The organism is Novosphingobium sp. 32-60-15, assembly GCF_002280675.1.
Lineage (GTDB): Bacteria > Pseudomonadota > Alphaproteobacteria > Sphingomonadales > Sphingomonadaceae > Novosphingobium.
The window spans coordinates 1-57,474 of record NZ_NCEN01000013.1 but is presented as its reverse complement, the minus strand read 5'-3'; the positions used below and the strand labels follow the sequence as shown (position 1 = coordinate 57,474).

At 58.3% G+C, this 57,474-nt stretch carries 54 protein-coding genes, 1 tRNA gene, 1 pseudogene and 1 riboswitch (1 of these 57 only partly in view); of the genes and pseudogenes, 27 read left to right on the top strand and 29 right to left on the bottom strand.

What is annotated here, in order from left to right; all coding sequences use genetic code 11:
• From B7Y89_RS11160 to metA, 9 genes are all read right to left on the bottom strand, one after another.
• Positions 1–57 carry the 5' portion of an alpha/beta hydrolase gene (locus tag B7Y89_RS11160; protein ID WP_292938566.1) on the bottom strand. 816 nt of this gene lie to the left of the window's left edge, so the window shows 57 of its 873 coding nt (coding positions 1–57); the start codon lies at positions 55–57; the stop codon falls past the left edge of the window.
• 58 nt (positions 58–115) lie between these two features.
• Positions 116–1,636, bottom strand: a complete 1,521-nt coding sequence (locus B7Y89_RS11155) for a peptide chain release factor 3 (protein ID WP_292938564.1) — start codon at positions 1,634–1,636, stop codon at positions 116–118.
• A gap of 11 nt (positions 1,637–1,647) precedes the next feature.
• The gene (locus B7Y89_RS11150; protein ID WP_292938562.1) at positions 1,648–2,529 is read right to left on the bottom strand and encodes an aldose 1-epimerase family protein; all 882 of its coding nucleotides are present in this window, start codon (positions 2,527–2,529) and stop codon (positions 1,648–1,650) included.
• A gap of 190 nt (positions 2,530–2,719) precedes the next feature.
• Complete coding sequence (gene pheT / locus B7Y89_RS11145; protein WP_292938560.1) at positions 2,720–5,110, bottom strand: phenylalanine--tRNA ligase subunit beta; 2,391 nt, start codon at positions 5,108–5,110, stop codon at positions 2,720–2,722.
• Positions 5,107–6,207: a phenylalanine--tRNA ligase subunit alpha gene (pheS, locus tag B7Y89_RS11140; protein ID WP_292938558.1), complete on the bottom strand. Its 1,101-nt coding sequence runs from the start codon at positions 6,205–6,207 to the stop codon at positions 5,107–5,109. Before pheS ends, pheT begins: the two co-directional genes overlap by 4 nt.
• Positions 6,208–6,253: 46 nt before the next feature.
• Positions 6,254–7,087: a helix-turn-helix domain-containing protein gene (locus B7Y89_RS11135; RefSeq protein WP_292938556.1), complete on the bottom strand. Its 834-nt coding sequence runs from the start codon at positions 7,085–7,087 to the stop codon at positions 6,254–6,256.
• A gap of 203 nt (positions 7,088–7,290) precedes the next feature.
• On the bottom strand, positions 7,291–7,653 hold the full coding sequence (gene rplT, locus B7Y89_RS11130) for a 50S ribosomal protein L20 (RefSeq protein ID WP_292938554.1): 363 nt from the start codon (positions 7,651–7,653) through the stop codon (positions 7,291–7,293).
• Between the two features lie 13 nt (positions 7,654–7,666).
• On the bottom strand, positions 7,667–7,870 hold the full coding sequence (gene rpmI, locus B7Y89_RS11125; protein ID WP_054107898.1) for a 50S ribosomal protein L35: 204 nt from the start codon (positions 7,868–7,870) through the stop codon (positions 7,667–7,669).
• Positions 7,871–7,996: 126 nt separating this feature from the next.
• A complete protein-coding gene (gene metA / locus B7Y89_RS11120) occupies positions 7,997–8,902 on the bottom strand; it encodes a homoserine O-succinyltransferase (RefSeq protein ID WP_292938552.1) in 906 nt (301 codons plus the stop codon).
• Positions 8,903–8,947: 45 nt separating this feature from the next.
• Positions 8,948–9,066, bottom strand: a riboswitch (SAM-I-IV-variant riboswitch).
• A 24-nt stretch (positions 9,067–9,090) separates the two neighbouring features.
• Here metA and B7Y89_RS18300 point away from each other — a divergent pair.
• Together B7Y89_RS18300 and bfr are read left to right on the top strand one after the other, a co-directional pair.
• Complete coding sequence (locus B7Y89_RS18300) at positions 9,091–9,387, top strand: (2Fe-2S)-binding protein (protein WP_366416039.1); 297 nt, start codon at positions 9,091–9,093, stop codon at positions 9,385–9,387.
• A gap of 90 nt (positions 9,388–9,477) precedes the next feature.
• Positions 9,478–9,957 (top strand): bacterioferritin, encoded by a 480-nt coding sequence (bfr, locus tag B7Y89_RS11110; RefSeq protein WP_292938550.1) that lies wholly within the window; start codon positions 9,478–9,480, stop codon positions 9,955–9,957.
• Here the strand turns inward: bfr and B7Y89_RS11105 are convergent.
• Positions 9,954–10,514: a YqgE/AlgH family protein gene (locus B7Y89_RS11105; RefSeq protein WP_292938621.1), complete on the bottom strand. Its 561-nt coding sequence runs from the start codon at positions 10,512–10,514 to the stop codon at positions 9,954–9,956. The two genes, bfr and B7Y89_RS11105, sit on opposite strands and share 4 nt — an antisense overlap.
• Positions 10,515–10,643: 129 nt before the next feature.
• Between B7Y89_RS11105 and B7Y89_RS11100 the strand changes: the two genes are divergently transcribed.
• Together B7Y89_RS11100 and B7Y89_RS11095 are read left to right on the top strand one after the other, a co-directional pair.
• Positions 10,644–10,847: a hypothetical protein gene (locus tag B7Y89_RS11100; protein ID WP_292938548.1), complete on the top strand. Its 204-nt coding sequence runs from the start codon at positions 10,644–10,646 to the stop codon at positions 10,845–10,847.
• Positions 10,844–11,200: a carboxymuconolactone decarboxylase family protein gene (locus B7Y89_RS11095; RefSeq protein WP_292938546.1), complete on the top strand. Its 357-nt coding sequence runs from the start codon at positions 10,844–10,846 to the stop codon at positions 11,198–11,200. The genes B7Y89_RS11100 and B7Y89_RS11095 overlap by 4 nt, the downstream gene beginning before the upstream one ends.
• A gap of 4 nt (positions 11,201–11,204) precedes the next feature.
• On the opposite strand, the pseudogene B7Y89_RS11090 reads toward B7Y89_RS11095, so the two are convergent.
• A pseudogene (locus tag B7Y89_RS11090) lies at positions 11,205–13,963 on the bottom strand ([protein-PII] uridylyltransferase).
• A 47-nt stretch (positions 13,964–14,010) separates the two neighbouring features.
• Positions 14,011–15,732 (bottom strand): class I adenylate-forming enzyme family protein, encoded by a 1,722-nt coding sequence (locus tag B7Y89_RS11085; protein ID WP_292938544.1) that lies wholly within the window; start codon positions 15,730–15,732, stop codon positions 14,011–14,013.
• 154 nt (positions 15,733–15,886) lie between these two features.
• Between B7Y89_RS11085 and lgt the strand changes: the two genes are divergently transcribed.
• From lgt to B7Y89_RS11055, 6 genes are all read left to right on the top strand, one after another.
• Entirely contained in the window at positions 15,887–16,798 is a 912-nt protein-coding gene (gene lgt, locus B7Y89_RS11080; RefSeq protein WP_292938542.1) for a prolipoprotein diacylglyceryl transferase, read from the top strand.
• Positions 16,795–17,838, top strand: coding sequence for an SAM-dependent methyltransferase (locus B7Y89_RS11075; protein WP_292938540.1), 1,044 nt, complete (start codon positions 16,795–16,797; stop codon positions 17,836–17,838). Before lgt ends, B7Y89_RS11075 begins: the two co-directional genes overlap by 4 nt.
• A gap of 267 nt (positions 17,839–18,105) precedes the next feature.
• Positions 18,106–18,669, top strand: coding sequence for a ubiquinol-cytochrome c reductase iron-sulfur subunit (petA, locus tag B7Y89_RS11070; protein WP_292938538.1), 564 nt, complete (start codon positions 18,106–18,108; stop codon positions 18,667–18,669).
• Positions 18,670–18,680: 11 nt separating this feature from the next.
• Entirely contained in the window at positions 18,681–19,973 is a 1,293-nt protein-coding gene (locus B7Y89_RS11065) for a cytochrome b N-terminal domain-containing protein (protein WP_292938536.1), read from the top strand.
• Positions 19,974–20,004: 31 nt separating this feature from the next.
• Positions 20,005–20,820 carry a cytochrome c1 gene (locus B7Y89_RS11060; protein ID WP_292938534.1) on the top strand — a complete coding sequence of 272 codons (816 nt, stop codon included), beginning with the start codon at positions 20,005–20,007 and terminating at the stop codon, positions 20,818–20,820.
• Between the two features lie 127 nt (positions 20,821–20,947).
• Positions 20,948–21,484, top strand: a complete 537-nt coding sequence (locus B7Y89_RS11055) for an adenine phosphoribosyltransferase (protein ID WP_292938532.1) — start codon at positions 20,948–20,950, stop codon at positions 21,482–21,484.
• Positions 21,485–21,535: 51 nt separating this feature from the next.
• Here the strand turns inward: B7Y89_RS11055 and B7Y89_RS11050 are convergent, their stop codons facing one another.
• Together B7Y89_RS11050 and B7Y89_RS11045 are read right to left on the bottom strand one after the other, a co-directional pair.
• The gene (locus B7Y89_RS11050; RefSeq protein WP_292938530.1) at positions 21,536–23,656 is read right to left on the bottom strand and encodes an acetate--CoA ligase family protein; all 2,121 of its coding nucleotides are present in this window, start codon (positions 23,654–23,656) and stop codon (positions 21,536–21,538) included.
• Positions 23,657–23,740: 84 nt separating this feature from the next.
• Complete coding sequence (locus B7Y89_RS11045; RefSeq protein WP_292938528.1) at positions 23,741–24,031, bottom strand: DUF2218 domain-containing protein; 291 nt, start codon at positions 24,029–24,031, stop codon at positions 23,741–23,743.
• A 140-nt stretch (positions 24,032–24,171) separates the two neighbouring features.
• On the opposite strand from B7Y89_RS11045, the gene B7Y89_RS11040 reads away from it, so the two are divergent.
• Together B7Y89_RS11040 and B7Y89_RS11035 are read left to right on the top strand one after the other, a co-directional pair.
• Positions 24,172–24,245 (top strand) — tRNA-Gly (locus tag B7Y89_RS11040).
• Between the two features lie 75 nt (positions 24,246–24,320).
• Complete coding sequence (locus tag B7Y89_RS11035; protein WP_292938526.1) at positions 24,321–25,286, top strand: rhodanese-related sulfurtransferase; 966 nt, start codon at positions 24,321–24,323, stop codon at positions 25,284–25,286.
• Here the strand turns inward: B7Y89_RS11035 and B7Y89_RS11030 are convergent.
• Positions 25,283–26,545, bottom strand: a complete 1,263-nt coding sequence (locus tag B7Y89_RS11030) for a cytochrome b/b6 domain-containing protein (RefSeq protein ID WP_292938524.1) — start codon at positions 26,543–26,545, stop codon at positions 25,283–25,285. The two genes, B7Y89_RS11035 and B7Y89_RS11030, sit on opposite strands and share 4 nt — an antisense overlap.
• A 149-nt stretch (positions 26,546–26,694) precedes the next feature.
• On the opposite strand from B7Y89_RS11030, the gene B7Y89_RS11025 reads away from it, so the two are divergent.
• Positions 26,695–27,174 carry a (2Fe-2S)-binding protein gene (locus tag B7Y89_RS11025; protein ID WP_292938522.1) on the top strand — a complete coding sequence of 160 codons (480 nt, stop codon included), beginning with the start codon at positions 26,695–26,697 and terminating at the stop codon, positions 27,172–27,174.
• Complete coding sequence (locus B7Y89_RS11020; protein ID WP_292938520.1) at positions 27,167–29,257, top strand: molybdopterin cofactor-binding domain-containing protein; 2,091 nt, start codon at positions 27,167–27,169, stop codon at positions 29,255–29,257. The genes B7Y89_RS11025 and B7Y89_RS11020 overlap by 8 nt, the downstream gene beginning before the upstream one ends.
• A gap of 319 nt (positions 29,258–29,576) precedes the next feature.
• Here B7Y89_RS11020 and B7Y89_RS11015 read toward each other — a convergent pair whose 3' ends face one another.
• Complete coding sequence (locus B7Y89_RS11015) at positions 29,577–30,137, bottom strand: group 1 truncated hemoglobin (RefSeq protein WP_292938518.1); 561 nt, start codon at positions 30,135–30,137, stop codon at positions 29,577–29,579.
• A gap of 9 nt (positions 30,138–30,146) precedes the next feature.
• Positions 30,147–31,013, bottom strand: a complete 867-nt coding sequence (locus tag B7Y89_RS11010) for a DUF3034 family protein (RefSeq protein ID WP_292938516.1) — start codon at positions 31,011–31,013, stop codon at positions 30,147–30,149.
• Positions 31,014–31,212: 199 nt separating this feature from the next.
• On the opposite strand from B7Y89_RS11010, the gene B7Y89_RS11005 reads away from it, so the two are divergent.
• Both B7Y89_RS11005 and B7Y89_RS11000 read left to right on the top strand, forming a co-directional pair.
• The gene (locus B7Y89_RS11005; RefSeq protein ID WP_292938514.1) at positions 31,213–31,863 is read left to right on the top strand and encodes a carboxypeptidase regulatory-like domain-containing protein; all 651 of its coding nucleotides are present in this window, start codon (positions 31,213–31,215) and stop codon (positions 31,861–31,863) included.
• A gap of 62 nt (positions 31,864–31,925) precedes the next feature.
• Positions 31,926–34,187 carry an EAL domain-containing protein gene (locus B7Y89_RS11000; RefSeq protein WP_292938512.1) on the top strand — a complete coding sequence of 754 codons (2,262 nt, stop codon included), beginning with the start codon at positions 31,926–31,928 and terminating at the stop codon, positions 34,185–34,187.
• 48 nt (positions 34,188–34,235) lie between these two features.
• Here the strand turns inward: B7Y89_RS11000 and B7Y89_RS10995 are convergent, their stop codons facing one another.
• Together B7Y89_RS10995 and B7Y89_RS10990 are read right to left on the bottom strand one after the other, a co-directional pair.
• Positions 34,236–35,186, bottom strand: a complete 951-nt coding sequence (locus tag B7Y89_RS10995; protein WP_292938510.1) for a glycosyltransferase family 2 protein — start codon at positions 35,184–35,186, stop codon at positions 34,236–34,238.
• A gap of 66 nt (positions 35,187–35,252) precedes the next feature.
• Positions 35,253–36,485, bottom strand: coding sequence for a hypothetical protein (locus tag B7Y89_RS10990; RefSeq protein ID WP_292938508.1), 1,233 nt, complete (start codon positions 36,483–36,485; stop codon positions 35,253–35,255).
• A 258-nt stretch (positions 36,486–36,743) separates the two neighbouring features.
• Between B7Y89_RS10990 and B7Y89_RS10985 the strand changes: the two genes are divergently transcribed.
• From B7Y89_RS10985 to B7Y89_RS10970, 4 genes are all read left to right on the top strand, one after another.
• Positions 36,744–37,007: a hypothetical protein gene (locus B7Y89_RS10985; protein ID WP_292938506.1), complete on the top strand. Its 264-nt coding sequence runs from the start codon at positions 36,744–36,746 to the stop codon at positions 37,005–37,007.
• Positions 37,007–38,674 (top strand): hypothetical protein, encoded by a 1,668-nt coding sequence (locus B7Y89_RS10980; protein ID WP_292938504.1) that lies wholly within the window; start codon positions 37,007–37,009, stop codon positions 38,672–38,674. Before B7Y89_RS10985 ends, B7Y89_RS10980 begins: the two co-directional genes overlap by 1 nt.
• Positions 38,675–41,422 carry a hypothetical protein gene (locus B7Y89_RS10975; RefSeq protein WP_292938502.1) on the top strand — a complete coding sequence of 916 codons (2,748 nt, stop codon included), beginning with the start codon at positions 38,675–38,677 and terminating at the stop codon, positions 41,420–41,422.
• A gap of 241 nt (positions 41,423–41,663) precedes the next feature.
• The gene (locus tag B7Y89_RS10970) at positions 41,664–42,887 is read left to right on the top strand and encodes a hypothetical protein (protein WP_292938500.1); all 1,224 of its coding nucleotides are present in this window, start codon (positions 41,664–41,666) and stop codon (positions 42,885–42,887) included.
• On the opposite strand, the gene B7Y89_RS10965 is transcribed toward B7Y89_RS10970, so the two are convergent.
• Both B7Y89_RS10965 and B7Y89_RS10960 read right to left on the bottom strand, forming a co-directional pair.
• Entirely contained in the window at positions 42,884–43,657 is a 774-nt protein-coding gene (locus tag B7Y89_RS10965; protein WP_292938498.1) for an SGNH/GDSL hydrolase family protein, read from the bottom strand. The two genes, B7Y89_RS10970 and B7Y89_RS10965, sit on opposite strands and share 4 nt — an antisense overlap.
• The gene (locus tag B7Y89_RS10960) at positions 43,620–44,054 is read right to left on the bottom strand and encodes a DapH/DapD/GlmU-related protein (RefSeq protein WP_292938496.1); all 435 of its coding nucleotides are present in this window, start codon (positions 44,052–44,054) and stop codon (positions 43,620–43,622) included. Before B7Y89_RS10960 ends, B7Y89_RS10965 begins: the two co-directional genes overlap by 38 nt.
• A gap of 87 nt (positions 44,055–44,141) precedes the next feature.
• Here B7Y89_RS10960 and B7Y89_RS10955 point away from each other — a divergent pair, with 87 nt between their 5' ends.
• Complete coding sequence (locus tag B7Y89_RS10955) at positions 44,142–44,537, top strand: DapH/DapD/GlmU-related protein (RefSeq protein ID WP_292938495.1); 396 nt, start codon at positions 44,142–44,144, stop codon at positions 44,535–44,537.
• A gap of 183 nt (positions 44,538–44,720) precedes the next feature.
• Here the strand turns inward: B7Y89_RS10955 and rfbB are convergent, their stop codons facing one another.
• The 4 genes from rfbB to rfbA are packed head-to-tail and all read right to left on the bottom strand — an operon-like array spanning position 44,721 to position 48,031.
• On the bottom strand, positions 44,721–45,782 hold the full coding sequence (rfbB, locus tag B7Y89_RS10950; protein ID WP_292938493.1) for a dTDP-glucose 4,6-dehydratase: 1,062 nt from the start codon (positions 45,780–45,782) through the stop codon (positions 44,721–44,723).
• The gene (gene rfbD, locus B7Y89_RS10945) at positions 45,775–46,629 is read right to left on the bottom strand and encodes a dTDP-4-dehydrorhamnose reductase (protein WP_292938491.1); all 855 of its coding nucleotides are present in this window, start codon (positions 46,627–46,629) and stop codon (positions 45,775–45,777) included. Before rfbD ends, rfbB begins: the two co-directional genes overlap by 8 nt.
• On the bottom strand, positions 46,626–47,171 hold the full coding sequence (rfbC, locus tag B7Y89_RS10940) for a dTDP-4-dehydrorhamnose 3,5-epimerase (RefSeq protein WP_292938490.1): 546 nt from the start codon (positions 47,169–47,171) through the stop codon (positions 46,626–46,628). The genes rfbD and rfbC overlap by 4 nt, the downstream gene beginning before the upstream one ends.
• On the bottom strand, positions 47,168–48,031 hold the full coding sequence (gene rfbA / locus B7Y89_RS10935; protein ID WP_292938488.1) for a glucose-1-phosphate thymidylyltransferase RfbA: 864 nt from the start codon (positions 48,029–48,031) through the stop codon (positions 47,168–47,170). Before rfbA ends, rfbC begins: the two co-directional genes overlap by 4 nt.
• Before the next feature lie 653 nt (positions 48,032–48,684).
• On the opposite strand from rfbA, the gene B7Y89_RS10930 reads away from it, so the two are divergent.
• The 3 genes from B7Y89_RS10930 to B7Y89_RS10920 all read left to right on the top strand — a co-directional run bounded on the left by B7Y89_RS10930 (position 48,685) and on the right by B7Y89_RS10920 (position 51,158).
• Entirely contained in the window at positions 48,685–48,936 is a 252-nt protein-coding gene (locus tag B7Y89_RS10930; RefSeq protein WP_292938486.1) for a hypothetical protein, read from the top strand.
• Between the two features lie 171 nt (positions 48,937–49,107).
• Positions 49,108–50,451, top strand: a complete 1,344-nt coding sequence (locus B7Y89_RS10925) for an O-antigen ligase family protein (RefSeq protein ID WP_292938484.1) — start codon at positions 49,108–49,110, stop codon at positions 50,449–50,451.
• Positions 50,448–51,158, top strand: coding sequence for a hypothetical protein (locus tag B7Y89_RS10920; RefSeq protein ID WP_292938482.1), 711 nt, complete (start codon positions 50,448–50,450; stop codon positions 51,156–51,158). The genes B7Y89_RS10925 and B7Y89_RS10920 overlap by 4 nt, the downstream gene beginning before the upstream one ends.
• A 7-nt stretch (positions 51,159–51,165) precedes the next feature.
• On the opposite strand, the gene B7Y89_RS10915 is transcribed toward B7Y89_RS10920, so the two are convergent.
• Genes B7Y89_RS10915 through B7Y89_RS10905 form a run of 3 tightly spaced genes read right to left on the bottom strand, consistent with a single transcriptional unit; the run spans position 51,166 to position 53,000 of the window.
• A complete protein-coding gene (locus B7Y89_RS10915; RefSeq protein ID WP_292938480.1) occupies positions 51,166–51,717 on the bottom strand; it encodes an LptA/OstA family protein in 552 nt (183 codons plus the stop codon).
• On the bottom strand, positions 51,714–52,358 hold the full coding sequence (gene lptC, locus B7Y89_RS10910) for an LPS export ABC transporter periplasmic protein LptC (RefSeq protein ID WP_292938478.1): 645 nt from the start codon (positions 52,356–52,358) through the stop codon (positions 51,714–51,716). The genes B7Y89_RS10915 and lptC overlap by 4 nt, the downstream gene beginning before the upstream one ends.
• Before the next feature lie 24 nt (positions 52,359–52,382).
• Complete coding sequence (locus B7Y89_RS10905) at positions 52,383–53,000, bottom strand: ribonuclease D (protein ID WP_292938476.1); 618 nt, start codon at positions 52,998–53,000, stop codon at positions 52,383–52,385.
• Between the two features lie 177 nt (positions 53,001–53,177).
• Between B7Y89_RS10905 and cysD the strand changes: the two genes are divergently transcribed.
• The 3 genes from cysD (at position 53,178) to B7Y89_RS10890 (ending at position 56,706) form a co-directional block, all read left to right on the top strand.
• Positions 53,178–54,086 carry a sulfate adenylyltransferase subunit CysD gene (gene cysD, locus B7Y89_RS10900; RefSeq protein WP_292938474.1) on the top strand — a complete coding sequence of 303 codons (909 nt, stop codon included), beginning with the start codon at positions 53,178–53,180 and terminating at the stop codon, positions 54,084–54,086.
• 127 nt (positions 54,087–54,213) lie between these two features.
• Positions 54,214–56,127, top strand: a complete 1,914-nt coding sequence (gene cysN / locus B7Y89_RS10895) for a sulfate adenylyltransferase subunit CysN (RefSeq protein ID WP_292938472.1) — start codon at positions 54,214–54,216, stop codon at positions 56,125–56,127.
• Between the two features lie 306 nt (positions 56,128–56,433).
• Positions 56,434–56,706 (top strand): DUF2061 domain-containing protein, encoded by a 273-nt coding sequence (locus tag B7Y89_RS10890; RefSeq protein WP_292938470.1) that lies wholly within the window; start codon positions 56,434–56,436, stop codon positions 56,704–56,706.
• Between the two features lie 482 nt (positions 56,707–57,188).
• Here B7Y89_RS10890 and B7Y89_RS10885 read toward each other — a convergent pair.
• The coding region (locus tag B7Y89_RS10885; RefSeq protein WP_292938468.1) for a UDP binding domain-containing protein at positions 57,189–57,474 on the bottom strand (286 nt) is incomplete at its 5' end.

Below are 57,474 nucleotides of genomic sequence, written 5' to 3'. Positions count from 1 at the left end.
GTGAAGCCGCTGGCGTTGCGAGATGAACGTGTTCGATGTCGGGCCAAGTAATTGCATTGGCGCTAACTGCCCTTGATGGCACAGGGTTTCAACCCCTGCCCACAACAAAGCAGGACTACCTTTCCTTGGTGGCCGAGAAGATCAGATCAGGGTTGCGTTCCTGCTGATAGCTCACATCCCACGAAGAACGCGCCATAAATACCGGATCGCCGTCGCGGTCCTTGGCCAGGTTCGACATGTTGAAATCGGTAAAGTTTTTAAGCGCCGCTTCGCTGCCTTTAATCCAGCGCGCGGTGTCAAACGGCGATGCTTCCAGCCCCGCTTCGACCTTGTATTCCGCCTCAAGCCGCGAAACCAACACGTCAAGTTGCAGCTGCCCCACCACGCCGACGATCCATTGTGAACCAATCTCCGGGTAAAACACCTGGATCACGCCCTCTTCGGACAAGTCATCCAGCGCCTTGCGCAATTGCTTGGTCTTGGTCGGGTCCTTCAACTGGACGCGGCGCAAGATTTCCGGCGCAAAGTTGGGCAGCCCGGTAAAGCGCACATCGTTGCGTTCCGACAGCGTATCGCCCACGCGCAAGGTGCCGTGGTTGGGAATGCCGATGATATCGCCAGCTTCGGCCGTATCGGCAATTTCGCGGTCCTGCGCAAAGAACAGGATCGGCGAATGTACCGCAATCGGTTTACCCAGCCCCGAAGGCGTCAGCTTCATGCCGCGCCGGAATGTGCCCGAAACCATGCGCATGAAGGCAATCCGGTCACGGTGCTGCGGGTCCATATTGGCCTGCACCTTGAAGATGAAGCCGGTCACATCGGGCCGTTCGGGATCAATGATCCCCTGATCGGATGATTGCGGGCGCGGCGGCGGCGCAAATTTGGCAATCGCCTCGATCAGATCGATCACGCCGAAGTTCTTCAGCGCAGAACCAAAATAGACCGGCGTCAGATCACCATTGCGATAGGCTTCAAGATCAAATTCGGGATAGCCCGCGCGCGCCAGTTCGATTTCCTCGGCAATATCATCAGGGATATCGACTGCCGGTTCAACTTTGCCCAGAAACTCGCGGCTATCGCCTTCGGGGCGCGCAATGGTTTCGTCGGCAAAGCTCATCACGCCCTGAAACACGCCGCCCATGCCAATCGGCCAAGACATCGGGACCACATCCAGCGCCAGCGCATCGGCGACTTCGTCCAGCGTTTCGAACACAGACCGGCCTTCGCGGTCCACTTTGTTCACGAAAGTAATGATCGGCACTGACCGCAAGCGGCAAACCTCGAACAGCTTGCGCGTCTGCGGCTCGATACCCTTGGCGGCATCGATCACCATGATCGCCGAATCAACCGCCGTCAGCGTGCGATAGGTATCTTCGGAAAAGTCTTCGTGGCCCGGCGTATCCAGCAGGTTGAAGACGATGCCATCCTTCTGGAAGGTCATCACCGAGGACGTCACCGAAATCCCGCGCTGCTGCTCGATCTTCATCCAGTCAGACCGCGCCCGCCGCGCCTGCCCGCGCGCTTTCACTTCACCGGCCAAGTGAATCGCGCCGCCTTGAAGCAACAGCTTCTCGGTCAGCGTCGTCTTACCGGCGTCAGGGTGGGAAATGATGGCGAAGGTGCGGCGATTGGACATGGGGCAAGCCCCTAAACGGGACGAAGGCTTACGTCCATGCGGAAGCTGCTTGATTGACCGGGTTCCAGCAGGATCACCCCCGGCTTGTCGCGGAAATCGCCATCAAAGCCTTCGGGATCGGCATGGCCAGCCCAAGGTTCGATGCAGATATAGCGCGCGCCCGGCACTTGCCACAGGCCGAGCGCTGGCGTGTCCGGGAACGCGATGTCGAGCCACGCTCCGCCGTCAGCACCATAGGACACCGACCGGCTGGCAAGCTGATCCCAGATCACAGCATCGGTGCGGAACAAATCCTCGGATAGCGCCAGCTCGCGGCCCGCTACCGGCGTTCGTTCGGTTGCGGCAAGCAACACCCCGGAGCCGCTGGCAACACGGCGCACATCCTGCGGCTCTGCCTTTTCAAACACCAGCTTGTGCGCGGCTTTATCCGCCCCGCCGGGCAACGGCCATGCAAATGCCGGATGATAGCCGAAGCTGAAAGGCAAAGCCTCGCCATTGGGATTGGTGACCGAAGCCTCCATCGCCAGCGTCATCCCGTCCAACCGGAATGCCATCTCCAGCACAAATCCGAACGGATAGACTTGGCGCGTATCGGGCGAATCGGTCAGCCGGAACCGCGCCTCACCCGCATGAACATGCACCGGCGCAAACAGGCTGCGGCGGGCAAAGCCGTGGCGCGGCAGCGCATACTCGCGCCCGTCCAGCCGCAGAACATCGCCATTCAGTGATCCGACAATCGGGAACAGCAGCGGCGCATGCCCGCCCCAGAACGCAGGGTCGGCATCGGTCATGTATTCGCGAGCATTGCCATCCGTCAAAGACCACAATTCAGCGCCGAGCGGATTGATCCGCGCGGTCAACTCGCCATTCGTGATCTCGATCAGATCGCTCACACTACCAGTACCTTCGCCCCGAAAACTGCGCCCCCGACCTTCGTCTCGCGCCCTACCTTCGTCATTGCGAGCCCCGCGAAGCGGGGAGAAGCAATCCAGAGCGGCACACGCAAACTCTGGATTGCTTCGTCGGCTTCGCCTCCTCGCAATGACGAGGATATATTGTCAGCCGACGTTGCCCGCTTAAACTTCATCCGCGCAATACTGCCCCTTGCTTGGCAGCCGCTGCAATCACCTTGTCGGCAACCGCCTTCAACGCGGCTTCATCATAGGATTTCTCGACCGGTTGCAGCGTCACCTCGATGGCGAGTGACTTCTGCCCCTCAGGCACACCAACCCCGCGGAAATCATCAAACACCCGCGCGGCCACGATGTTGGCCTTGTCCGCGCCCTTGACCGAACGCAGCAGATCACCCGCCGCCACTTCGGCAGCAACAAGGAACGCAAAATCGCGCGTTACGGCCTGCAACGGCGGCGGTGCAAAGTGCGGACGGGCAAATGCGCCTGCGCCCTTCTTCGCCGGAATCCGGTCAAGGAACAGTTCGACCACCACAACCGGGCCATCAATGTCGAACGCCTTTGCAGTCGTCGGGTGCAACACGCCAAAGCGCGCCAGCACGGTCTTTGGCCCCAGCCGCAACGTTGCAGACTGGCCGGGATGGAACTGCGGCCCCGCTTCACCCATAACCTGCAAGCTATCAACCGGAGCACCGGCTTCGGCCAGCAACGCCATCGCTTCGGCCTTGGCATCGAACGCATCAAACACTTGCGCCTTGCCCGAAGCCCAACCGCGCGCAACTTTGTCGCCCGCCAGCACCACGCCAAGGCTCAGCTTCTCGTCGCTCGCGCCATTGGCCCCGCGCAGATAACGCCGTCCGACCTCGAACAGGCGCACCGATGACGCGCCACGATCAAGGTTGCGCTTCACCGCCGAAAGCAGCCCCGGCAGCAGCGAAGGCCGCATGGTCTTCAAGTCTTCGGAAATCGGGTTTGCCAGTGTCCATAACGCCTCACCATCGGCAAAGTGCGCCGCTTCAGCTTCGGGCAGGAATGACCACGTAATCGCCTCATGCAGCCCCCGCGCAGCCGCAGCACGGCGCACGCGGCGCTCCAGCATTTGCGCAGGCGTCGCCGTCGGTTTGGCCACGCCATCCGCGCGCGGCAGCGGTGTTGATGGCACCGCATCAAGCCCGTGAACGCGGATCACTTCCTCGACAATATCAGGCGCGCCATCCACATCGGGCCGCCATGTCGGCACAGTAACGGCCCAGTCGTCCGCAACCTCGAAGCCCAGCGCCGCCAGAATGCGCTTCTGTTCGGCATCGGCCACATCAATGCCGCCCAGCGATCCAGCCAAGGCAGGGTCATAGGCAACGCTCTTGCGCGCCACCGGCGGTTCGCCAGCACGGATCACTTCGGATGCTTCACCACCGCAAATCTCAAGGATCAGCGATGTCAGCAGGTCCATGCCGGTATCAAGGAACGCCGGATCAACCCCGCGCTCAAACCGTCCGCGCGCATCCGATGCCAGCGCCAGCGCCTGTCCCGTCCGCGCAATCGAAGGCGGATCGAAATAGGCCACTTCCAGCAGCACATCGGTCGTATCATCACCGCAGCCCGAATGCTCACCGCCCATGATCCCGGCAATGTCGTGCACGCCCGTATCATCGGCAATCACCGTCATCCACGGCTCAAGCGCATATTCCTTGCCATTGAGCGCGACGACTTTCTCGCCCGCCACAGCCTTGCGCGCCACAACCGCACCGGAAAGCTTCGCCAGATCATAAGCATGCGCCGGACGGCCATAGCCCAGCATCACAAAGTTGGTGACGTCCACCAGCGCCGAAATCGGGCGCTGGCCCGCAGACTTCAAAAAGTCCTGCAACCACTTCGGGCTGGGACCATTCTTCACCCCGCGAATGACGCGGCCATAGAATGCAGGGCACCCTTGCGCATCATCGGTGCGCACTTCCACCGGGCACGGGAAACTGCCCGCAACCGCCTCAGCCGCAATCGGCTTCAACACACCAAGGCCCGATGCCGCCAGATCACGCGCGATGCCGTAAACGCCCATGCAATCCGGCCGGTTGGGCGTAATCGCCACATCGAACACCGGATCGGACCCGATGTAATCGGCAAAGCTGGTGCCAACGGGCGCATCTTCGGGCAGTTCGATGATGCCGTCGTGATCTTCGCCAAGGCCCAGTTCACGCGTCGAACACATCATGCCGTTGGATTCGACGCCGCGAATGGCCGAATTGCGCAGGACCATGCCATTGGCCGGAACCACCGCGCCCGCCGTGCCCAACACGCCAACCAACCCTGCGCGCGCATTGGGCGCACCGCACACCACTTGCAGCGGCGTACCGTCACCCAAGTCCACCGAGAGCACTTGCAGCTTGTCGGCCTGCGGATGCTTCTCAGCGGTCAGCACCCGCGCCACACGGAACTGCGTCAACGCGGCAGAGGCATCTTCAACGCCTTCGATTTCCAACCCCAACGAGGTCAGCTTTTCCGCGATGGTGCGCGCATCGGCCTTGGTATCCAAGACCGACTTCAACCATGAGAGCGAGAACTTCACGAACGTACTCCCACACCGCCAGAAAGGGTCGGCACATCAAGCGCACCGAAGCCATAGTGGCCCAGCCACCGCGCATCGCCATCAAAGAAGGCGCGCAAATCGTCGAGGCCATATTTCAGCATGGCGAGCCGGTCGACGCCGGTGCCGAAGGCAAAGCCCTGCCATTCATCGGGATCAAGCCCGCCGAACTCGATCACCTTGCGGTTGACCATGCCCGAACCCAAAACTTCCATCCAGCCGCCGTCCGCAGCGTCGCCGCTGCCGCCAACCACCCGCTTACCCCCCACCAAGGTGTACCCCACATCCACCTCAACAGAAGGTTCGGTGAACGGGAAATAGCTGGGGCGCAGACGCAGGACGATGTCTTCGCGTTCAAAGAAGGCCTTGAGGAATGTCTCCAGCGTCCACTTGAGGTGGCCCAAGTGAATGCCCTTGTCGATCACCAGACCTTCGATCTGGTGAAACATCGGCGTGTGCGTAGCATCTGAATCCGAACGATAAACCCGCCCCGGCGCGATGATCCGCAAGGGCGCACCCTCTTTCAGCATCGTCCTGATCTGCACCGGCGAGGTATGCGTGCGCAGCAGCATCGAGCGGCCATCTGCATCCTTGTCCGGGAAATAGAACGTATCATGCATCGCGCGCGCCGGATGGGTTTCGGGCATATTGAGCGCGGTGAAATTGTGCCAATCGTCCTCGATCTCTGGCCCGCTGGCCACGGCAAAGCCCATATCTGCAAAGATTTCAGCCAGTTCGTCCATCACTTGGGCAACCGGATGGATCGATCCCTTGGGCATTTCGGGCGCAGGCAGTGACAGATCAACCGTCTCCGCCGCCAGTCGCGCTTCCAGCACTGCGCTTTCCAGTACAGCCTTGCGCGATGCCAACGCGGCCGTCACGGCCTCACGAACGCCTTGAATTTTCGGGCCTTCGCTGGTGCGCTGTTCGGGCGTCATGCCGCCCAGCGATTTGAGCAGCGCGCTCACCCACCCCTGTTTGCCAAGCGCGGCAACACGGATGGCCTCCACGGCATCAGGCGTCGCAGCATCGGCGATGGCGGCTAGGGTTTCGGTCTGCTGTTGATCAAGCTGTTCCATGCGGCAAGCCGCTAGCGGCAAATGCGACAGAATCAAAGTGGGGAGTTCATTCCGCTGCCGGTCGGTGCAGCGCTTGCACGGCGCTGCCCATGAACTCCTGCCGCGCCTTCATCACCGCTTCCAGCACAGGCTTGGGCCGCGCCGCATATTCGCTGGGGCTGGTTCCCATGAAGCGATGGAAGTCGCGCACGAACTGGGCCTGATCGTGATAGCTGCTGTCAATCGCCCCGATCCAGTGCAGCGAAGGGTCCAGCATATATTGCACCAGACTGCGCATAAACCTTTGGCGCCGCAGCAGAAGACTTGGCGGAAAACCGAAATGCTTGCGGCAGATCCGTTCAAGCGTATGCGAGGGCAAATGGGCCGCTTCGGCCATTTCGCTGACGTTGGAAATTTCAGGGTTCAACAGTGCGGCGTGGCAGGCCACGATGCGCGGATCATCCTCCCGGTCACCCCGTGCCAGTGCGCGCAGGAAAAATGCTGTAATCCGTTCAAGTTCAGCGGCTTCATCAGGCTCATCGCCAAACAGATTGGCAGCAAGACCCCTGAACTGTGTCAAGAACGGCTCTTTCGCCACAGTATAATGTCGGTCAGCATGGAGGTTAGCAGGCGCACCCACAAATCTGGCCCAACCCAGCGGCAAAATGCCGATCCCCCAAATACGCGTAGTGCCAACAGTAAAGCGCAAGGTCTTGCTGGTAGGGCCAGTTACATTGGCAGTGACCCCGGAAATTTCGGGCAGATCCGGCAATTGCGAATCAGGCAAGTCACCACTGTAGGCCCTGAAATTGGCCCATTCAGGATGCAGGTAGTCCGTCACGCGTTCACCGCCGGGCACATCCAGCTCGGTTAGGTAAAATGTTGTGAAGTAACGATTCAACGGCTCAACAGGCCGATGGAATCGGACATGGACAGTACAGTCCGCCGACAAGTTTTGCGCCCCTGTTATTTGTTCAGGCCACCAATAACTTTCTTGAGGCCTGTTGAAAGATCAGCCTGACAAACGATCTGCAATGGCGGAACGAAAAAAGGGGGCAGGTTCCAATGAACCCACCCCCTTTTTACATCGGAACGATGCGAAGATCAGGCGGCCGGAAGGGCTGCCTTGGCTTGCGCAATAACCGTGTTGAAAATGGCGCTCTCGTTCATGGCGAGATCGGCCATCGTCTTGCGGTCCAGTTCAAGGCCTGCCAGCTTGGTGCCGTGGATGAACTGCGAATAGGTCAGGCCTTCTTCGCGAACAGCAGCATTGATGCGCTGAATCCACAGGGCGCGGAAGCTGCGCTTCTTTACCTTGCGGTCACGATAGGCATATTGTCCGGCCTTTTCAACGGCCTGACGGGCGACGCGGATAGTGTTCTTGCGACGGCCACGATAGCCCTTCGCCTGATCCAAAATCCTTTTGTGCTTTGCACGGGTGGTCACACCACGTTTGATACGGCTCATAAGTCAGCGCTCCTCAGTTCAGCCCGTAGGGCGCCCACTTCTTGATCGTCCGTGCATCAGCATCGGAAATCACGTCAGTGCCGCGGTTCTGGCGGATGTACTTGGCGTTGTGACTCATCAGACGGTGGCGCTTGCCAGCAACACCATGCTTCACCTTGCCGGTGGCAGTGAGCTTGAAGCGCTTTTTCACGCCGCTCTTGGTTTTCATCTTGGGCATTTTGGTCTCCTGTATTCGACGCGTCCGATCCGCCTTGGCAGCCCTTGTGGCCAGGCCGATCATCGAATCCGTGTCGGTTGAAGCGGGGCCGTTAGGTCAAGCACGCGCCAAAGGCAAGAAGAGTCGTCATTTGCCGATATCTTCCAGATCAAAAGCCGTGGTCTGATAGGCCTCATTGATCCAGTTACCGAACAGCAGGTGGCCATGGCCGCGCCATGAATTCACCGGCTGCGCCTGAGGATCATCGCCGGGGAAATAGTGACGGGGCATATAACCTGCATCGTCCCGCGCATATTCACCCGCCAGCGTCAGCGTGTCGTATTCAAGATGATTGAACATATGCAGCGTGCGCTGCGCAGGGTCATCAATCAGGCAAAGCCCGGTTTCAGGGCTTTCAGCCAAAACACTCAGGCCACGGCCTTCCGGCAGGTCTTCACGGCGCACTTCGGCCCAGCGCGATACCGGAACGTCGAACACATCGGGCAACCCGCGCACCCACGGATTGGCGGGCGCGCGGTTCACGTGCCGGAACACGCCTGATGCCTTGGTCGCAAGATTATGCTTTTCCACGCCGTGGAAGTGGTAAAGCGCCGCCATCGCTCCCCAGCACACCGTCAAAGTGCGATGGATGTGACTTTGCGACCAATCGAGAATCCGGCGCAATTCGTCCCAATAGGTCACGTCCTCAAACGCCATCGTCTCAACCGGCGCACCGGTTATGATCAGCCCGTCAAACTTCTCGACTTTCACGTCTTCCCAAGGGCGATAGAACGACGCGATGTGGCCCGCAGACGTGGTCTTGCTGACGTGATCGGATATCCGCACCAGTTCCAGATCGACCTGCAAGGGCGTTGCGCCCAGCAACCGCGCGATCTGCGTTTCGGTGGTGATCTTGTCCGGCATCAGATTGAGCAGCGCGATGCGGATCGGGCGGATATCCTGCCGCGCTGCTTCGGTTTCGCTCATCACGATTACGCCCTCGGCTTCGAGCGTGCGGCGGGCGGGAAGATTATCGGCAATTCTGATCGGCACTTGGCGCGTCTTTCTATTCAACCTGTGGCTGGTAGACGCTTGTCCCTGTGTCCGTTTCGTTGCCCGATCGGCCACATCCTTTCACCGGTTACCCGGTTCAAGCGCCACCTTGCCCGGAATGGCAGGTTGGCGTTGGAGCGTCACCCCAACTCTTGATGTAGCCATAATGTAGGAGCGTTCCGGCAAGGATGCAACAGGACGCACCAAAGCATCATATTCGCACCGGCCAATTCCGCACTTGCTATTGCGAACGCATCGCATTATTACTGCGATTCATTGGCAACAAGCACTGGTTCGGGATAACGGCAATGTTCATATGCATCTGCAATGCCATTCGGGAAAAAGACATTCGCGCCACTGCACGCTGTAACGCTGGCGGGGCTGAGGACATTTATGGCCTGCTGGGTTTTCAACCCCAATGCCGCCAATGCCTTGAGGATGCCGAAGCCGTCATTGCTGACGAGCGATCCCCCTCATTTGCCTGATTATTTCTGGCTGGTGCGAGTCGTTCGCGCTTTGCCAGACAAGCCCTACGGCATAGAATCCTGAGATAGTCGCGAAGAAGGATCAGCGCCATGAAGGGCGATGCCACAGTTATTGAATTCCTCAACAAAGCCCTGCTGAACGAGCTTACGGCGATCAACCAGTACTGGCTGCATTACCGCATGCTCGACAACTGGGGCGTCAAGAAGCTGGCGGAATACGAACGTCACGAATCCATTGATGAAATGAAGCACGCCGATCTTCTGGCGGATCGCATCTTGTTTCTGGATGGACTGCCAAACTTCCAGGCTTTGGGCCGCCTGCGCGTTGGTGAATCGGTTGAAGAAATCCTGAAAGCCGATCTTGCGCTGGAAATGGACGCTTTGCCGCTGCTCCGCGATGCGATTGCCCATTGTGAAACCGTGCGCGACTTTGTCAGCCGCGACTTGTTCCAGAAGATCCTCGAAAGCGAGGAAGAGCATGTCGATGTCATCGAAAAGCAGTTCGACATGATCGAGCGCATGGGGCTGGAAAACTACATCCAGCTCAACAGCAAAGCAGCAGAAGCCTAAGCCCTGCCAGTTTGGGCTACGAGGTGCGAGGGGTCGATCCCCTCGCGCTTCCATGCTGTGGTCCAGCGCCGTCCGGTGGGCGTCTCGAACAACACTTCAGCCCGCCCCTTGGCGGCATACCAGCCGTGGTGCCGCATTTCGCCCTCAAGCTGGCCTGCACCCCAACCGGCATAGCCCAAGGCGACCAGATATTTCGAAGGGCCACGCCCTTCGGCAATCGCGCGCAGCACATCAAGCGATGCTGAAAGCTGGCACAGCGGGTCAACGGTTACACTGCCCTCGCCGCCCCAGTCATTGGTGTGCAGCACAAACCCGCGCGCCGTTTCAACCGGCCCGCCGTTGAGCACGGGAACATCAGGCGCAACGCCGGGATCAATCCCGATGTCCTCCAGCAGCCCGTGCAGCGTAATGCCGTCGCGCACTTGGCCCACGCCTATGCCCAGCGCGCCATGTTCATCATGCACGCACATTGCGATCACCGCGTGGTCAAACCGCGGGTCACCCATTCCGGGCATGGCCAGCAGAAACCTGCCGCCGAGATATTCTGCTTCGCTCATCACCGGTGAAGATAGGGTGTGCACCGCCCGGTTGCGAGTCTTGCCTGCCATTTGATGCGCATCAATCCATATCGGCCGCGGCCAAGGTAGGGATAGTTACCCCGCCGGTTCTCCGAAGGACGATTGAATGTGTTCCGCATGATGATGATCCTGCACTCTGTCATCGCCACGACGCTCATGGGCGTCGGGATTACCGGCGTTCTGGCAGCGGGGATGACCGGCAGCCGCCCCATCATAATCGCCGCAGCCATCGGCTTCGTGTTTTCAATTCCGACAAGTTGGCTGGTTGCCCGAAAAATAACGCATCTCACATCAGGAAAGCAGACGTCATGAACAAAGATTGGCCGCAGATGGCAAGCGACCTGACAGGTGCAATCAAGGAAGTGCGCCTTGGCACGCCCGAAGTGATGAAGGCTTTTTCCGCAATGGCGCAGGCAGCGACAAAGCCCGGTGCGCTTGATGCCAAGACCAAGGAACTGATTGCCCTTGCGATATCCGTCGCCATTCGTTGTGACGGTTGAATTGCTTTCCACACCAAGGCCGCGCTCAGCCATGGCGCATCACGCGACGAGATTATGGAAACGATGGGCATGGCACTTTACATGGGTGCTGGCCCAAGCCTGATGTACGCAGCCCAGGCGGTTGAAGCCTATGACCAGTTCGCCGCTGCGCAAAGTCCCGCCTGAACAATCAGGCGGCGGCTTTAAGCTTTCGCTCCTCCGCCGCCTCAAGCAGCTTCTTCTCGATCGTTTTCATGCGCGTATCGCTGTCGATCTTTTCGCCAAGCACGTCTGTCACATAGAATGTGTCCACCGCGCGTTCGCCATAAGTGGCGATATGCGCTGAATGGACGACCAGCCGCGCTTCGAACAGCGTCCGCGCCAAAGCGCTGAGCAGGGCAGGCCGATCACGCGCGCCGACTTCGATCACGGTGAAGCGATTGGACGCCTTGTTATCAAAAATCACGATCGGGCGAACGTCAAATGCATCGGCGCGCGGGCGGGCCAGCGGACGTGCCGCCAATTGCGGCTGAAGCTTGACCCGGTTGGCCAGTGCATCCGCGATGGCATTTTTCAGCCGCGCGATCTGGTTTGCCTCGTTCAACGGCCGGCCCAACGGGTCTTGCACAAGGAAATTGTCAACCGCGGTGCCATTGCGCGCGGTGTGAATACGCGCATCGATAATGTTGCCGCCAGCCAGATGAATGCCCCCGGCAATGCGATAGAACAGACCCGGATGGTCAGCCGCCAGCACGGTAACGAGCGTAGCCCCGCGTGCAGGATACCAATGCGCCTCAACCGACAGCGGTTCACCCAAAGCGGTGTCCATTTGCTGCAAATTCAGCGCCACGATGTCCTCGGGCTCGGCAATCCAGTAAGCATCGCCCAACTGCTTGCCAACCGTGCCGATCAGCGCATCACGCTCTTTAAGCAGCGCGCCAACGGCCTTTTTCTTGGCAATAATGCGTTCTGCTCGGCCATGGGTTTTGTGGCCCAGGCGCAGCATCTCTTCGGCTGAAACGAACAAGTCGCTTAACAATTGCCGCTTCCATGAATTCCAAACGCCTGGCCCCACTGCGCGGATATCAACAACGGTCAGGATCAGCAGCAGCCGCAGGCGTTCCTGGCTTTGCACGGTGTTCACAAAATCGGCGATGGTCTTGTAATCGGCCAGGTCGCGCTTGAAAGCGGTGGCGCTCATCAACAAGTGCCAGCGCACCAGCCAAGCAACCAGTTCTGTCTCTGCCGCCGACATGCCAAGGCGCGGACACAGCTTCATCGCCACATCTGCACCCAGAACAGAATGATCGCCGCGCCGCCCTTTGGCGATGTCATGCAGCAGCGTGGCGACATAAAGCACACGACGTGAAGCGACTTTGGACACGACTTCGCTGGCCAAGGGGTGATCCAGCTTGGCCTCGCCCTTTTCAATCTGGGCAAGCAAACCAATGGCCCGGATGGTATGTTCGTCCACCGTGTAATGGTGGTACATGTCGAATTGCATTTGCGCGATGACGCGCCCGAAATCGGGCACAAACCGTCCGAACACACCGGCTTCGTTCATCCAGCGCAATACGGTCTCGGGGTCGTTCCGGCTGGTCAACACGTCGAGGAAAAGCGCATTGGCGCGAGGGTCTTTGCGCACCGAGGCATCAATCAGCGATGCGTCGCGCCGCGCTATCCGCATGGATTCGGGATGAATCTCGACTTTTTCAGATGCTGCACAGGCAAAAAGCTCGACCAGCCGCACGGGGTCTTCCTGAAACGTCGCGTCCGAAGGCACCGCCAGTTTGCCGCCATCGATCAGGAACGGCCCGACCTTTTTGCGCCGCCGCTTGCGCAAGGCGGCAAAGAAGCCGCGCTTTTGTCCGGCGAACTGCTCGTCCAGTTGCGCCAGAAACACCCCGGTTAGCGACCCCACCTGTTTTGCTTGCAGGAAGAAATACTGCATGAATCGCTCAACCGCGCTCGCTCAACCGCGCTTTTGCCGGGACGATCGGCAAAGTTCATCCGCATCGCAACTTCACGCTGCAAATCGAACGTCAGCCGGTCTTCGGCACGATTGGTGATGGTGTGCAGATGGCAACGCACGGCCCAGAAAAAGTTCTCGGCCCGACGGAACGCGCGATATTCCTCAGCCGTCAGCAGGCCAACATCGACCAACTCGGACGCGTCACGCACCTTGTGAATGTATTTGCCCATCCAGTACAGCGCATGCAGATCGCGCAAGCCACCCTTGCCCTCTTTGACGTTGGGCTCCACCACATAGCGGCTGTCACCCAGCTTCTTGTGGCGCGCGTTGCGCTCTTCCAGCTTCTCGGCAACGAATTGCTTTTCAGTGCCGGTGACAACCTCGGCCCAAAATCGTGCCGATGCCTCCTCGTAAAGTTCGCGGTCACCCCAGACATAACGCCCTTCAAGCAGCGCTGTGCGAATGGTCAGATCACTTTTCGCCATCCGCACCACTTCATCCAGCGAACGGCTTGATTGCCCTACCTTCAGACCCAAGTCCCAAAAGTAATAGAGCATGGCCTCAATTACCTGTTCACACCACGATGTCGGCTTTGTGGGGGTGACAAATGCAATATCAACATCGGAATGTGGCGCCATTTCGCCGCGTCCGTACCCGCCCACTGCCAGCACCGCGATCCGCTCTCCCGTAGACCGGTTGCTGGCGCGATAGACGCGCCCGACGATGTGATCGTAAATCACCCGCACCAGCTGATCGACCAGAAATGCCTGCGCCTGGGCACATTCGCTGCCGCCCGAAGGCCGTGCCTCCAACCGGCGGGCAATTTCGGCGCGTCCTGATTCCAGCGCGTCACGCAGCAGTTCGACCACCACCGGGCGCGATTTCTCATCCTGCTCGGCAAAGGCCGCAGCTACGGCGTCGGCAAGTGCGCGACGGTCAATAATGGCGCGCTGGTGGGCAATCCGGGGAAGCATCATGCCTCCCCTTTACCCCTTCATGCTTTACCGTCCAATAACAACGGGCCTTACGCAGGCGTATTCGGCCATTCCCCAAGCCATTCTTTGGTGTAGGTTTCGCGCAAAGACCGCTTGTCCACTTTTTCCGTGCCCAACCGTGGCAGTGCCTCATGCACTTCCCAGAAACGCACCGGGATACTGAACGGGGCGATATGCTCTTTCAAAAAGGCGCGCAGTTCCTCCTCGGTGGCCGAACAATCATCCTTTGCAAGATAGACTGCCGCTGGAACCTCACCGAATCTCTCGTCCGGAAGGCCGAAAACGCTGACTTCAGCAATACACGGGTGCGCATAGATGGCGTTTTCCACCTCGATGCAGCTGATATTTTCGCCGCCGCGAATGATGATGTCTTTTTTGCGATCCACGATGAACAAATAGCCCTCGGCATCAAGGTACCCCAGATCGCCCGTGCGGAAGTATCCATCCGCCGTCACGGCTTCGCGCGTTGCCTTTTCATTGCCCCAATATCCGAGGAAATTGGCGATTGAGCGGATGGAAACTTCCCCCACCGCACCTTGGAGCAGTGTGTTGCCTGCATCATCAAGGATGGCCAGGTCCACCAGCGGACGCGACGCCGTTCCGGTGCTGCCCGGCTTTGCCAGATAGTTCTCGTTCAGATTGCCGCAGCCCACGCCATTGGTTTCAGTCAGGCCATAGCCCAGCAACGGAAACGCATGGGGCATTGCCTTTCGGATGCGCTCCACATGCTCGACCGGGCGCGGGGCGCCACCTGCCGCAAACGACACGCACGTTGAAAGATCGTACTTTTCCCGGTCAGGATGCGTCGCGATTTCAAAACTCATCAGCGGCACGCCAACAAAGTACGTCGCCTTTTCGCGTTCGATCAAGCGCATCGCCTCAACCACGTCCCACTTGGCCATAAGCACCAGTTTGCGGCCCAGCGCGAACGACTGCAGGAACACGGGCACTTCGCCGGTCACATGGAAAAGCGGCACGTTGACCAGCGTCGTTGGCTGCACATCGGGCGCAGGGCCTTGTCCCTTGGCGTTCAAGATGGCGAGTGCGGCAACAGATTGAACGGCGTAATTCATCGTGCCCTGCACCACGCCGCGATGGTCCGACAAGGCACCCTTGGCCACGCCGGTAGAGCCTGACGTAAACAACACCGTCGCCCAATCTTCGCCTGTCAACGTCGGCAGGATCGTGGCCATGCCACCGCCCTTGCCAAGCAGCGACGCCAGGCCTTGTTCATAGGCGCAATCATGCGCAATCGTCAGAAGCACCGCCCCGTGGCTATGGCCAACAAGGCGCTTGGCCCGCGAATCATCGGCAATGACATAGCGGCATTCGACCAGATCAACGCCGCCGGCCAATTCCTCACCCGACCACCAGCCGTTAAGCAGAGTGGCACAACCGCCAGCCATCAGCACTGCCATATAGGCAATTACCCAATTGGCTGAATTGCGCGCGGCAATGGCGATGCGATCCCCTTTTTGTACACCGTGCCCTTCAACCAAAGCGCCCGCCACGTGGCGTGCCGCCTTGTAAACATCGGCAAAGCTCAAGCGCATTTCACCATCGACGATGAATGTCTTTTCGCCATGCGTTGCGCAGAAATAGGCAAAGTACGCAGGCAGGTGCGGCGGCGCGGTGGCAATCATCGGCACATCATGGCCAAACCGCTGTACCATAACGGTTTGGAACATCCCGCCTTCAGCGGTTAGCGCAGTGAATGTGCGATCCATGGCAAGGTCAAGCTCGGTCTTCATGGCGTCCTGATATTCTCCCAACCCCCGGACACATCACGCGTGCGCCTTTTCGGGTTTGCTTGTGGCCTTCGCCCTGTGCCAATACGATACCGCAAAGGCCGTATTTTGCATCAGGGAAATCGGCTTATTTTTGAAGTTGTAGGGAGTTCGCCTCTTGCTGTCACTACTGTCAACAGCAACCGCGCTTGCCGTAGCGTCCACGTCCGCAGCGGCCTCGGCAGGGGCGGTTTCAGGGCCGATTCGCTGGGAAGATCTGGGTGTTTCGCCCATCGCGCTGGACCTGGGATTCTTCGCGCTGAAATGGTATTCATTGGCCTATCTGGCCGGGATCATTCTGGGCTATTGGCAATTGTCCAAGATGATCAGCCAGCCCGGCGCGCCCATTGCACAGCGCCACGCCGATGATCTGTTTTTCTACGCAACGCTTGGCATTATCCTTGGCGGGCGGCTTGGCTACGCCATGTTCTATGCCCCCGAACTGCTGACCGAACCGCAAAACCTGATCAAGCTGTGGGAAGGCGGGATGAGCTTCCATGGCGGGTTGCTCGGCGTAGTGCTCGCCATCGCATGGGTCTCGTGGCGGGCTGGTTTGAACTTCGTGCGGGTGTGCGATTACATCTCGGTCTGCGTGCCTTTCGGCCTGCTGTTCGGCCGCCTTGCAAACTTCATGAACGGTGAATTGTGGGGCCGCGAAGCCGGTTCCGGCGTGGCATGGGCCATGATCTTCCCCGGCGGCGGTCCCATCGCGCGCCATCCCAGCCAGCTTTATGAAGCCGCGCTGGAAGGCCTCGTACTGGCCATCGTCCTGCTCTTTCTGTTCTGGCGCACGAAAGCGCGCTGGCGCACCGGCCTGCTCGTCGGCACCTTCACCTTCGGCTATGCCCTCGCCCGGTTCATGGTCGAATTCTACCGTGAGCCTGACTCGCAGTTGCAGGATTTCGCGATGCGCACCGGGTTCTCGATGGGCCAGTGGCTGACCATTCCGATGATGGCGGTGGGATTGTTCTTCCTGATCCGCGGGCTGATCAACAAGCCCGTATCTGCCACAGGAGCCGCGCCTGCATGAGCGCGCCGTTGCTTGAAACATTCACGCGGCTGATCACCAATACCGGGCCGATCAGCATCTCGCACTATATGGCCGAATCAAACGCGCATTATTACAACAGCCGCGATCCCTTTGGTACAGCAGGGGATTTCATCACCGCGCCGGAAATCAGCCAGATGTTCGGCGAGCTGATCGGGCTGTGGCTGGCTGACATCTGGATACGCGCAGGCCGCCCAAGCCCTGTCCATTATGTCGAGCTCGGCCCCGGTCGCGGCACTTTGGCGCGTGACGCGCTGGGCGCGGCAAAGCGCTATGGCCTTGCCCCGACCCTGCACTTTGTTGAAACCAGCACCGCGCTCAAAGCGCTGCAGCTTGAACTCCACCCCCAGGCGCGTTGGCACGCCGACTTGTCGACTTTGCCCACCGACGGGCCCGTGTTGATTGTTGCCAACGAATTTCTTGATGCGCTGCCAATCCGGCAAATGGTCCGCACCGCCGAAGGCTGGCGCGAACGGATGGTAGGCCTTGATCAGGACCGCCTCGTGCCCATCGCGGGTTCGCAGCTCATGGACAATGCGGTGCCCGTCGCCTTGCGTGATGCCGCAGATGGCGCGATTCTGGAAACGTCTCCAGCATCGGCTGCCGTGCTATATGAAGTATCCGGACGGTTGACGGCCCAAGGCGGTGCGGCGCTGTTCATCGATTATGGCTATACGCAACCGGCCTATGGCTCATCGTTGCAAGCCGTGCGGGACCACCGCCATGTTGATCCCTTTGCCACCCCCGGAGAGGCTGACCTTACCGCACACGTTGATTTCTCGGTCCTTTCGGCAATCGCGCAATCACGCGATGTGCGCTGGCTTGGCACAGTTGACCAAGGCAAGTGGCTACGCTCACTGGGAATCGACGCGCGCGCAGATGCGCTTGCCGCCTTTGCTCCGGCCCATGCAGCAGAAGTATATGCCGCACGGGACCGCCTTGTTGATGAGCGACAAATGGGCGCGCTGTTCAAGGTCATGGGCCTTGCAGGTCCCAAATGGCCTGATGGCGCTGGATTTTAGCCAATTTGCCCGATCCGGCGTTTCCGCCCCAAAGGCTGTATAAAGACTCAGCAATCGCCCCCTTTTCCCATACCAAAATGCCTGTTGGCAAAGCCGTGGCTTTGCGTCTATCAGGCCTCCCAAGTGGGGGCTGGCACGGCGCATTCGCGCGCGCCATGCCTTCGTGTGGATCGGGGGCGCCTTTGCGGGTTCACCCGGTTTTTATCCAGTGGGCAAGTTGGACCGCGGGCGATGCGCGTGCGCGGCGGCAGCAGGCAGGGAATTTCAATGGCTGATGAGGCGAGCATCGACACTCTGGGCGTAACCGGAGAGGGCGTGCGCCGACGCGATTTTATCAATATCGCGGCGGTGAGTTTTGCGGGTGTTGGCGGCGCTGCCGTCATTCTCCCGTTGGTAAGTCAGATGGCGCCATCGGCGGACGTCTTGGCGCAAAGCTCGACAGAGATCGACATTTCGGCGATCCAGACGGGCCAGGCGATCAAGGCGGTCTTCCGCAAGCAGCCAGTGTTCATCCGCAATCTGAAGCCGGAAGAAATCGCTTCGGCCGATCAGGTTGACGCAACTTCCCTGCGCGATCCGCAGACGCTGGAAGAACGCACCAAAGTTGGCAAGACCAACTGGCTTATCACGATGGGCGTTTGTACGCACCTCGGCTGCGTGCCGCTGGGTGCTGGCGAAGGCGAAGTGAAGGGCGAATTTGGCGGGTATTTCTGCCCATGCCACGGTTCGCACTACGACACTGCCGGACGCATCCGCAAAGGCCCGGCACCCAAGAATCTTGAGGTGCCAGAGTATTCATTCATCTCCGACACTGTCGTGAAGATCGGCTGAGGACAGGACTTATGAGCTTTCCCTGGGCGAACGAATACAAGCCAGGCAATGGCCTGACGCAGTGGCTTGACGAAAAGCTGCCCCTGCCGCGCTTTGTATACAATGCCGTTGGTGCCGGATATCCGGTGCCCCGCAATCTCAACTATATGTGGAACTTCGGCGTACTCGCCGGGTTCTGTCTGGTGCTGCAAATCGTCACCGGCGTCGTCCTTGCGATGCATTACGCCGCCAACGCTGGCGTTGCATTCGATTCGGTCGAACACATCATGCGCGACGTCAATTGGGGCTGGATGATGCGCTATGCGCACGCCAACGGTGCCTCGGCGTTCTTCGTTGTGGTTTACCTGCACATCTTCCGTGGCTTCTTCTACTCATCGTACAAAGCCCCGCGTGAGATGATCTGGCTGCTCGGCGTCACCATCTTCTTGTTGATGATGGCCACCGCCTTCATGGGCTATGTGCTTCCCTGGGGCCAGATGAGCTTCTGGGGTGCCAAGGTGATCACCGGCCTGTTCGGCGCTATTCCTTTGGTGGGTGAACCGATCCAGATCTGGCTGCTCGGTGGCTTTGCCCCTGATAACGCCGCTCTGAACCGCTTCTTCTCGCTCCACTTCCTGCTGCCGTTCGTGATTGCCGGTGTTATCATCCTGCACATCTGGGCGCTGCACATCCCCGGTTCGTCAAACCCGACCGGTGTTGAAGTGAAGACGGAATCCGATACCGTACCGTTCCACCCGTACTACACGGCAAAGGACGGCTTCGGGCTTGGCATCTTCCTGCTGATCTACTGCGCAATCCTGTTCTTCGCGCCGAACGCGCTGGGCCATCCGGATAACTACATTCCGGCAAACCCGCTTTCGACGCCGGCACACATCGTTCCTGAATGGTACTTCTATCCATTCTACGCGATCCTGCGCGCCTTCACGTATGACTTCTTCTTTATCCCGGCCAAGCTGATGGGCGTGCTCGCCATGTTCGGCTCGATCCTCGTGTGGTTCTTCCTGCCCTGGCTGGATACCTCGCCGGTTCGTTCAGGCCACTACCGCCCGCTGTTCCGCAAGTTCTTCTGGTTCGGTCTGATCCCGACCATGGCGGTCTTGTTCTACTGCGGCGGCGCTCCGGCTGCTGAACCCTACGTGATGATCAGCCAGGTGGCATCGATCTATTACTTCGCGCACTTCCTCATCATCCTCCCGCTCGTCTCGTCGATCGAAAAGCCGGAACCGCTTCCGTTCTCGATCACCGAAGGCGTCCTGGGCAAGGATGAGAGCGCAGTGCTCAATGCCCATCCTGCAGCTGCCTGACAGCAACGAAGCGTAAGAGAAAGAGAACCCCATGGTCCGTCTTTTTGGCCCTCTGGTAGGCCTGTTCTTTGCCATCGCGCTGCTCTGGTCGTTCGGAAACGGCGCCTACACCGCGATCAAGGAACCCGCTGCCGAAACAGCAGAACACGCGTTCCATCTTCTGCCCAAGGACATCAAATTCGCCAGCGATGGCGCATTTGGCAAGTTCGACAAAGCACAGCTCCAGCGCGGCTTCCAGGTTTACAAGGAAGTCTGCTCGACCTGTCACTCACTCAAGCATGTCGCTTTCCGCGATCTGGCTGCACTCGGCTATTCAGAAGCCGAAGTGAAGGCAATCGCCAAGCAGTGGGGCACAAAGCAGCCCACGTTTGACGTTAAGACAGGTGAGCGCGCGGAGCGTGATAACATCCCGCAGGATTACTTCCCGACGGTGTATTATGCAGGACAAGGCGTACCGCCTGATCTTTCGCTGATCACCAAGGCACGTCATGACGGCGGCGCTTATGTTGCCTCGTTGTTGACCGGCTATCAGGAACAGCCTGCTGAGCTTCTCAAGAAGTTCCCCGACGCCAAGACCCCTGATGGCCTGTATTACAACCCGTACTTTGCCAACCTGAACCTCTCGATGCCGGCACCAATCGCTGGTGACGGACAAGTGACGTACTCGGACGGCACCACGGCCACCGTTCAGCAAATGTCGACTGATGTTGCGGCATTCCTGATCTGGACTGCAGAGCCGAAGCTGGACAAGCGCAAGCAGACCGGCTGGGCTGTGCTTGGCTTCCTGCTGGTTGCCACGGTTCTTGCCTACCTCGCCAAGAAGAACGTCTGGGCCAACAAGCACTGATCGTTCTGACATAAGCGAAACGACAAAAGGCCATCGGAAACGGTGGCCTTTTTCGTTAGCCCCCTTCCCGCCTGCGGGAGGGGATGGGGGTGGGCATATCAATCGCATCAAGCTAGGAACGAACTCGATGCAACCCGATGACCTCAAGGCGCTTGTGCGCACCGTGCCCCACTTCCCCTCGCCGGGCATTTTGTTCCGCGACATCACAACGTTGATCGCGCACGGCCCCGGCCTTTCGGCCACAGTGGATCACCTTGCAGACCTTGCCCATCAAGCCGGAGCCCAAGCCGTCGCCGGAATGGAAGCGCGCGGCTTCATCTTCGGTGCAGCGGTTGCGGCACGCATGGGGCTTGGCTTTGTCCCTATCCGCAAACCGGGCAAACTACCGATCCCAACCATCGGCGTCGACTATGCGCTGGAATACGGGACCGACCGTTTGGAATTAGACCCGACGGCTATTCCGGACGGCCAGCGCGTAGTCATGGTCGACGATCTGATCGCAACCGGCGGCACCGCACTCGCCGCTGCTGAACTCCTGCGCACGGCAGGCGCCCAGCTCACTCACGCCCTGTTCGTCATCGACCTTCCCGACCTTAACGGGGCGTCCCGCTTGCGTGAGGCAGGCCTGACCGTTGCGTCCGTCATGGACTTTCCCGGCCATTGAAAAAGGGCGGCCCAACCGGACCGCCCCTCTCGCATTTCAAAATTTCAAGCTTCAATCCACCAGCATCAGTGCATCCAGCGCTACAACACCCTCACCCACAGGGTGCAGGATGACAGGATTAAGGTCGATTTCGCGGATTGATGGTTCAGCACGCAGCACTTGCCCAACTTTGACGATCAGCTTGGCCAGCGCCGCTACGTCCAACGCCGGTGAACCGCGATAGCCGGTCAACAACGCCGCGCTCTTCAGCTTCATCAATTCGGCCACCACCGCATCTTCGGTAAGGTCTGCCGTCAACAGCCGCACGTCCTGCAAGATTTCTGCGGTCACCCCGCCAAAGCCTGCCAGCACCACCGGCCCCCATTCGGGATCGTTCTTGGCACCGACGATCATTTCCATGCCGCGCTTGCCCATCGCCTCGACCAGCACGCCGTCCAGCGTGATCGCCGATGAATAGGCCGCCACATTGCTGTGAATGCGGTCCCACGCCTCCCGCACGGCAGATTCATCGGCAAGGTTCAGGATTACCCCGCCAGCGTCGCTTTTGTGACCGAGCGCCGCCGCCTGTGCCTTCATCGCCACAGGATACCCCACCGCCTCTGCCGCCGTTACCGCCGCATCGGCACTGGCCGCAAACCCTCCTTCGGGGAACGACAGACCTATCGGCCCCAGTAATTCCTTCGACTTGTATTCCGGGATCACGCCCGAAACCACATCAAGTCCGGCCAGCGGCGTTGCCGGAAGATCGTTCACGGAAAGATCCTGCGCTGCCCAATGTGTCAGTCGCGTCACGGCCCGCAATGCCCGCTCGGTTGAAGAAAACCACGGAACGCCCGCCGCCCGTAGTGCTGCAATCCGCTCCGCCGGGACTTCAGCACCTTCATCAAGCCCTGCAAAGATCACCGGCTTGGTCAGCGTCTTGCCTTCGATCGCAGCCAACACCGCCGGGAATTTGATGGCGCAAGTGATAGCTTCTGCCTGAATGATCCCGACGAACACCGTGCCAACGCGATCATCTTCAAGCAGCGCTTCAATGCAGCGCGTGTAAATCGCTGGTTCTGAAAGCCCCTGTGCGGTTATGTCCAACGGGTTCGATACGGGCACAAACACCGGTAGTGCCGCCCGTAACATAGGCGAATCTTCGTCATGCAAATCTGCCAAGGGCAGCTCAAGCTCTTCGGCCAGATCGAGCGTAAGCGCTTTGAACGCGCCCGATTCGCCCAGCACGGCAGTTCCGCCTGATGGCAGCGCCGCACATTGCGTGGCAATTTCGGCAATGTCGCCAAGCTCTTGCAGCGTTTCAGCAAAGATCACACCGGCGCGCGCAACCATTGCCCGCATCAGCTTATAATCCCCAGTCATCGCCCCGGTGTGGGTGGCCGCAGATTCGCGCGCTGCGCTCGATTTGCCCGGATGCAGCAATACCACCGGCTTGCCCGCAGCCTTGGCCCGTCGCGCCGCAGCCAGAAACGCCTGCGGTTTGCGGAATTGCTCAACGATCATCGCAATCACATGCGTATCAGGCTGATCGACCAACCAATCGACATAGTCCTCAACCCCGCTGGCCGCTTCATTACCGGTCGAAACCGAATAGGACACGCCGCAATCGCGCGACAGGAGCATCGTGCCCAGGACCGCCGCCATCGCGCCCGATTGCGAAACGATCCCCACCGCGCGGTTGCCCGCAGGCGGCACAGCGTTGGTTTCAACAAATGTCAGCGGAATGCGGTCGACATAATTGACCAGGCCAAGGCAATTTGGCCCTTCGACCACCATGCCCGCTTCGTTGGCAATCCACGCGATCTCGTGCTGTTCGGCCAGACCTTCCTCGCCACCTTCGGCAAATCCGGCAGAGAAAATGACAACGCCGCCACATTTGCGCGCGGCAAGGCCCTTAACCGCTTCCAGAACGCCCACACGCGGAATGGCAAGAACGGCCACGTCCACGCCCTCGGGCAGCGCATCGACCGATGGGTAGCACTGCTTGCCCATAATCTCGTCGCGCTTCGGATTCACCGGATAAATCGCGCCGGCATATCCGTTGCGCTCAAGATTGGTCAGGATCGTCGCGCCCAGCGCCCCCGGTTTGTCGGATGCACCAACAATGGCAACCGATTTCGGGCGCAGGAAACGATCGAGCGCAGCGTGGGACAGACTTGCTTGAACAACCATTTGCATCCTCCGATTTCGCTATGATGTATAACAATTATCGGTAAGAGGACAAGTGGTCCAAAGGGTGATCAAACAACCTATTCCCTAAGCAACGGGCTGCCAATCAAACGTGAGCGCGCCTTCACGGTGGGCAAAGCGATTGACATGGTCCGCCACAACGTCCTGCATCCGGGCCAGATCACCATCTCCCTCAATGCGGCAAACAACTTCAAGCACATCATCTGACGCCGTCATTTCAACCGGACCGAATGGCAGCGCCACGCGCCCCACAGTTGGATCGAACGTCACTTCAAACTTGTGCCCCCAGTGTTTGCACAATTGCTGAAGGTAGCGACTGGCATTTGCGGTGGGGACAACGGCGCGGCTGGCAGGCATAAAGCAACTCTTTCAATCTGGCTTGATACATCAAAGATATATCTTAAATGCCAAAAGTCAACAGAGCACACCGCATCCAAGGTTGACGAACCGCAGCAACCCGTGGCAAGCGCCTTTCCGCAACGCCTGCAAAGGCTGATGCGGGTATAGCATAGTGGTAATGCACTAGCCTTCCAAGCTAGCTAGGCGGGTTCGATTCCCGCTACCCGCTCCAACTTCTCGTTTTCTGGAACTTCTCCTGCGGCACGCCGCCACTGGAATTTTGCCGTCACGGCGCTATGGGGCGGTGATGAACACGCCCAACCGCCAATCTCATGGCCCTGTTACTGTGGCCGCGCTGTATCGCTTTGCCCGCTTTGACGATTGTGCTGCGTTGCGCGCGCCGCTGGAGCAATTGTGCAAGGATCATGGCGTACGCGGGACGCTGCTGCTTGCGCCCGAAGGCATTAACGGCACCATTGCCGGGACCGCTGACGGTATAGACGTGGTGCTCGGCCATATCCGCGCTTTGCCCGATTGCGCCGATGTTGACGTAAAGCTTTCCACCGCCTCCACTATGCCATTCCACCGCACGAAAGTGCGGCTGAAGCGCGAAATCGTGACGATGGGCCAGCCCGATATCGATCCGCGTGCCAGCGTTGGCACTTATGTCAGTCCGCAGGATTGGAACGCGCTGATCGCCGATCCCGATACGATCGTTATCGACACGCGCAATGATTACGAAGTGGCCGCGGGCACATTTGAACGCGCGATTGATCCCAAGACCGCCAGCTTCCGCGAATTTCCTGACTGGTTCCGCCAAGAGCGCGCGCGTCTGCTGGGTGAAGGCAAGGCCCCCAAAGTGGCAATGTTCTGCACCGGCGGCATCCGCTGCGAAAAATCGACCGCGTTCCTGAAGCAAGAAGGGATCGACGAAGTCTATCACCTCAAGGGCGGCATCCTGAAGTATCTGGAGACGGTGCCTGAGGAAGAAAGCCTGTGGCGCGGCGAATGCTTCGTGTTCGATCAGCGCGTGACAGTTGGCCACGGACTGGTCGAAGGCTCGCACAGCCTGTGCTTTTCCTGTCGCCGCCCGGTAAGCGAAGACGGGCAACAATCCCCGCTTTACGAAGTGGGCGTCAGTTGCACTGCCTGTTATGGCGAACGCAGCGACGAACAGCGCGCCTCCGCCCGCGAACGCCACAGGCAGGAAACGCTAGCCACCCTGCGCGGGGTTGCCCACGTGGGCGCAGTGCTGGCTGGAACTGAAGATTAGGGCTCAAGGCGCTTGGCGTCGAAGACGAATGTCACGTCCACTTTGCCGGCAATCTGGTCAGTGCCGGCCCATTCGCCCTTACCCACCGCAAATGCGGTACGATCAAGCGTGGCTGTGCCAGTGGCCTTCGCCTTGTCACCGGTGATCTTGAGGCCAAAGGCCAAGTTGACCGGACGCCGGACGCTGTTCATCGATAGCGTACCCGCAGCCGTATAACGGTCCGTGCCGCTGCGCTTGATCGCGGTGGAGCGGAACACCGCCGCTGCCGGACCGCTCCCAAAGAAATCTTCGCCTTTCAGCATCGTATCGCGGGTTTCGTCGCCGCTTGAAACCGATAGGAGCGGGATGCGCACCGTGATCAAACCAGTTTCCGGCTTTTCAGGATCAAACACGATATCAGCGCTCCACCCGCTGAATGTGCCATCCACCGCTTCGCCATTGACCATAGCGCGGAAGCCCAGTTTGCCGCCGGGCTGCACTTTCCAGCGCGAAGGCGCTTCCTCATCAGCCACCGCAGATGCGCTAGCTTCAGGTATCGGAGCGTCGGTTGCAACAGCGCTGGCATCGACCTCCGTGCTTTCGTCAACCATCACATTAATGCTGGCTTGTGCCACAGGTTGTACAGGCACCACCTTGCCATACACCAGCCATGGCAGACCGAACACGACGCCCAGCATCGCCGCTGCCGCCACACCCCAGCCCAAACCTGATCGTGCAACGCCCGCTGCCGGGATCATCCGGCCCAGCACATTGGGTTCAGCCTGCGCCCCAAGATGATGCCGTAGCGCGCCTGCCACATGCAGCACGATCAGCGCCGCGCCGACCCAGCCGAGCAAACCGTGCAACACCTCTGCCGGTTCATGCGCAACAGGGCCCAGCGGCAAATGCGGCCATGGAATGGTGCCAAACAACAGTGTCGGCAGTTTGAGCTTTGCGGTTGATACCAGCGCCCAACCCGTCAACGGCCCGCCGATCATGAATGCATAAAGCCCGGAGTGAACGACCGCAGCCAGCAGGCCCGTTACGCCGCCCACCGCAGCCGCAGGCCGTGGCCGCGCAAGCCGGACGATAAGGCGTGTGACGCTAAGTGCGAGCACCAGAATACCAATGCTCTTGTGCAGTTGGAACGGCGCGTACATCGCCGCTGCACTGCCCAGATCCACCATTCGCCAGCCCAGTCCAAGCTGAAACGCCAACAGCGCCGCGATGGCCCAGTGCAACACAATTGCGAAGTGTGAATAGCGATGCGGCGTCATCATGCTTCTTCCGGTTTGTTCGGCGATGGCAAAGCGTACCAGCCGCAACAAAGGCTGGCCATTACCCTTCTGTCAGCTTGCGCGGAATGCAAACTGCCGTCACAATATATACTACAGGCGCACAGTCGCTTGCCCCAAGGAGAGTTTCGAAGATGAAGACCGTTCTCAAGGTCAACGGGCAATCCCGCGAGGTTGATGTGCCTGCGGACAAGCCGTTGTTGTGGGTGCTGCGCGAGGATCTGGGCTACGTCGGCCCGAAATTCGGTTGCGGCCAAGGCCTGTGCGGAGCCTGCACGGTATTGATGGACGGTCAGGCAATTCGCGCTTGCCTTACCACTTTGGACACGGTCGGAACGGCTGCGATCACCACGATTGAAGGCGTTGCTGCAACGCCTGTCGGGGAGAAGGTCAGCGCTGCATGGATCGATCTGGACGTACCGCAGTGCGGGTACTGCCAGGCTGGCCAGATCATGAGTGCAGTTGCTTTGCTTGAAACCAACCCCACGCCCAAGGATGACGAAATCGACGCCGCGATGGCGGGAAACCTTTGCCGCTGCGGCACCTATCACCGCATCCGCGATGCAATCGTCAAGGCTTCTGGCCGCAAAGCCGCAGGAGGCGCGAATGTCTGATCAGGCACTTCTGGCGGGCAACCGCCGCTTTGCGCTCAAAGCCATGCTCGCTGCTGGCGGAGCGGCGGCTTTCGACATCGAATTTGCCGCAGCCCAAGGCAAGCGCGCAGCAACGGCCGCTTCAAAGCTTACGGCATACGTACAAATCAACGCTGATAACAGCGTAACGATCACGTCGAAAAATCCCGAGATCGGCCAAGGCGTCAAGGCCATGTTGCCGATGTTGATCGCTGAGGAACTTGACGTTGCGTGGTCTGCCGTACGTGTGGAACAGGCCGTGGCCGATCAGGCAAAGTTTGGTGAACAATTTGCCGGTGGCAGCATGTCCACCCCGATGAACTGGATGCCCATGCTGCAAGCCGGCGCCACTGCCAGAGCCATGATCGTGACCGCTGCGGCCAAGCAATGGGCCGCCCCGGTCGCCGAACTTTCAACCGCCAATGGCGAAGTGATCCACGCAGCAAGCGGTCGCCGCGCGCCTTATGCGGCACTCGCGCAAGCGGCTGCAAAAGAACCCGTTCCCGCTGTCGAAACACTCAAGCTGAAAGACCCGGCCAAGTTTTCCATCATCGGCCGTCCTGTTCCCGGACCGGATACGCCCGCCATCGTTGCTGGCAAACCGCTGTTCGGGATCGACACGCAATTGCCCGGCATGGTCCACGCTGCACTGCTTACCGCGCCCGTTCGCGGTGCCGTGTTGCGCAGCCATGATGCCAGCAAGGCGCTGGCCCTGCCCGGTGTGCGCAAAGTTGTGGTGCTGCGCCAATTGGGTGAGGAAGACGGGCCGGTTGATGGCCTTGCCATCATTGCCGATAGTTGGTGGACCGCCAACGAAGCGCGCAAGTCGCTCAGCGTGCAATGGGACAATCAAGGGCGTGAAAAGCACTCGGACGCCAGCTTTGCCGCCGCTGCCAAAGCCGCGTTTGCCGGCAAACCCGCTGCAGCCGTTCACGCAGCGGGCGATACCAGCGCCGCGCTGACGGGTGCAGCCAAAGTTGTGAAGGCGCAATACGGCTATCCCTTCATCGCCCATGCCACGCTTGAGCCGCAAAATTGCACAGCACTCTTCAAGGATGGCAAGCTTGAAATCTGGGCACCAAGCCAGATGCCTGATGAAGGGTTGAAACTCGTCGCCAAGACGCTCGGCCTTGCAACGTCAGCAATCACAATCAACCTCACCCGCATTGGTGGCGGTTTCGGGAGGCGCTTGCAAAACGATTATATGGTGTTTGCCGCCGCAATCGCCCGCGATATGCCCGGCACCCCGGTAAAGCTGATTTACGACCGCGAAGAAGACTTCAAGCTCGATTTCTTCCGCGCAGGCGGCTTCCACCAGTTTGAAGCAGGCCTTGATGCGGCAGGCAAAATGGTGGCCTTCCGCGATCACCTTGTCACGTTTGGCGCAGGCGGAAAGCCCGGTCGCGGTGCTGAATTGCCTGCCGACTTGTTCCCGGCAAATGTGCTAGCCAACGCCGATCTTGGCATGACCGTACTGGAGAGCAACATCCCGCTGGGATGGCTGCGCGCGCCTGCTTCGAATACACTGGCCTTTTCCACGCAGGGGTTCCTTGATGAAGTCGCCAGTGCAACGGGCAAGACGCTACCGGTGCTGCTGCTCGAATTGCTCGGCGATGCACGCGTCATCATGGCGCCCAAAATCCCAGGCGTGCCCGACTATTTCCAGCCGCCGCCATTTAACACCGGCCGCGCTGCTGGCGTCGTCCGCGAGGCAATGAAGATTGCGCAATGGGGCGACAATCCGGCCAAGGGCCGTGGCTTTGGTTTTTACTTCAGCCACTTGGGCTATTTCGCTGTCGTGGCCGATTGCACCACCGGTGCAGATGGCATGATCCGGGTCAGCAAGATCTGGGTCGCGGGCGATATTGGCAGCACGGTCATCAACCCGCTTAACGCTGAACAACAGATTCGCGGTTCCATGATCGACGGCATGGGCCATGTCATTTCGGGGTTGAAGGTACCCATCACCGGCGGGCAAGTGCAAGTTGCAACCCGCCGACCGGCCTTGGCGAACCGGCGATGCCTCCTGCGATTGCAGCGATTGCAAACGCCATCAGCAGCCTGACCGGCAAGCGCGTCCGCAGCCTTCCGTACGAAGCCTGATACTTGGGGCCAGCCGCGTTGTGCACAGTGATGCGCAGCGCGGTGGTCCTAGCGCCAGATGACGTTAGATTGCACCGCCGGAATTACGTCAGGAAGCTCCTCGGCAAGGAGCGTTGCGCAGGCCGGGGGGCTTCCTGACGCAACCGCAAAGCGGCGGGCCGCTTTTGGCCCATCACAGCGTCTCTCGTCGGTCACTATGCGACGGCATGGCTCCCTCCTCGTTCCTCGTGGCGGGCCAAAATCGGCTCCGTCACGGTGGTGCAATCTAACGTCATCTGGCTCTAACGTTCCTGAATATCGCGCTCCATTGGTGCCAGCTTTGCCAGCAATCGGTTTTGCGCAGCAAACGGCACGCGTTGTTCACGCATCGCCCGTTGCAGGTTTTCGACCAGCGCGTTCATATCGGCGCGCGTAATGCCAAGGCCCTTGTGCGCGGCCTTCATATCGCGCCCGGTATAGCTGCACCCGGCATTGGCGATGAAGCAAATTTGTTCAAACAGCGTCCTTCGCAAACGCACCATGTCCTGATTCTGGAAAATCGCCTCGATCCGTGGGTCAGCCTTGCTCAATTCGACAAGCCGCTCCACGATGGCCTTGATTCCCGCCTGTCCGCCAAGGGCTCGCGCCAGCGCATCGCCCTGAAACGGCTTTGCACCAACGTTGTCTTCGGATTGCACGTAAGCATCTACCGGCAATTCCCCGGTCACCGTATCGGCGACGCGTTTTTCTGCGCCGAACTCCTTGTCCCAATCAATCGCCTCCGCGCTTTGCGGCAAGGCGTCTTGCGGCGTTGGGGTGGCGGACTGACCCGTGATCAGCGCAAGCGCCAAAAAAATGCTCATCACTGCACCTCAGAATGCAAGTTGCAGGGAAACAAGGGCACCGCGCTGGCCATCAAACGTGGCCACAGAACCAACGTCGGCATATGCTGCGGTAACCGTCGCATTGCGTGTGAACGCCCACGCAACAAACACATCATGGGCATTGTCTTCGTGCGCAATCATCAGATTATTGGGCCGGGTGCGGTATTCGCCGCCCACCACCAGCCTTGGCGAAAGCATGTAAGCCAGGGACCCTTCAAACTGCACTGACCGACTTGCGCCCTGTCCCCCGCCAAAGCCCAGAAGCCCGAACTGGTTGGCGTTGGTCAATCGCGCTGTTGCGTTAACCAGCACGCTGTTTGCAAGAAAAAGCTTGGTTGCGCTGATGGTAAAATCGGTGCCGTGAGCTGACCCCGCCCCCACCGCGCGAACAATCGCTGCATCGAGGCTGCGTTTGTGTTGAATGCCCAGAGTGACCTGCGGCACGATCGGGCTGCCATACACGATATCGCCCGCCAGCCGCACTTTCGCGCCGAAAATGTCCTGATTGAACCGGAACCCTTCGCCCAATCCCAGCGCCAAGCCCACTTTGCGCGTATCAAAGTTCTGGCGTGCATAAGATATCTCGACACGGTCAAGAATGCCGATGGCGATACCGTGGCTTTGCCAGCCATAATCCGGCAATGCGATGCCGGTAACATGTCCGGAAACGCCGATTGCGCGGTCAGTACCCATGCCTGCAATCGTTGCCCATGTGGCAAGCCCGCCGCCGCTTGCACCCTCAACCGAACTGACACCATTGGTCAGGACCAGTTTGCCCCCGTCAAGCAATGGCTCTGCCAGAATTGGCTTGGCGCAAATGGCAGCGGGAACTGTGAGGGCTGACAAGAATGCCATGAATGACAAATACTTGAATGCGCGCTTTTGGCAGTGTCTGCGCCGCGGTTGATGCGGAAATGTTTCCACGAAAAATGCCTCAGTACTCTTACGGAAATACGGGAGTTTCCGTCATATTAACCATTACCCGTTATGAAAACTTAAACGCCTGATCGCGGTTTTGACTGAATGTTAAAGGATTTTTGCTTATGGAGGCAGAATGTCCTGCATTGAATGGCCGCTGTCTTTAACAAGCACCGCAAGAACCTTCTTCGCGGCCGTGCTGGCTATGCCCGTGCTGCTATCTGCTGCACCGCCTGCAACTTTGCCACTTCAGATTGTTGATCAGGCGGGTATGCCGCTCAATGATGCAGTAATCGAGATTGCACGCCCGGCAGGCGATGCGCGCGCGCCTGTGTTTCGTTGGCGAAACGCGATGGCGCAAAAGAACCTTGCGTTTGTTCCTGGCACACTGATCATCGCGCGCGGGACATCGGTGGCGTTTCCCAACCTCGATACTGTGCGTCATTCCATCTACAGCTTCTCAAAGCCGGCCCCATTCAAGATTGATCTTTACGGCCGCGACCAGACCCGGACGCAGCGGTTTGATATTAGCGGAACTGTGGCGCTTGGCTGCAACATCCATGACCAGATGCGCGGCTACATACGCATCGTCGATACACCTTATGCGGCCCGGACCGATGGCAACGGTCTCGGCGATATTGATGGCCTGCCGCAAGGCACGTACACCGTCACCGTATGGCACCCGCGCATGAAGGGTGCCAGTGGAGAGTGGCGCGGCAAGATCATCGCCACACCGGGCAAACGTACCCGCATCGCCGTTCCCGTCCGCCCTGCCGGCGCGCGATGATCCGGCAAGCGCGCCTGCAACTGCGGCACCTTGCACGCAACACCCGAACGCTCGGCGCACGCGTGGCCCGTGTCTATATCGGCTTGCTTATCGCGGTCATGGCGGTGACCATCATTGTGGCTAGCTCCGGCATCAGCCTGTTTGCACATCGCGCGGCTGAGCGTGATCTGGCTGCGAATGCCCGCGTGTTCGAACAGATTATCGCTAGCCGGCAGCAACAAATGGCCGATGCGGGTGCCGTTGTTGCACGGGATTTCGGCTTCCGCGAAGCTTTTGCAACCGGCGACCGTGCCACACTTTCAAGCGCACTTGCCAGTTTGCGCGAACGCACCGGTGTGCGTGAAGCGGCTGTAATCAGCCTTGATGGTGAGGTAATCCCATCTGCCGGCGCTCGGCAAATCAACGGTACTGCCATCCTGTCGGCGCTTGATAAGGACGAAAATCGCGGCGTTGCCATGCTAGATGGGGACTTGGCGCTGGCCGCCGCTGTGCCAATCGAATTGCCCGATCTGGCCGGGTGGTTGCTGTTGTTCAACACGCTTGGCCCCGCTGATCTGGCCGAACTTGCGCGTTTGTCTGCTGTCGAAGTCGACGGCAAAGTCCTTGATCGCGCCAGGATGACACCGACATTGGCAGCGCTGCCCTTGGCCAAAGTTGAGACTGTATCGGGGGCGTCGGGCAAGGAACTGGCGCAAGTGTCCGCCTTAAAAAGCCTTGAAGCCGGGTTGGAGCCTCGCCTCATTCTCACGCACTCGCTTGCGACCGCTATGGAGGGTTTCCACCAATTGCAATGGGTGCTCGCGCTCATCGCTTTGGCAGGCGCAGCTATCGGCGCATGGCTGAGCATCCGCATGGCACGCGGGATTGCGCGCCCCTTGCACTTGCTGGCAAAAGCCGCACGAAAATACGGCGCGGGTGATGTCGAGAAAGTGCAAGTAGAGGGCGATAGCGAGGTGCGCTCGCTGGCGCGCAGCTTCAACGCCATGGTCGATGCGGTCGAGGAGCGTGAACGCCAGATCACGTACGCGTCGCTTCACGATAGCCTGACCAGCCTGCCCAACCGCCGCTATTTTCTGGAAAAGCTGGATCGCGCCATGGTGCGCCAATCAGCCAATTCCCGCACCTTGGTGGCATTTTTCGACATTGATGACTTTAAAGCAATAAACGACACGATGGGCCATCCCGTCGGCGATAGTCTGCTCTGCAATGTCGCCAGCACTTTGCAGGAACGTTTCCCTGATGCAATGGTCGCACGCTTTGGAGGGGACGAATTTGGCCTGCTGATCTCAGGGCTTGATAGCACCGTGGATTGCGCCAATCTTGCCCGGTCAATCGACGCCGTGCTCAATCGCGAAGTGGTGATTGGCAGGCAGACAATCTTGCAATCGGTCAGCTTCGGCATCGCGATTGGCCCACAGGATGCAAATGACGCAGATGCGCTGCTCAAATGCGCAGATCTTGCGCTTTTCCGCGCCAAAAGTGACGGAAAAGCCACCTGCCACTTCTTTGAATCGACACTGGACGAAGAAGCGAGCCGCCGCCGCCGCATGGAAATCGATCTGCGTCGCGCTATCCGCGAAGGTGAATTCGAACTCTATTTCCAGCCGCTTTACAGTCTTTCCGAAGAGCGTGTGAAGGGCTTCGAAGCATTGATGCGTTGGCCTCACCCCGAACACGGGATGATCAGCCCTGTAGATTTCATTCCGATTGCCGAAGAATCGGGCATGATCGTCCAATTGGGAGAATGGGCTATCCGCGAAGCCTGCGCGCAAGCCGCAAGTTGGCCTGGTGAATTGTCCGTCGCGGTCAATATCTCACCCCGCCAATTGCTGCCCGACAGTCTTGGCACTTGCGTGGTTCAGGCACTGGCGGCCTCTGGCTTGCCCGCCGCCCGGCTCGAGCTGGAAATTACCGAAAGCGTATTCATCGGCGATGTCGAGCGCACGTTGAGATTGCTGCATTCCATGCAGTCGCTTGGCGTACGCATCGCACTGGACGATTTTGGCACCGGCTATTCCTCGCTCAGCTACTTGCGCTCGTTCCCGTTCGATAAACTCAAGATAGATCAAAGCTTTGTCCGCGCTTTGGCTGAAGGTGGCAGTGCGCAAGCCATCGTTCGCGCCATCACCACCTTGGCGGATGCCTTGGGCATAGAAGCATTGGCCGAGGGGGTTGAGACTGTGGACGATCTGGAAATCCTGCGCCGCATCGGCTGCAATATGATCCAAGGCTACCTGATCAGCCGCCCCGTCTGCAGCCGCGACGTAAACGCGTTACTACAGGCGCTGGCCAATTCGGCAGATCTTCGTGCCAATGCGGCATGATGGCGCGCTGATATTCAGCGAGGCACCTGGAAGTCTGCCGATGCGATGTCAGTAGCCCTGCAGCCACTCATGACGCTTTGCCCAAATCACTTTCCAGCGCGCTTTGTCATCCTGTTTTCCCGAGAACAGGGCCTTCAAAGCGGAGCCCAGCCTGCGGTTGGCAATCCATAACCAGAGCAGTGCAATACCGGCCTGAACCCGCCAGCCAGACCAGTGATCGCGGATCAGTGTAACTTTTGCGCGCATCAAGCTGACAACTTTGTCCTCACGCTTGGCGGTGGCCGCGCCGACCAGATGCATGATTTGTGCATCGGGAGTGATCATGGGACGGTAGCCCAAATGTGCGGCGCGCAAGCACAGATCATGCTCTTCACCGTACATGAAGTACCGCGGGCTGAAGCCGCCAAGTTCGCGCCACAACGCCGTGGGAACGAGCATGAAGCATCCCACGACGACATCTACATGGCGCGCCGTATCACGCTTCCAACCGCCGATCCCTTCGTGATTGAAGAAGGGGGAATTCACAAACACCTTGGCAAGGCCGGTGGCCGAGCAAAACAGGCTCCACACCGTCATAGTGTTCCAGCAAGAGGCAATGTTGAGCGAGCCGTCGGGGAACACGGTGCGGCCGCCGGTAATCCCGGCTTCGGGGTGCGCCTTGCCGAAGGCCAGTATGTTTTCAACCGCCTTGGGATATGTTTCGGTATCAGGGTTAAGCAACAAGAGCCACGGCGTTGTCGCAGCATCAGCTACAGCATTGTTTGCGCGGGAAAAGCCGATGTTGTCATCGCTGCGGATTAATTCGACGTCGGGGAAACGCGCCGCAATGGCATCGGCCGAACCATCGTGCGAAGCATTGTCCCACACGACAAGACGGAACGAAACATTGCCCGCATTTTGGAACAGCGTCTCAATGGCCATCAAGGTCAGGTCTCGCGTATTGTAGCTGACCATGATGACGGTCACTTCAGGTGATTGCATGGGGTCAAAACTCGTCATGGCGTTAGCTTGGAATATTGGGGCGATAGAGGACCCGTCTCAGGATTGCCGGAGCGTCTTAATCCTTCAGATTGTCTGTGTTGATGGCCGGGCAGGCATTGAAAGCGAAATGCCAACAATCATGAAAAACCACGTCTGAATTCCGCCAAAAAATGATGTGGTAAAAGCCGCTATGATCAAGCCGGTCAGAGAAAAGATGATCGCCTTTGCCAAAACGCCGTCCGTTTTACCAAGGCATACGCTAGTCTTCGCAAGGCTGAGAATGCCGACAAGGGACGACATGAAAATGCATATCGCTGCGATGTAGCCATGGCGCACTCCGAGTAGCAGCCAGTGGTTATCAATGCTGGTGATCATCCATGGCAGGCGCTCGTAATCGGTAAAGCCGATGCCGAACCATGGATGGTTCGCGATCGAGCGCATGTCGTATTCCCAGATCAATTGCCGGTAGTATCCGGTTTGCGGATCAAGCGTGTAGCGGATGAGGATTGGCAAGACACCGTTCTGCGATGCGATTTCGACTGCCAGCAGGAACGTGAAAAGAGTGAAGACAAAGAACCGCCAACCCACGCCGCCGATGTGAGCTTGCAGACGATCATAGCCAAGCAAAATGCCGCTGATGATGATCGACAAAAATGCAGCCGAGCTGACCGAGAAAATGGCAAACAGGCTGGCCGTCATGCCGAACACATAGGGCCACTTTTTGATCGATGAATTGAGATAGATCGGCAGAAAACTTGCCAGAAACAGTCCGGCCAGAATCGGATGTGAAAATGGCCCGTGAGCGCGCAAAAGGCCAAGGCGTACGACATTGAATTCTTTAGCCGTCGCAACAGCCTGTCCGTTTTCATAATAAAAAAGAGGGCCGAAGATGGCTGCGGCGAAGGGGCGGACCAGTTGGCGATGGGACACGCTTTCAACCATCATCGACACACCGGCGAGCAGGAGGCCCGGCGCGGCGAAAATCAAGAGGCGGCGGACATCCTGAAGGTTCCGCACGCTGATTCGGGCGATCAGATAAGGCGCAATGACGTCAAAGGCGAGTGCGCCGCCTCTTCTGATACCGTCAGTCAGCCCATAGAATGCGCAGAACGAGACAACCATCCACGTCACACCTGCAAACATCCACAAATCAGCAGGCCTGAACGGCAGACGGCCGGTGGCGATCCGGTTAAGCAACCATGGCAGCATGATGAAAGCGACGGCACGGTAGGGGTAAATGACCTGTCCGGCGAGTGTTATGCGGACTTCTTGCGGAAGCAGCGTTGAATACAGAAGCAGGACCGCAGGAAGCAGCAACGCAATGTTGCTCGCGCTTTTTGGGCGAATTGCAGCATGAGATGGTGACAGGGCGATTTGCCGTTCTGCCAGAGGTATACCGGACGAAGCCATGCCTTGCCGAACTCTCCTTCGGGGAGCCCCCTTATCGGCAAATGCCGAATAGTCGCAAGCCAAAATGGATGAATCTTCATCCGGGAAAAAACAGTTTTCCTACACGATACCGGTCGTGATAGCACATTTGTTCCTTATTTGTTCTTGAGAGAGCGGAGTGTCATTATGGATCCATTTACGTTGACTATCGATAGCCTTATCGCGCCCGCCCAGAATTGTTTTGCAGTTACGCCACACGATACCGCCGCGCTGCCGCTTGTAACCAAGTCCATTTACGTCGGCTTGGGTGGCGATCTGGCGGTGCTGCCGCTGCAGGGGGAGATCTCCGTGATTTTTCGCAATTTGCCCGACGGGATGATACTGGACGTGCGTGCTCGTGCGATTTTGGCCACGGGGACCACTGCCTCCGACATCGTCGGTCTTGCCTGATGCCAGGTTTTGGTTTCGGCTTCGGCTTTCGCACTGGCAGGCGCAAAGCGCTGCCGCCTGCCAACCCACGTTCTGTAGACAAAATCCGGCCCGGTCCCTTGTGGACCGGTGTTGCCGGGAGCGGCTTTGTTCAAGCGCCGGTCGATCCGGTGCGCGTTACGGCCAAACCTGCGATGCGGTTGATTACTCCGCCCAACCAGTATTTCACGCGCAATCTGCTGGTTGGTGTGATTGCGGGGGCAAATGACGGTGGCACGCTGCTGGACAATCTTGGCCTGCAAAAAGTCATTGCGCACTATGAAGGCCAGAGTGTCGAAATTCTGGCACCTTCCTATCAGGAGATCGCCGATGCTAACGGGATAATGCGGCGGTACTTTGGGTGGTGGATCATGCTGACGCGTTCAGCATCGGGCCACGCCAATCTGTATTTTGAAGCCGTGCCCAAAGATGCGTCGATGCAAACGCGCATAATCGGGCCCTGGCAATTTAGTCCGCAAACCGCTTTGCACGACCGGCAGGTGGAAGTTGCCCCCAGTCAGCCGGTAATTGATGGCGCGCGTTATCAATCCATCGGTGCTGCGCTGAGCTTTTTGGCGCAGACCAACGCGCAAAATCCTGCAATTACAGTGATTGAAGGCGGTGTTTATGACATTGCCCCATTAAGCGCGACCTATCAGGGACGCGGTTACTGCAAGATTTCGGCCCAAGTGCCGATCACAATCGGCAAGGCTGGCTACACGACCGATTCAGCCGCGCTACTGCGTCCGAGGTGGGACGGTGTGCGCTTTTCCGGAGCCAATATCACGATTGATGCCCGCTTCGTTTCAGCGCTGTATCAAGAAGTGCCAACCGGCAGGCAACACTGGCTGGACGGCATAACCGTGACGAACAGCGCAGGACGGTATGCGCTGTGGCGTGGCGGTACACGACCGCTTGGGCATTTCGTGCGCAACAACGCCTGGTTTACCGAATGCACCATCAACGCTGTCTCAAACCCCTGCAACAACGCCAGTCTGGTACGCGGCTGCGTGTTGGATGGCGGTTATGCAGACGTTGTGACGGACGCCGCGTGCGTTGTGCATTCAAGCACCAATGACTGGGATAGCAGTGACGGCTGGACGCAGGATGTGCCCAGCCTGACGATTGCCTATACCGGCGCGGAAGGCACGGCCACTTTGGCCATTTCCGGCGGGAATGACAGTTCCAGCAGAACCATCACGGCAACCTGGGGCGCAAACAGCGCTTCGTTTACGGTCGGCAATACAGAAGCCTTGATGAGCGCGAACCGCTATTTGGTGAGCGATGTGGCGGCCTGGCTTAACGGTTTGGGCGTAGGCTTTGCCGCGACGGTTATTGAAAACACACGGCGCGCATCGGCATTGTCACTTGTTGGACTGAAAGGCGCAAGCTTTGCAGCGCGTGATGTGAAGACGGCACCTTTGACGTTGGTCACGATGTTCGATCAGCACACGGATTGGTTCCAGCAGAACATCGCCGGCATGCTGGAAAATTGCATTCTGGCCAACAACGTGGCGACGAACCTTGTTGCCCAGAATATTTTCATCACGGCCACAGGCGGGACCAAAGACTTCCTGATCTTTAACAATGCCTTCGACAACAAAGTGATATCAACCACATATGGCAACAATGCGCACCTTTCCAGCTAGTTGGCGCGGGCGCACAGCCATGTTGTTGTCGCGCACAACTCCTGGGCATCGCAAAATGTCTGGCTGCGTGGCGATCAGGGGTACGCACCGGACGCCTATTCCCTGCTGGCCAACAACGCGGCCAGAGACCTGCAATGGCTGGGTAGCGGAGCTGCGCCTGCCGGAATTATCGGCAATCACTTGCAGCAGGGGGCTGCCGGTAGCGCGATTGGCATCAATACCACTGTGGGTGGCCTGCAAGCAGAAAGCTTTGCCAATAGCGGCGCAGGTAATTTCGGCGCACGCGGGCCACTGCAAACCAACCGCAAGCAACCGCTGATCGCGCTGGACAGGTCCGGCCTCAGGCGCGGAGCAGCGGACGCAGTTGGATCTGAAGCATTTTTCACATCCGAGGTTGTCGAACCTTCCGAGCCGACAGTGGGTTCTGTGCAGTTCCCGCCGTTCAACCGCCAATATGCCGGAATTGCAGGGACAATTTCGTATCCCAATACGGGCATCGTACAGACGCCATTACTGGCTTCAGGGGCGCCCGGTGCATTCTTTATCATGCTGCAAGTTGCGCATGAGCGGACGAACCTGAACCGCGAATACCGGGTTATCGGCAACGGGGCGACAGGATCCTCGCAAATCTTCAGCCTAAGCCACTATGGCGACAATCATTTTGACGGCACCCGCCATGATGAATTCCGCTGGCGTTCAAGGGGATCATTCGGCGATCTGGTGGACGTGTCAGTTGATGTGCAACTGCGCGCAAGCCAATGGCAAATGATTGTGGTCAGGTGCGATGGTGCGGGTGGATATTCCATCGCCAGTTACGCGCCGGGCCTCAATAAAATCGCGGGTACTGGCCAAAGCAGTACGACCCACAGCCTGAATGTACTTGCCGGAACGCACGTTTCGCTTGGTGATAGCGTCAGTGGCGCTCCCGGCCTTGCGCCCTATGCCGCGCCGGCAGGTGGGTTTGATGGTGCAGTGGCCTTTCATGGCTTTGTCGTTGGCGATGCCGGAGACGATGCCAAGTGGCAGGCGATTTGCGAAGGCGCGGACATTGCCCAAACACTTGGTTCGGCAAGCGCCTTCCGGCTTTACCGGGACTTCCGCAATGGTGGTGCCACGACCCAATCCCTGGCGGCGATCCTGCCGGGCGACGGCACCACGGCAGGATCAATCCACGGGACCGTGCATGCAGGTGGCACCGTGCCATATGCCCAAGCGGACCGCTTCCTTGATGTTGGCCGCCTGCCTGACGGCTATGTGCTGTGCACGGCAGATGGAGAGGATGTTGGCACGGTTCAATTGACGGGCCGCAGTTCTGGCCTGATCGGCGCGCTATTTGGCCGCATCATTGGCGAAAACGGGCAAGTCCTCGTTCCCGGATTTGTGATTGACGAGGTTGCGCCAGATATGGCGCTGACGCTCAGGCTTCCGCCATTTGCCGGGTGGGGATATCTTGAGCTTTGGGCAGAAAGCCATCCAACGCTTGTCCATCGCATGAACAGCCGGATCGGTTGCGGTGACAAGTTGAGCGTTATCGGCCAAAGTCAGGCGTTCCTTATGCTTTATTCTGGCAACGTGACACTTGCCCCCACCGGGCTTGCCAGCTTTTGCGGGTACGTTGGCAATGTTGCGGATCCGGCTGATACGACCACAAGCCCCGTGCCCCGGTTCAGCACGAGCGCAAGGCCGCAACTGTTCATCATCCCGCCCCAAATGACCAACGCTTACAACGGCGTCACCGCGATTGCCGAGCGTGTGGGAGAACACAACAACGGGCGCGCAGTTTCAGTTGTTGGATGCGCGATCCCCGGAACCTCGGCGCGGCACTGGATTGATGATACAGCCACCCAACGCCAATGGGCGATTGATGTTGAAGTGGCAGAGTTGGCAGGGCGTGATCGCGTGCCGGTTTGGACGTGGTATTCGGCAGATGCTGGCTACGACTATCGCCAGATTCTTGATGCTGTCGTGTTCGGGACAGGGCCATATGCGGGCAACAGGACGCTGTTTGATGGCTCGATACAGCTTGGCGGATACAAGTTCGGCATATGTCTTCCATCGCGGGCAACATCGACAAATGACGGTCCGTTTGATTTCGACGAATTCGGTTTTCGGCGCACCTATTCTCAACAGGGGCAAATTGCTTGGTGCAATGATAACCCTGATCTGGGCGTTATCGGGCCAGCGGTTACCGATATGGCCATTGACAACCTTGCGAGCGGTACGACCACAGCACCCGACATCAACCTTGGCGGGCCGCATCAAAGCCAGGTCTTGCGCGAGGGGTCTTATCGGCTGGGCTACCGGATTGGTGAAACATATCTGCGCGCCCGCGGGCTTAGCCCCCATGCCACCAACCCCTATGTTGATCCTGCACAAATCACCATCAATGCTGCACGAACCGAGATGCTGGTCAAATGCGTGCTTCCCAATCAGGGGTCTGGCCTGCGCACAGCAGATGGGCGGCCGGTCACCGGCTTCGAGCTTTCCACCGATGGCGGGACGACGTGGACGAGGAGTGGATTTACCGCCAGCATTGTGGCATCCGATACTGTCAGGATCACTAGGTCATCCGGCGCATGGCCGACAGGATTAAGACTGACGTACTTGCGCGGAGGCCCGTTCAGTTACGGTACTGCCGAGGAGTTGAACGCCCATTACAAAGGCAGCCTCTACGACGGTTGCGCGATGGAAGACGGGCTAGGGCTACCCCTGCTGGGGATCGATAGCGCTAACGGTGTTGCGATCTGATAGGTCCGAACTGATTTGTATATCCAAGACAAGCGCGGAGAGGCTGGACGTCCAAATTCAGCCGATCTGCGCTTGGTTTTCGCCCTGAAATTTATCAATGGTATTGATGGGCCTTTGCAATATTATCTGCTAGCGACGCGCTGTAACATCCATTTCGGAATTATTACGTGACCTATCCGTTCGTATCGGCAGACTGACAATCATGAAGGCCTACCTTCCGCCTATCAAGCGCGGCCTTGCCATGATTGGCGCCAATCTTGCCAACTTTGCGCTCACCTTGGGTCGTAATAAATTGCTGGCCCTTGCGTTTGGACCTGCCGGAATTGGCTGGATCGCTTTGGTCAACAATTTGATCGAGACGGCGGCTGTCGTCGGCGGAATGGGTGTTTGCGATGCGTACAATCGTGAATTGCCGCGCAAACGTCCCGAGTTCAGCCAAAGCGACATTGTATCCAGCGGGATTGGCCTGTTCATCCTGACACTGCTTATTGCGGTGCCGATCTCGACCGCCATTTTCGTCATCACCGTGGATATCCCGTCAAACGTGGTCATGGCGGCGATTGCCTTTGCATTGGCGGCAACCCTTGCATCGGCTTGGCGCGCCGTTGGCGGCTTGTATCTGGGACTTGGTCTGTCACGGCGCATGTTCAAGGCGATTGTGGTAGGTGGCGCAACCAACCTGGCGCTTGCAGCACTTTTACTTTTTGCAGGGGTCCGGGACCTGATGGTCTATGTCTGGATGACCCCGGCTTTGCTCGCGATGGCTGGAATAAGCGGAGCCTGGCCTCACATCTGCGAGCTGCTAAACTGGCAGGCAATAAAGGCCATGCCGGCGAGAAAGCCAATTCTGACCATTGCCTTGCCCATTGTGGCGGGACTGTTGCTGGAACCGGTAACGATCTTGTTGCTTCGCAGCGAAACCGTTGCACGTTTTGGAGAAGAAGGTGTCGGCCTTATCCAGCCCGGCATGCTGTTTGTGATTCTTGCAGCCTCTTTAGCGAATGCATTTCTAGGCATGACGCTGGCGCGGTGGGATCAATCTGACGAGCGCGCCTTTTCACGCAAGTTCATAGCGCTGCTGGTTATCGCGATAATCTTGCCTGCCTGCGGAATCGCGATTGTGTTTCTGATGCAGCCGCTTTGGCCAGTGCTGATAAGACTGTTTTTCACACCAGCTTTTGTCGCCGGTGCATACACTGTTCCGTGGTTCATCGCGGGCGAATTGCTGCGCATGGGCGGAGTGATGCTTAATCACACGCTGCTGTCCCGCAAGCTCGGTTATCTTACGATATTGCCGCGCATGGCCTGCTTAGCCACGGTAATCACTGCAATTCATTGGGGCAATATCGGCTCTATTCTCGCCATAGCACAAGCATACGCCGTCTCTTATGGAGCCTACCTTGGGCTTTCCATAGCGCTGTGGCTTCTTGCGCAATTCCACTTTCATCGCGCAGCGAAGGCCTAACCTTCCACAAACAGGGTATCGAGCCATCGGGCGAGAATAGCCTGCCCGGCATCACTAACGTGCAGACCGTCGTGTAGAAGAAAGGCGGCACTTTCATGTTTCAGGCCATCAAGCGAAGCTGCAGGATCATGGAAGTGTACGCCCGTTTGCGCTGCCACATCGCGGGCAGCATGGCGGTATGGCGCGATCCGGGCGTTCATCGCCACCGAACCTGCGGGCGGCGCGGCCAAGATCAGCACCTTTACACCTTCGCCCATGGCGTTTCGCACAACAGTGGTCAGGCGAATGCGAAAGTCATCCAACGCGACAGGGTGGCGCTTTCCAAGGTAACGGCGTGGCGCCGCATCGTTTGTGCCCAGCATGACCACCACAACTTGAGCGCGTGAGAATGGGGATAGGCCTTGCGCGACGAGTGGCACGGTCGCTCCACCAAACGCTCTGTTATCGATTATTGCAGCTGCACGTGCAGGCACGGCGAGAAGCGCAGGATATGCACGATGCGGCCCTCCCGTGCGTGTACCCGCCGTATTGCTATCTCCAAGAAACACGATGGGCCTGCCCGCTGCTAGCGCAATTGGGTACGCCCCCAGCGCAGGCAAAGGCGCGCTTCGAACCGGGTCAGTGCCCCCTGCCCGCCAAAGCGGCACTTCATCTCGCAACGCCAAAATTGTCCCCCCAGCAATGAGGAACAGGATCGCGGCACAGGCTGCGAACCTTGTGAATTTTGGCCGATCAATCCTGATAATATATTGCCTGATTTTGTGCGGCATAAGTAAAACGGCCAAATCGTCCAACCTCGATACCGCTGCGCAGGACACGTGCCGGGTTGCCTGCCACAATGCAGCGTGAAGGCACATCTTCATGCACGACAGCACCGCTTCCAACGACCGTTTCATCACCGATTGTCACACCGGGCAAGATCAACGAACCGCCTCCGATGAAGCAGTTTTTCCCGATACGGATTGGCTTCACAATGCCTTCAGGAGTTTGGGCAATAAGTAAGCACTTGAAAGCAATCAATGTTCCGTCATCGACAATGATTGCGCGAGGCGCGCCTCCAACCAAAGTTGCAGAAAGAGAAATACTCGCACCGGGGTGTATATCCACCCCCTTTGTTTTGACTAACCACCAACGCCGCAAGTCGAGAACAACACGCCGAATCTTCAAAAGCTTGTTAAGGCTTCGCAAAATGCTTTCTCCAAAACGGCCAAAGTTGTATTGCTACTGCGATTACGATATCATATTGCATGAAGCATGACGATTGCGCCACCACTTCCAACTCTCGATAATACCCTGCAACAAAAGTGGCAGCGTTTTATCCAAACGCATTTGTGGAAAATGGACATTCACCCAACAACCTGGATTGCGCCAACGGCATTAATCGACAGAACGTGGCCCAAAGGTATTCATATTGCTGCGAATTGTGTGATTGATCATCATGCCGTCGTGCTCACCCATGACATGACCCGTGGCATCTATCTTGATACGCACATAGGCGAAAATACCAGAATTGGTGCGCGCGCCATAATTATGCCGGGCGTGACTGTCGGCAAATATTGCGTTGTTGAACCCGGATCAGTGGTCACTCGCGATATTCCCGATGGCATCCGCGTGATCGGTAATCCCGCCAAAGATATATCTACACTTTGATTGTGATTTTTCGCTGTTGTTTTTTGGCGATATTATTCACACAGCTAAGCTTACCAGAAACAAAGTTCCTGTTAGGCTGAAAAAGCAATGCCTCTGCTAAGGGGCAGATGATGCAAAAAGCCCCCGCTCTTCCAAAACACTTGCCCCCCGGCGTTTAGCAAAACAGTATGTCGCAGCGCTTGCTTACGCTGATTTTGACAGCAGCGGCTGCCACCACGCCTCGTTGTTGAGGTACCAGCGGAGAGTGTTGCGCAGGCCGTTTTCGAAGTCGTGCTGCGGAACATAGCCGATTTCTGCGCGGGCTTTGGTTTCATCGATGGCGTAACGGCGGTCATGGCCCTTGCGGTCTTCGACGAAGGTTTTGAGTTCGCTGGTCGCGCGGCCCTTGGCGGCGGGCGCATCGGGATAGCGGGCGGCAAGGTCAGGGATTTCAGCAAAGGCGCGGTCGACTTCGGCGCAGATGCGGTCAATTACCGCCATGTTGGGCAATTCCTCGCCGCCGCCGATGTTGTATGTTTCGCCCGGTTTGCCGTTGCGAAGCGCGGCTTCGATGCCGCGGCAATGGTCTTCCACATAAAGCCAGTCGCGCACGTTCATGCCGTCGCCGTAAATCGGCAGCGGCTTGCCCGACAGCGCGTTGAGCATGAACAGCGGGATCAGCTTTTCAGGGTAATGATACGGCCCGTAATTGTTTGAACAATTGGTGGTCGTCACTTCAAGCCCGTACGTGTGATGATACGCACGGACAAGGTGATCGGACGCGGCCTTTGAAGCCGAATAAGGCGAGTTCGGCTGGTACTGCGTGGTTTCGCTGAACGCTGGGTCATTGGGCCCCAACGAGCCGTAAACCTCATCGGTCGAAATGTGGTGGAAGCGGTGCGCGCGCCCCGAACCGCTGTCCAGCCAAACGCTACGCGCAGCCTTCAGCAGGCTATTGGTGCCAAGGATATTGGTATCGATAAACGCATCTGGCCCGGTAATCGAACGGTCCACATGGCTTTCAGCCGCAAAGTGCACAATCGTGGCGATGTCTCGCGTCCGCAGCAGCTTTTCAACCAGATCAGTATCGCGGATATCGCCCACGACCAGTTCCGCCTGTTCAACATTGGCAATGGTTGAGCGGTTGCCGGCATACGTCAGACAATCGAGCACAACCACCGTGTCATCAGGATGCGCCTTGGACCAGTAATGGACAAAGTTGCCACCGATGAAACCGGCACCACCGGTGACGAGCAGATTAGCCAAGCGCTTTTTCCTCTGTGAGCATTGTCTTCAAATTCGACCGCCAGTGCACATGGCCGTCACACAAAATGGCGCGGGTTGCGCTGACGTCCAGCACCGAAAATGATGGCCGTGCCGCAGGTGTAGGATAATCGGCAGTGGCAATCGGCTGGATCGTTGGAATGCGAGCCAGCAGGCCGAGTGCGTGTGCTTCTTCGGCAATGGCCATGGCAAAATCATACCAACTGGCAACGCCTGCATCGCGGTGATGCCAGATACCCGTCGCATCCTTGGCGGCAAGGCCCCACAGCACTTGTGCAAGGCCCGTGGCCCAAGTGGGCGAACCGATTTGATCGGCAACAACGCTCAAATTCTCACGCTCGCGCATGAGACGCAGCATCGTGCGCACGAAATTCGCACCGCCCGCCGCATGGACCCAACTGGTCCGCACGATGATTGCAGCGTCGCCTGCCGCGTCTTCGCCCGCTGCTTTGCTAGCGCCATAGACCGACTGCGGATTGCGCAAGTCATCGGGGCGATAGCCGCGCCCACTGGTGCCATCGAACACGAAATCGGTCGAAACTTGCACCAGCCGCCCGGATGAACCGAGCGCTTTGGCAAATGCGGCAGGTGCCCCCGCATTGATGGCGTGGGCAAGTTCAGGCTCGCTCTCGGCCCGGTCCACCGCTGTATAAGCCGCCGCATTGAGCACGAGGTCCGGCTTTTCAGCATCCACCAACCGTGCAATGGCATCGGCATCAGACAGATCGAGTGCGGCGCGATCCAGCGCCACACAGGTCCAGCCTGCGGGCCGGGTTGCCAACAGTGCCTTGCCCAACTGGCCATTAACGCCGGTAACCAGCGCCTTCATGCGAAAGCCTGAACTTGCGCCAAAGGTACGCCAACCGCATCCTTGGCCGACAATTTGGGCTCAATCCCGTCAAGCGGCCAGACAATGCCCACATCGGGATCGTCCCACGCCAGACTGCATTCGTTCTGCGGCAGGTAAGCGGATGTGCATTTATAGAGAAAGTCGGTGTTATCTTCTAGCGTCAGGAAGCCATGCGCAAAGCCTTCTGGTACCCAGAACATCCGCTTGTTTTCAGACGATAAAACGACGCCGGTCCACTTGCCGAATGTCGGTGAAGATCGCCGCAAATCGACAACCGCATCAAACACTGCCCCCGAAACCACGCGCACCAATTTGCCTTGGGGTGCCGGATTTTGGAAATGCATGCCGCGTAACACGCCTTTTTGCGACCGGCTGTGATTGTCCTGAACGAATGTCAGATCAAGCCCGGCTTGGGCAAAAGCCGCCGCGTTCCAGCTTTCCATAAAGAAGCCGCGTTCATCACCGAATACTTTAGGCTCGATGATCAGCGGCCCGGCAATATCGCATTCGATGATATTCACGAAGCATCCTGTTGGGTCAAAAGTTGCAAGAGATATTCACCGTAACCGGATTTGCGCAAAGGCTGCGCAATCGCTTCAAGCTCACTGTCCGAAATGAAGCCTTGGCGCCACGCGATCTCTTCAGGGCAGCAAATTTTCAGACCCTGCCGCTCCTCGGTGATGCGGACATACGTGGCCGCATCAAGCAACGAACCATGTGTTCCTGTGTCCAGCCAGGCAAAACCGCGCCCCATGATTTCAACTGAAAGCGCGCCTTCATCCATATAAAGGCGGTTCAGATCGGTGATCTCCAATTCGCCGCGCGGCGATGGCTTCAAATCGCGCGCGCGATCAACCACGGTGTTGTCGTAGAAGTACAGGCCGGTCACCGCGTAGTTCGATTTGGGGTGCAGCGGCTTTTCCTCAATCGTCTCGGCACGGCCATCGCCATCAAACGAAACCACGCCATAAGCTTCAGGATTATTCACGCGATAGGCGAATACGCTGGCGCCTCTGGTTCGATCGCTCGCGCTCTGCAGCAATTGCGGCAGGCCATGACCATAAAAGATATTGTCACCCAAGACGAGCGCGCTGGTATCGCCACCAATGAAGTCTGCACCGATGTGGAAAGCTTGCGCAAGGCCATCCGGCGTTGGTTGCACAGCATAGGACAGCGCCACCCCGAATGCCGATCCATCGCCCAGAACGCGCTGGAACTGCACTGCATCTTCCGGCGTTGTGATAATAAGGATGTCGCGGATCCCGGCTAGCATCAAGGTGCTCAACGGGTAGTATATCATCGGCTTATCGAAAACCGGCATCAACTGCTTCGAGACACCTCGGGTGAGCGGATACAGGCGCGTGCCCGATCCGCCTGCCAAAATGATGCCCTTTCTGGCGGATCTGCTTCCAACATTTCGCACTGAGTTACGGTCTCCGAATTGTGCAGAATTCAATTTTAAGTAACTTTGTTCGCGAATGTCGTATCTATTTTTTAGAACCAATCGAAATTGCCGTAATTTCATTAGCGCATGCAGTAACAAAACACGCAAATTAGCTTAGAACACCACCTAAATTGATCCTTTGCATCGCAGCAATGGCCTTATGGGTCAAGTCCACCCGGGGCTGTGACATGGCACCAAACTTGTCGCCACAGACGCCAACACCCCTTCAAAGCCCGACCATATCCGACAGTCCCATTGCCAAATTATGCTGCATCGCAGCACGGCGCCTTGACGCAAAGGAACTTAGCTCCCAGTGCCTTGGGAAACTATATCCAATTCCGATATAGTGGCGTAATGCGCCAATGATTACAAGCATAAGCACTCGTTTTTTTCGGATAGTTTTGATATAAAAGGTCGATAATCGAACGACTTAGGCATATGCCAACAAAGTCCCAAGTCAAAAAACGGAACGCAAATCGTTAAATATACGGGTTAATACCTAGTTTTTGTTGCGAATCATTTTGCGCTGCAGTATGGCCTGCGACTGAGAGGGCGGTAGACGAAAGCGGTACTGCTTTAGGAGATTTTGAATGAGATTCTCGAAGATTGCATCGGCGCTTGTAGCGTCTGCCTTGTTGGCAACGCCAATTGCTGCGCAAGCTGGTACACGTGCCAGCGGATCAATGATTTATCCCGCCGCCACCTACTCAGCCAACCGCGCGTCAGCCAAAGTTGCGAATGAAAATTCACTTGCACCGTTACTGCTGCTTGCAGTGGTCGTCGCTGCTGGTGTTTCGACCTACGTCGTGGTTGAAGAAATCGCGAAGACACCAGGCGAATAAGCCTTTGTGAAAAATTCTGAACCCGGCCACTTTTGCAAGTGGTCGGGTTTTCTGTGTCGACATTATATCAGATAGATACCATAAACCAAAAATCCGAAGCAGCGTAAGTAATGTTGTTAGCACACCGCGAACAAATTTTACGATGTCGCCAAACAACTGTCATTTGATTTTATGGCCAAAGCAAAAGTTGGGCAAATAACTATACTTTTGATACTAGCCGCTCTGTTTGGCGGCGGCGGATCTGGCTTTGGCTTATCCAATCTCGCTGTGCAGCTTGCCGCGTTGACGATCCTCGCCTTGAACTATGATGCTGTGCACAATTTCCTCGCCGCGGCACCGCGCGCATTCATCGCACTTGTCATCGCAACTTTGGCATTACCCCTGTTGCAACTTGTCCCGCTTCCCCCGGCTATTTGGTCTGCATTGCCCGGTAGACAACTGGTAGCCGAGGCCTACAGTTTTGCTGACGGGCCGGGGTGGTCACCATTTACGGTCAATCCAGCCCGCACGTTGGTTGCTTTCATCAGCTTGATCGCACCCTTCACAATATTGGCCATCTGCTGCTCGCTGAATGAACAGGATCGAACCCGCGTTCTGGGTCTGATCGTTGGCCTCGGGCTGCTCAATCTCGTGCCTGGCATCGTCGAAGTGCTTGGCGGTGATGGGCAAAGTCTGCTTTATCCGGCAAACAAAATGCCCGGAGTGATGTTCGGCCTGTTCGCGAACCGCAATTCCACCGGACTTTTTCTCGTTTGCTGCCTGATTTTGCTGGCGGCACTGCCAACCATCAAACGCTCCGCTCTCGGCACCTTAAGCAGACTTCTCCTGGCCACTCTACTGACTTTGGGCGTGGTGCTTACGCAGTCCAGAAGCAGCATTGCCTTGCTCATTCTGCCAGCTGGCGTCGCCATTATCAGAGCGATATCGGCGCATAAAAGCTCAGTTCCGCAGAAATTGCCGATGACATTACGGGCAATCTTTGCGGCCGGACTTGCCGGGGTGATCTTGCTGAGCATCGCGCCTTTACTGGGTGAAACACGGCTAGGCACAATCGCTGACCGGTTTGAGCAGGGCGACGGGCAGCGCTCCTTGATTTGGGAGGATGGCCGTTTCGCTGCCGAGCGATACTGGCCTCTGGGCGCAGGAATGGGCACATTTGACGAAGTATTCCAAGTTGATGAGTCTTTGGAGTACATATCCCCGCGTCGGGCCGGACGCGCGCATAACGATTACCTTGAACTGGCAATCGAAGCCGGTGCCCTTGGCATGGCATTGGCTTTTGGCTGGGCATTGTGGATCATTTTTGCAGCATGGCGCGCTCTGGCTACGCCGCAGCAGTGGCCCGCAATCGCCGGCACCGGCATCCTCGTCGCGATCGCTCTGCAGTCGCTTCTGGATTTCCCCTTGCGCAATCAGACCATGCTTTGCATCGCAGCATTCGCGCTCTTGCTGATCATCCCCCAGCGCAAGGATACATCAGCAGATGCCGCCGCCAACGGGACACTTTCAGCGTGATGCGCATGGTCTGGATCAGCCTCATGGGCATCCTCGCCCTGGTTGCCAGCGGTGCGCAGCTTGACAGGCAATCGCGACGAACGCCCATGTTGGCACCGATTGTGCCCACAATGTTCCGCAGCTTTGCCCAGGCGCGACACGTTATTGCAACTGTTCGCTCGGCAGAGCCCGCAGAGGCTTTGAAAGCGGCGGAACTCTTGGTGCAACGTCGCCCGATTCCGGCAGAACACTTGTCCCTGCTCGCCATTGCCAAAGCGCGCAACGGCGACAATGATGCTGCGCTTCTGCTGCTGCAAACTGCGGCAAGGCGCGGCTGGCGCGATTCCATCGCACAGCAATCTATGTTCGGCATCGCGTTCAATGCTGGCGACATGGCAGAATCTTCGCGCCGTTTGGCTGCTTTGTGGGGCATCGGCGAAAACCAGATGATGCTATCGGCCTCTACGACCAAAGTGCTGGCGACACCCGAAGGCCGCAAAGCCATGGCCGCGACGATGAGCACCAATGGCCGGTGGACGAATGCGTTTCTAAATGACAGCGACGCGGTGCCACCACGCGATTTGGCCGAGACCATTGCCATGGCTGCGGCACAAGGCGCTCATCTCAATTGCAGGATATTACAACGCATTGAGACTGCATACGCGCAGCGCAAGTTGAACGCCGAGGCGGCCATGATCACACAAGCGCGCAAGACCTGCGCGCGGTAAAGAGGCCCTAGTCGCGTTCGCGCACTTTGAAGGTGCCTGAAACACGGCCCCCGGCGCTGCCAGCACCCGCGCCCGACCGGCCATCAACGCTCGACAGGCCTGAATCGAGATCAATCACCAGACGTCCGCCGTTAAGCGTATCCCCACCCCGGCGCAGCGCCACATTACCTGTCATCGTGATGATCTTGCGGTCAAAATCATAGACCGCCACATCACCGCGCGCGTTTTCATTGCCTCGGGTGACTTGCACTCCGCCGGTCGCATCGATCCGGTCAATCTGGATGCCACCTGCATCGCTATAGGCCACCGTCGTTCGCGCAGCGCGCAAACGCAGATCGGTTTGCGAGATGTCGACGTTGCCTGACAGGACCACGCGCTTGGCTTTGTCCTGTACTTCGATCCGGTCAGCCATGTAATTGACAGGCGCATTGCTGTTATGATTGGCTATGCCTTGTGCGGACAAATGCTGCGCCCCTGCAACCAATGCCGCTGATCCGGCAAAGCCCAAAGCCGCCATACGCCAAGGGCGGGCGGCGCGGATGATTTCGAACTTGGTCATGGCATTTTCATCCTGTCCGGCACCATACGAAGGCGGGCGTTCCCTTGCAGCGTAACCGACCGCTCCGACAGGTCTGCGCTTATCGTGTCGGCCGAGAATGTGCCAGCCGGAATGCGTCCTTCAACCGGGCCCCGGCTTTTGAGCAGCTTGCGGCCGAGGTCAATGTCAACGTTGGTTGCGGTCATCCGGTAACCATCGGCGGTTTGAAAATTGATCGGCCCGACAATATCGACGATTTCCTTGCCGAAATCATAGGCGCCCTTGCCCGCGGTCAGCAGCGCCGGACCATCGTCAAGCAATATCCGGGCCGTCAATTGATCAAGTTCGATAGTGGGTACGGTTTGCGTACGCTGCACGGCTGATCCGGCGGTTATCGAAAAGCTGCGCCCTTCATCATCCTGCCCGCGATACATCGCGCTGGAAACTTTCATGCGATCTTCGAGGACGGCCACTTTGCGGCGATCCAGCAGGAAGCTGATCTCTCCGCGCGGCGATAGAGGCGAGATGATCATGACTGCCAGCATTGCCCCGACAGCCGCAGGCAGTGCTCGCGCCAGAAAATGCACCAACCGATCATGAAAGCCACCGGGCGCAGCAAAGCCCCGGCGTTTGGAACGGATAATGTCGGCCTGCACGGTCATCGTTACAGCTTTATACCATGCACATTACGCGTGGCTGAAGATGTCGTTCTCGGCCCAGCCTGCCAGATCGAGGCGGGCGCGAACGGGCAGGAAATCGAAACAGGCCTGCGCCATCGCCGTCCGGCCTTCCCGCTCAAGGCGTTCAACCAGAATGGTGTGCATCGCATGGAGGTGCCGCACGTCGGACGCTGCGTATTCCTGCTGCGCATCGCTTAGGACCGGAGCGCCCCAATCGCTTGATTGCTGCTGCTTGGAGATTTCCTTGCCCAGCAATTCGCGGACCAGATCCTTCAACCCGTGGCGGTCGGTATAGGTCCGCACCAGCTTTGACGCGATCTTCGTGCAGAAGACCGGCGCTGCGACAACGCCGAGGTAATGTTCCACCGCCGCAAGATCGAATCGCGCGAAGTGATAAAGCTTCAGCCGCGCAGGATCGGCCAGCACGGCCTTCAGATTCGGCGCGGCAAAATCGTTGCCCGGCGCAAAGCGGACGAGATGTTCGTCTCCCAAACCGTCCGAAATCTGGACAAGGCACAAACGATCACGCGGGGTGATGAGCCCCATGGTCTCGGTGTCGACGGCGACCGGTCCCGGCGCCAAAACGCCAGCGGGAAGGTCATTTTCATGCAGATATACGGCCATTCCTTGCGCTTAGGCGTTCGCCGGTTGGGCCGCAAGCGTTGAGTATGTTGATGAAGCACATGCATGCGTTAACCTTCATAATGTGTGCCAAAGTCAACTGGCCCCCAAATGGGAGCATAAGCGCCAGCGCCGTTGCGCGAATGACCGTTCGCGCAATAGCGGAGCGGAAGCCAGCCCATGACCAATGCCACTCTTACCCATCTGCAACGCCTTGAATCAGAGGCAATACACATCATGCGCGAGGTTGTGGCCGAGGCTGAAAATCCGGTCATGCTCTATTCTGTCGGCAAGGACAGCGCGGTGATGCTGCACCTTGCGCGCAAGGCTTTCTACCCCTCACCGCCGCCCTTCCCGCTGCTCCATGTCGACACGACGTGGAAGTTTCAGGAAATGTACAAGCTGCGCGATCAGATGGCTGCCGATAGCGGCATGGAATTGCTGGTCTATCAAAACCCCGAAGCTGCCGAACGCGGCATCAACCCGTTCGATCACGGCGCGCTGCACACCGATATGTGGAAGACCGAAGGGCTGAAGCAGGCGCTCGACAAATATGGCTTTGACGCGGCCTTTGGCGGCGCGCGGCGCGACGAGGAAAAGAGCCGCGCCAAAGAGCGCATCTTTTCATTCCGCACCGCCAGCCACGGCTGGGACCCCAAGAACCAGCGCCCCGAATTGTGGAACCTTTACAACGCCCGCAAGAACAAGGGCGAATCGATCCGCGTGTTCCCGATCAGCAACTGGACCGAGTTGGATATCTGGCAGTACATCCACCTGAATGACGTGCCGATTGTCCCGCTGTATCTTGCGGATGAACGCCCGACGGTTGAGCGCGATGGCATGTTGCTGATGGTTGATGATGACCGCTTCCCGCTGTTGCCGGGGGAAGAGCCGGTCATGCGTTCAATCCGCTTCCGCACACTGGGATGTTACCCGCTGACCGGCGCGGTCGAAAGCACCGCCAAGACATTGCCCGAGGTGATTCAGGAAACGCTGCTGACGACCACCAGCGAACGCCAGGGCCGCGCGATTGACAAGGATGCTGGCGGTGCGGGCATGGAAGTAAAGAAGCAGCAAGGGTACTTCTAGGAAGCCCACCGAGCGCTTTAATGCATCGTCACCCTGAACTTGTTTCAGGGTCCATTTTTCCTCCTGCACCACCATCGCCGTTTCGCGTGATGGATGCTGAAACAAGTTCAGCATGACGGAGTGTCATATGTCTCATTCTACTACCGATCCCATCTACGTCACCGAGTCCCTCATCGCCGAGGACATCGACGCCTATCTTGACCAGCACCAGCACAAGACGATGCTGCGATTTATCACGTGCGGATCGGTGGACGATGGCAAATCGACGCTGATCGGGCGCTTGTTGTATGATTCGAAGATGATCTTCGAAGATCAGCTGGCCGCGCTGGAGAGCGATTCGAAAAAGGTTGGCACGCAAGGCCAAGACATCGATTTTGCCCTGCTGGTCGATGGTCTGGCCGCTGAACGCGAACAGGGCATCACGATTGACGTGGCCTACCGGTTCTTCAACACCGAAAAGCGCAAGTTCATCGTGGCTGATTGCCCCGGCCACGAACAATATACGCGCAACATGGTAACCGGCGCATCGACTGCCGATCTTGCGGTCATCCTGATCGACGCGCGCAAGGGCGTGTTGGTGCAGACCCGCCGCCATTCGTATTTGTGCCATCTGATCGGCATCAAGAACATCGTGCTGGCGGTGAACAAGATGGACCTGGTTGGCTATGACCAGTCGGTGTTTGACGCAATCGTCAAGGATTACACCGAGTTCGCCCGCTCCATCGGGATCGACAGCTTCACCGCGATGCCGATTTCGGGCTTCAAGGGTGACAACATCACCACCAAGTCCGACAACACGGCGTGGTATACAGGGCCGACATTGGTCGAGCATCTGGAAACGGTTGAAGTGCTGTCATCGGAAGATGCCGAAAAGCCGTTCCGTATGCCGGTACAATGGGTCAACCGCCCGAACCTTGATTTTCGGGGTTTTTCCGGCCTGATCGCGACAGGGTCTGTCAAGCCGGGCGATGCCATCCGCGTGCTGCCTTCGGGCAAGACCAGCACTGTCACCCGCGTGGTAACGCTGGGGCAGGATCTGGAAGAGGCGGTTGCGGGTCAATCGGTGACGGTATGCTTTGCCGACGAGGTTGATTGTTCGCGCGGCGACGTAATTGCGCTGGCCGACAATCCGCCGCAGGCCGCCGACCAGTTTGAAGCCACCATCGTGTGGCTGAATGACGAGGCGATGATACCGGGCCGCGCCTATTGGCTGAAGCTGGCCACGCAAACCGTATCGGCCACGGTGCAAGCGCCGAAGTATGTCGTGAACGTCAACACGATGGAGCAACTGGCCGCCAAGACTTTGGAATTGAACGCGATTGGTGTGGCCGAACTGGCCACGGACAAACCGGTTGTGTTCGAACCATACGCACAAAGCCGCACATTGGGCGGGTTCGTTCTGGTCGACAAGATCACGAATGCCACGGTGGCTGCGGGCATGCTGAACTTCAGCCTGCGCCGCGCGCAAAACGTACACTGGCAAGCGCTGGACATCAGCCGCGAAGCCCATGCCGCATCGAAGAACCAGAAGCCTGCGGTGCTGTGGTTCACCGGCCTGTCGGGTTCGGGCAAATCAACCATCGCCAATCTGGTCGAGAAAAAGCTGCATGCGCTGGGCAAGCACACCTTCCTGCTGGATGGCGACAATGTGCGGCATGGCCTGAACAAGGATCTGGGCTTTACCGAGACTGACCGCATCGAGAACATCCGCCGCGTGGGCGAAGTGGCGCGCCTGATGACCGATGCCGGTCTGATCGTGCTGACAGCCTTCATCAGCCCGTTCCGCGCCGAACGTGAAATGGTGCGCAACCTTCTGGTTGAAGGGGAATTCCATGAAGTGTTCATCGACACGCCGCTGGAAGAAGCCGAACGCCGCGACGTGAAGGGCCTTTATAAAAAGGCGCGCGCTGGACAGCTCAAGAACTTCACCGGGATCGACAGCCCCTATGAAGCGCCACAGTCCCCTGAAATTCGGGTAGACACCACTCGCGAAACGCCCGAAGCAGCGGCAGAGCGCATCGTCAATCTGCTGTTGGGCTAGAGCCAGATGACGTTAGATTGCACCGCCGTGACGGAGCCGATTTTGGCCCAGCAGGAGGAACGAGGAGGGAGCCATGTTGTTGCATAGTGACCGACGAGAGACGCTGTGATGGGCCAAAAGCGGCCCGCCGCTTTGCGGTTGCGTCAGGAAGCCCCTCGGACAGCGTCGCGTTGCTTGTCCGGGCAACCAGCCCGACCTGCGCAACGCTCCTTGCCAAGGAGCTTCCTGACGCAATCCCGGCGGTACAGTCTAACGTCATCTGGCTCTAAGCGCTTGGGGCAACCGGGCTTTGGGGGGAATGTCTGAATGATCCTGTTTCGCGGGCACGAAGCGCACAGCCGGTCAATCGTCAAAGCGATCAGCTGGCGTACGCTTGGCAGCATCGATACGTTCCTGCTTGGCTGGCTGTTTACCGGCAGCCCGGCCAAAGCAGGCGCGATTGCAGGGACCGAGGTGATCACCAAAATCGGCCTGTATTATTTTCACGAACGTGTGTGGAGTTCGGTTCACTGGGGGACAAAACGTCCGCCGGAGGGCGGTGAAGCCGACCAGCAGGCGGTGGAAGCAAGCCCGGCCTGAGGGATCGGGTGGGGCATTATTGATTTCGCGCAGAGGACGCGGAGGACGCCGGGAGCGTAACTGCACCGTGCAGTCCAATTCTCGTCATGCTGAGCTGGTCAGGCGGTTGTCCCGTTTGCATGCGTTGCCCGTCTTTCATCACTCTGAACTTGTTTCAGGGTCCATCCATCCAAACACACGGCGGTTCGTGAGGAGGAATGGATGCTGAAACAAGTTCAGCATGACGAAAGTATGCAAGCAGTCCGTGAGCGGGATTATTGTCACGGGAAATGGGGCGTGATGGGGCAGAAATGCCGCATCTGCGCGCGCGTAGTCTCTGCGTTCTCTGCGGCCTCTGCGCGAAACTGATTTTCAGCGCCTGCGACAAGAAAAAGCCTCAGCCCGGATCAGGTCCGGGCCGACGTTTAGGGATTTTGTCGTGGAACTGAAGTTCATTACATTGTCGTCGCCCCGGACCTGATCCGGGGTGAGGCTTCTTCGCCTCAGGGCCGCCCGACGCTGGTGTATGCAAACCCTGCCGCGCGCAGTTCGGCGGGATCGTAGACGTTGCGCAAGTCGACGATGACCGGGGCTTTGACCAGACGTTTGACGCGGTTGAAATCGAGCGCGCGGAAGGCGTCCCATTCAGTGACGAGGACGACCGCATCAGCCCCTTCGATTGCGTCATAGGTGTTTTCGACCATCGTCACGCCCGGCAGGATCGCGGCGGCCGCTTCCATACCTTCGGGGTCATAGGCGACGACTTGAGCGCCTGCATCGAGCAGGGTC

Bases quoted from the DNA above. Each gene is read 5' to 3' on its own strand.
- B7Y89_RS11155 (WP_292938564.1), bottom strand. From the start codon at position 1,636: ATGTCCAATCGCCGCACCTTCGCCATCATTTCCCACCCTGACGCCGGT.
- pheS (WP_292938558.1), bottom strand. From the start codon at position 6,207: ATGGAACAGCTTGATCAACAGCAGACCGAAACCCTAGCCGCCATCGCC.
- rplT (WP_292938554.1), bottom strand. From the start codon at position 7,653: ATGAGCCGTATCAAACGTGGTGTGACCACCCGTGCAAAGCACAAAAGG.
- rpmI (WP_054107898.1), bottom strand. From the start codon at position 7,870: ATGCCCAAGATGAAAACCAAGAGCGGCGTGAAAAAGCGCTTCAAGCTC.
- B7Y89_RS18300 (WP_366416039.1), top strand. From the start codon at position 9,091: ATGCAACAGGACGCACCAAAGCATCATATTCGCACCGGCCAATTCCGC.
- bfr (WP_292938550.1), top strand. From the start codon at position 9,478: ATGAAGGGCGATGCCACAGTTATTGAATTCCTCAACAAAGCCCTGCTG.
- B7Y89_RS11105 (WP_292938621.1), bottom strand. From the start codon at position 10,514: ATGAGCGAAGCAGAATATCTCGGCGGCAGGTTTCTGCTGGCCATGCCC.
- B7Y89_RS11085 (WP_292938544.1), bottom strand. From the start codon at position 15,732: ATGAAGACCGAGCTTGACCTTGCCATGGATCGCACATTCACTGCGCTA.
- B7Y89_RS11075 (WP_292938540.1), top strand. From the start codon at position 16,795: ATGAGCGCGCCGTTGCTTGAAACATTCACGCGGCTGATCACCAATACC.
- petA (WP_292938538.1), top strand. From the start codon at position 18,106: ATGGCTGATGAGGCGAGCATCGACACTCTGGGCGTAACCGGAGAGGGC.
- B7Y89_RS11065 (WP_292938536.1), top strand. From the start codon at position 18,681: ATGAGCTTTCCCTGGGCGAACGAATACAAGCCAGGCAATGGCCTGACG.
- B7Y89_RS11060 (WP_292938534.1), top strand. From the start codon at position 20,005: ATGGTCCGTCTTTTTGGCCCTCTGGTAGGCCTGTTCTTTGCCATCGCG.
- B7Y89_RS11055 (WP_292938532.1), top strand. From the start codon at position 20,948: ATGCAACCCGATGACCTCAAGGCGCTTGTGCGCACCGTGCCCCACTTC.
- B7Y89_RS11050 (WP_292938530.1), bottom strand. From the start codon at position 23,656: ATGGTTGTTCAAGCAAGTCTGTCCCACGCTGCGCTCGATCGTTTCCTG.
- B7Y89_RS11045 (WP_292938528.1), bottom strand. From the start codon at position 24,031: ATGCCTGCCAGCCGCGCCGTTGTCCCCACCGCAAATGCCAGTCGCTAC.
- B7Y89_RS11035 (WP_292938526.1), top strand. From the start codon at position 24,321: ATGAACACGCCCAACCGCCAATCTCATGGCCCTGTTACTGTGGCCGCG.
- B7Y89_RS11030 (WP_292938524.1), bottom strand. From the start codon at position 26,545: ATGATGACGCCGCATCGCTATTCACACTTCGCAATTGTGTTGCACTGG.
- B7Y89_RS11025 (WP_292938522.1), top strand. From the start codon at position 26,695: ATGAAGACCGTTCTCAAGGTCAACGGGCAATCCCGCGAGGTTGATGTG.
- B7Y89_RS11020 (WP_292938520.1), top strand. From the start codon at position 27,167: ATGTCTGATCAGGCACTTCTGGCGGGCAACCGCCGCTTTGCGCTCAAA.
- B7Y89_RS11015 (WP_292938518.1), bottom strand. From the start codon at position 30,137: ATGAGCATTTTTTTGGCGCTTGCGCTGATCACGGGTCAGTCCGCCACC.
- B7Y89_RS11010 (WP_292938516.1), bottom strand. From the start codon at position 31,013: ATGGCATTCTTGTCAGCCCTCACAGTTCCCGCTGCCATTTGCGCCAAG.
- B7Y89_RS11005 (WP_292938514.1), top strand. From the start codon at position 31,213: ATGTCCTGCATTGAATGGCCGCTGTCTTTAACAAGCACCGCAAGAACC.
- B7Y89_RS10995 (WP_292938510.1), bottom strand. From the start codon at position 35,186: ATGACGAGTTTTGACCCCATGCAATCACCTGAAGTGACCGTCATCATG.
- B7Y89_RS10985 (WP_292938506.1), top strand. From the start codon at position 36,744: ATGGATCCATTTACGTTGACTATCGATAGCCTTATCGCGCCCGCCCAG.
- B7Y89_RS10980 (WP_292938504.1), top strand. From the start codon at position 37,007: ATGCCAGGTTTTGGTTTCGGCTTCGGCTTTCGCACTGGCAGGCGCAAA.
- B7Y89_RS10970 (WP_292938500.1), top strand. From the start codon at position 41,664: ATGATTGGCGCCAATCTTGCCAACTTTGCGCTCACCTTGGGTCGTAAT.
- B7Y89_RS10965 (WP_292938498.1), bottom strand. From the start codon at position 43,657: ATGCCGCACAAAATCAGGCAATATATTATCAGGATTGATCGGCCAAAA.
- B7Y89_RS10955 (WP_292938495.1), top strand. From the start codon at position 44,142: ATGACGATTGCGCCACCACTTCCAACTCTCGATAATACCCTGCAACAA.
- rfbD (WP_292938491.1), bottom strand. From the start codon at position 46,629: ATGAAGGCGCTGGTTACCGGCGTTAATGGCCAGTTGGGCAAGGCACTG.
- B7Y89_RS10930 (WP_292938486.1), top strand. From the start codon at position 48,685: ATGAGATTCTCGAAGATTGCATCGGCGCTTGTAGCGTCTGCCTTGTTG.
- B7Y89_RS10925 (WP_292938484.1), top strand. From the start codon at position 49,108: ATGGCCAAAGCAAAAGTTGGGCAAATAACTATACTTTTGATACTAGCC.
- B7Y89_RS10915 (WP_292938480.1), bottom strand. From the start codon at position 51,717: ATGACCAAGTTCGAAATCATCCGCGCCGCCCGCCCTTGGCGTATGGCG.
- lptC (WP_292938478.1), bottom strand. From the start codon at position 52,358: ATGACCGTGCAGGCCGACATTATCCGTTCCAAACGCCGGGGCTTTGCT.
- B7Y89_RS10905 (WP_292938476.1), bottom strand. From the start codon at position 53,000: ATGGCCGTATATCTGCATGAAAATGACCTTCCCGCTGGCGTTTTGGCG.
- cysD (WP_292938474.1), top strand. From the start codon at position 53,178: ATGACCAATGCCACTCTTACCCATCTGCAACGCCTTGAATCAGAGGCA.
- cysN (WP_292938472.1), top strand. From the start codon at position 54,214: ATGTCTCATTCTACTACCGATCCCATCTACGTCACCGAGTCCCTCATC.
- B7Y89_RS10890 (WP_292938470.1), top strand. From the start codon at position 56,434: ATGATCCTGTTTCGCGGGCACGAAGCGCACAGCCGGTCAATCGTCAAA.